The sequence below is a fragment of the Paenibacillus camelliae genome, assembly GCF_023715345.1.
Classification (GTDB): domain Bacteria; phylum Bacillota; class Bacilli; order Paenibacillales; family Paenibacillaceae; genus Pristimantibacillus; species Pristimantibacillus camelliae.
On the sequence record NZ_JAMBNY010000022.1, the window covers coordinates 1 to 57,671 of the forward strand.

At 44.5% G+C, this 57,671-nt stretch carries 61 protein-coding genes (1 of these 61 running past the window's edge); 1 reads left to right on the forward strand and 60 read right to left on the reverse strand.

All coding sequences use genetic code 11. From position 1 onward, the window contains the following. Positions 1-259 precede the first annotated feature (259 nt). From M3180_RS21195 to M3180_RS21455, 53 genes are all read right to left on the reverse strand, one after another. Positions 260-1,087, reverse strand: coding sequence for a zf-HC2 domain-containing protein (locus M3180_RS21195; protein WP_251671215.1), 828 nt, complete (start codon positions 1,085-1,087; stop codon positions 260-262). Further along, positions 1,080-1,586 carry an RNA polymerase sigma factor gene (locus M3180_RS21200; protein WP_251671218.1) on the reverse strand — a complete coding sequence of 169 codons (507 nt, stop codon included), beginning with the start codon at positions 1,584-1,586 and terminating at the stop codon, positions 1,080-1,082. The genes M3180_RS21195 and M3180_RS21200 overlap by 8 nt, the downstream gene beginning before the upstream one ends. Before the next feature lie 136 nt (positions 1,587-1,722). Continuing rightward, the gene (gene lysS / locus M3180_RS21205; RefSeq protein ID WP_432806966.1) at positions 1,723-3,213 is read right to left on the reverse strand and encodes a lysine--tRNA ligase; all 1,491 of its coding nucleotides are present in this window, start codon (positions 3,211-3,213) and stop codon (positions 1,723-1,725) included. Positions 3,214-3,291: 78 nt separating this feature from the next. Further along, a complete protein-coding gene (greA, locus tag M3180_RS21210) occupies positions 3,292-3,768 on the reverse strand; it encodes a transcription elongation factor GreA (protein ID WP_251671341.1) in 477 nt (158 codons plus the stop codon). A 272-nt stretch (positions 3,769-4,040) separates the two neighbouring features. After that, positions 4,041-5,021, reverse strand: a complete 981-nt coding sequence (gene dusB / locus M3180_RS21215) for a tRNA dihydrouridine synthase DusB (protein ID WP_251671222.1) — start codon at positions 5,019-5,021, stop codon at positions 4,041-4,043. Positions 5,022-5,026: 5 nt separating this feature from the next. Continuing rightward, positions 5,027-5,239, reverse strand: a complete 213-nt coding sequence (locus tag M3180_RS21220; RefSeq protein WP_251671224.1) for a helix-turn-helix domain-containing protein — start codon at positions 5,237-5,239, stop codon at positions 5,027-5,029. Continuing rightward, the gene (gene folK, locus M3180_RS21225) at positions 5,209-5,733 is read right to left on the reverse strand and encodes a 2-amino-4-hydroxy-6-hydroxymethyldihydropteridine diphosphokinase (RefSeq protein ID WP_251671226.1); all 525 of its coding nucleotides are present in this window, start codon (positions 5,731-5,733) and stop codon (positions 5,209-5,211) included. Before folK ends, M3180_RS21220 begins: the two co-directional genes overlap by 31 nt. Continuing rightward, positions 5,726-6,097 (reverse strand): dihydroneopterin aldolase, encoded by a 372-nt coding sequence (gene folB, locus M3180_RS21230; RefSeq protein WP_251671228.1) that lies wholly within the window; start codon positions 6,095-6,097, stop codon positions 5,726-5,728. Before folB ends, folK begins: the two co-directional genes overlap by 8 nt. After that, on the reverse strand, positions 6,097-6,963 hold the full coding sequence (folP, locus tag M3180_RS21235) for a dihydropteroate synthase (RefSeq protein WP_251671230.1): 867 nt from the start codon (positions 6,961-6,963) through the stop codon (positions 6,097-6,099). The genes folB and folP overlap by 1 nt, the downstream gene beginning before the upstream one ends. Positions 6,964-7,000: 37 nt before the next feature. Next, positions 7,001-7,897, reverse strand: a complete 897-nt coding sequence (gene pabC, locus M3180_RS21240; RefSeq protein ID WP_349774503.1) for an aminodeoxychorismate lyase — start codon at positions 7,895-7,897, stop codon at positions 7,001-7,003. A gap of 17 nt (positions 7,898-7,914) precedes the next feature. Further along, entirely contained in the window at positions 7,915-8,493 is a 579-nt protein-coding gene (gene pabA, locus M3180_RS21245; RefSeq protein ID WP_251671232.1) for an aminodeoxychorismate/anthranilate synthase component II, read from the reverse strand. Between the two features lie 19 nt (positions 8,494-8,512). Then, positions 8,513-10,081: an anthranilate synthase component I family protein gene (locus M3180_RS21250; RefSeq protein WP_251671234.1), complete on the reverse strand. Its 1,569-nt coding sequence runs from the start codon at positions 10,079-10,081 to the stop codon at positions 8,513-8,515. Positions 10,082-10,251: 170 nt separating this feature from the next. Further along, positions 10,252-11,190 (reverse strand): cysteine synthase A, encoded by a 939-nt coding sequence (cysK, locus tag M3180_RS21255; protein WP_251671241.1) that lies wholly within the window; start codon positions 11,188-11,190, stop codon positions 10,252-10,254. Positions 11,191-11,304: 114 nt separating this feature from the next. Further along, entirely contained in the window at positions 11,305-12,255 is a 951-nt protein-coding gene (locus M3180_RS21260; protein ID WP_251671243.1) for a peptidylprolyl isomerase, read from the reverse strand. A 13-nt stretch (positions 12,256-12,268) separates the two neighbouring features. Then, entirely contained in the window at positions 12,269-13,162 is an 894-nt protein-coding gene (hslO, locus tag M3180_RS21265; protein WP_251671245.1) for an Hsp33 family molecular chaperone HslO, read from the reverse strand. 4 nt (positions 13,163-13,166) lie between these two features. Next, positions 13,167-13,934: a type III pantothenate kinase gene (locus tag M3180_RS21270; RefSeq protein ID WP_251671247.1), complete on the reverse strand. Its 768-nt coding sequence runs from the start codon at positions 13,932-13,934 to the stop codon at positions 13,167-13,169. Continuing rightward, complete coding sequence (gene nadC / locus M3180_RS21275) at positions 13,931-14,815, reverse strand: carboxylating nicotinate-nucleotide diphosphorylase (RefSeq protein ID WP_251671249.1); 885 nt, start codon at positions 14,813-14,815, stop codon at positions 13,931-13,933. Before nadC ends, M3180_RS21270 begins: the two co-directional genes overlap by 4 nt. Then, entirely contained in the window at positions 14,808-16,424 is a 1,617-nt protein-coding gene (gene nadB / locus M3180_RS21280) for an L-aspartate oxidase (RefSeq protein ID WP_251671251.1), read from the reverse strand. Before nadB ends, nadC begins: the two co-directional genes overlap by 8 nt. 42 nt (positions 16,425-16,466) lie before the next feature. Continuing rightward, positions 16,467-17,405 (reverse strand): quinolinate synthase NadA, encoded by a 939-nt coding sequence (nadA, locus tag M3180_RS21285; protein ID WP_251671253.1) that lies wholly within the window; start codon positions 17,403-17,405, stop codon positions 16,467-16,469. Between the two features lie 684 nt (positions 17,406-18,089). Next, positions 18,090-20,132, reverse strand: coding sequence for an ATP-dependent zinc metalloprotease FtsH (gene ftsH / locus M3180_RS21290; protein WP_251671255.1), 2,043 nt, complete (start codon positions 20,130-20,132; stop codon positions 18,090-18,092). A gap of 89 nt (positions 20,133-20,221) precedes the next feature. Then, a complete protein-coding gene (gene hpt / locus M3180_RS21295) occupies positions 20,222-20,758 on the reverse strand; it encodes a hypoxanthine phosphoribosyltransferase (protein WP_251671257.1) in 537 nt (178 codons plus the stop codon). Between the two features lie 79 nt (positions 20,759-20,837). Then, positions 20,838-22,250, reverse strand: coding sequence for a tRNA lysidine(34) synthetase TilS (gene tilS, locus M3180_RS21300; protein ID WP_251671259.1), 1,413 nt, complete (start codon positions 22,248-22,250; stop codon positions 20,838-20,840). A 15-nt stretch (positions 22,251-22,265) separates the two neighbouring features. After that, complete coding sequence (locus M3180_RS21305) at positions 22,266-23,201, reverse strand: protein kinase domain-containing protein (RefSeq protein ID WP_251671261.1); 936 nt, start codon at positions 23,199-23,201, stop codon at positions 22,266-22,268. Then, a complete protein-coding gene (locus M3180_RS21310) occupies positions 23,185-23,904 on the reverse strand; it encodes a vWA domain-containing protein (RefSeq protein ID WP_251671263.1) in 720 nt (239 codons plus the stop codon). Before M3180_RS21310 ends, M3180_RS21305 begins: the two co-directional genes overlap by 17 nt. Positions 23,905-24,127: 223 nt before the next feature. Then, on the reverse strand, positions 24,128-26,593 hold the full coding sequence (gene spoIIE / locus M3180_RS21315; protein WP_251671265.1) for a stage II sporulation protein E: 2,466 nt from the start codon (positions 26,591-26,593) through the stop codon (positions 24,128-24,130). A gap of 427 nt (positions 26,594-27,020) precedes the next feature. Beyond that, positions 27,021-27,512, reverse strand: a complete 492-nt coding sequence (locus tag M3180_RS21320) for a S1 domain-containing RNA-binding protein (protein WP_251671267.1) — start codon at positions 27,510-27,512, stop codon at positions 27,021-27,023. A 120-nt stretch (positions 27,513-27,632) separates the two neighbouring features. Beyond that, on the reverse strand, positions 27,633-27,929 hold the full coding sequence (locus M3180_RS21325; RefSeq protein ID WP_251671268.1) for an FtsB family cell division protein: 297 nt from the start codon (positions 27,927-27,929) through the stop codon (positions 27,633-27,635). 3 nt (positions 27,930-27,932) lie between these two features. Next, a complete protein-coding gene (gene yabQ / locus M3180_RS21330) occupies positions 27,933-28,538 on the reverse strand; it encodes a spore cortex biosynthesis protein YabQ (protein ID WP_285855835.1) in 606 nt (201 codons plus the stop codon). After that, the gene (gene yabP / locus M3180_RS21335) at positions 28,535-28,819 is read right to left on the reverse strand and encodes a sporulation protein YabP (RefSeq protein WP_251671272.1); all 285 of its coding nucleotides are present in this window, start codon (positions 28,817-28,819) and stop codon (positions 28,535-28,537) included. The genes yabQ and yabP overlap by 4 nt, the downstream gene beginning before the upstream one ends. A 122-nt stretch (positions 28,820-28,941) precedes the next feature. Next, complete coding sequence (locus M3180_RS21340; RefSeq protein WP_251671274.1) at positions 28,942-29,223, reverse strand: RNA-binding S4 domain-containing protein; 282 nt, start codon at positions 29,221-29,223, stop codon at positions 28,942-28,944. Positions 29,224-29,226: 3 nt separating this feature from the next. Further along, positions 29,227-29,499 carry an HU family DNA-binding protein gene (locus M3180_RS21345; RefSeq protein ID WP_251671276.1) on the reverse strand — a complete coding sequence of 91 codons (273 nt, stop codon included), beginning with the start codon at positions 29,497-29,499 and terminating at the stop codon, positions 29,227-29,229. 177 nt (positions 29,500-29,676) lie between these two features. Continuing rightward, positions 29,677-31,182 carry a bifunctional methyltransferase/pyrophosphohydrolase YabN gene (yabN, locus tag M3180_RS21350; RefSeq protein WP_251671279.1) on the reverse strand — a complete coding sequence of 502 codons (1,506 nt, stop codon included), beginning with the start codon at positions 31,180-31,182 and terminating at the stop codon, positions 29,677-29,679. Positions 31,183-31,212: 30 nt separating this feature from the next. Continuing rightward, positions 31,213-32,766, reverse strand: coding sequence for an oligosaccharide flippase family protein (locus M3180_RS21355; protein WP_251671281.1), 1,554 nt, complete (start codon positions 32,764-32,766; stop codon positions 31,213-31,215). Between the two features lie 785 nt (positions 32,767-33,551). After that, positions 33,552-34,094: a stage V sporulation protein T gene (gene spoVT / locus M3180_RS21360; RefSeq protein WP_251671283.1), complete on the reverse strand. Its 543-nt coding sequence runs from the start codon at positions 34,092-34,094 to the stop codon at positions 33,552-33,554. A 288-nt stretch (positions 34,095-34,382) separates the two neighbouring features. Beyond that, positions 34,383-34,643 carry a helix-turn-helix domain-containing protein gene (locus tag M3180_RS21365; RefSeq protein WP_251671285.1) on the reverse strand — a complete coding sequence of 87 codons (261 nt, stop codon included), beginning with the start codon at positions 34,641-34,643 and terminating at the stop codon, positions 34,383-34,385. Then, entirely contained in the window at positions 34,630-34,809 is a 180-nt protein-coding gene (locus tag M3180_RS21370) for a YvrJ family protein (RefSeq protein ID WP_251671287.1), read from the reverse strand. Before M3180_RS21370 ends, M3180_RS21365 begins: the two co-directional genes overlap by 14 nt. Continuing rightward, positions 34,810-35,418, reverse strand: a complete 609-nt coding sequence (locus tag M3180_RS21375; RefSeq protein ID WP_251671289.1) for a sigma-70 family RNA polymerase sigma factor — start codon at positions 35,416-35,418, stop codon at positions 34,810-34,812. Between the two features lie 374 nt (positions 35,419-35,792). Further along, the gene (locus M3180_RS21380) at positions 35,793-36,929 is read right to left on the reverse strand and encodes a peptidylprolyl isomerase (RefSeq protein WP_251671292.1); all 1,137 of its coding nucleotides are present in this window, start codon (positions 36,927-36,929) and stop codon (positions 35,793-35,795) included. A 70-nt stretch (positions 36,930-36,999) separates the two neighbouring features. After that, complete coding sequence (mfd, locus tag M3180_RS21385; RefSeq protein ID WP_251671294.1) at positions 37,000-40,530, reverse strand: transcription-repair coupling factor; 3,531 nt, start codon at positions 40,528-40,530, stop codon at positions 37,000-37,002. Positions 40,531-40,665: 135 nt separating this feature from the next. Next, on the reverse strand, positions 40,666-40,896 hold the full coding sequence (locus M3180_RS21390) for an anti-sigma-F factor Fin (RefSeq protein WP_251671295.1): 231 nt from the start codon (positions 40,894-40,896) through the stop codon (positions 40,666-40,668). A gap of 57 nt (positions 40,897-40,953) precedes the next feature. Beyond that, entirely contained in the window at positions 40,954-41,514 is a 561-nt protein-coding gene (gene pth, locus M3180_RS21395) for an aminoacyl-tRNA hydrolase (protein WP_251671296.1), read from the reverse strand. A 12-nt stretch (positions 41,515-41,526) separates the two neighbouring features. Continuing rightward, positions 41,527-42,918 (reverse strand): bifunctional UDP-N-acetylglucosamine diphosphorylase/glucosamine-1-phosphate N-acetyltransferase GlmU, encoded by a 1,392-nt coding sequence (glmU, locus tag M3180_RS21400; protein ID WP_251671298.1) that lies wholly within the window; start codon positions 42,916-42,918, stop codon positions 41,527-41,529. Between the two features lie 118 nt (positions 42,919-43,036). Continuing rightward, positions 43,037-43,318: a septation regulator SpoVG gene (gene spoVG / locus M3180_RS21405; RefSeq protein WP_251671300.1), complete on the reverse strand. Its 282-nt coding sequence runs from the start codon at positions 43,316-43,318 to the stop codon at positions 43,037-43,039. A 225-nt stretch (positions 43,319-43,543) separates the two neighbouring features. Next, positions 43,544-44,374 (reverse strand): pur operon repressor, encoded by an 831-nt coding sequence (gene purR / locus M3180_RS21410; protein WP_251671302.1) that lies wholly within the window; start codon positions 44,372-44,374, stop codon positions 43,544-43,546. Between the two features lie 80 nt (positions 44,375-44,454). Next, positions 44,455-45,312 carry a 4-(cytidine 5'-diphospho)-2-C-methyl-D-erythritol kinase gene (ispE, locus tag M3180_RS21415; RefSeq protein ID WP_251671304.1) on the reverse strand — a complete coding sequence of 286 codons (858 nt, stop codon included), beginning with the start codon at positions 45,310-45,312 and terminating at the stop codon, positions 44,455-44,457. A 103-nt stretch (positions 45,313-45,415) separates the two neighbouring features. Next, positions 45,416-45,598, reverse strand: a complete 183-nt coding sequence (locus M3180_RS21420) for a small, acid-soluble spore protein, alpha/beta type (protein WP_251671306.1) — start codon at positions 45,596-45,598, stop codon at positions 45,416-45,418. A gap of 130 nt (positions 45,599-45,728) precedes the next feature. Then, positions 45,729-46,004: a biofilm formation stimulator Veg gene (gene veg / locus M3180_RS21425; RefSeq protein ID WP_251671308.1), complete on the reverse strand. Its 276-nt coding sequence runs from the start codon at positions 46,002-46,004 to the stop codon at positions 45,729-45,731. A 157-nt stretch (positions 46,005-46,161) separates the two neighbouring features. Continuing rightward, positions 46,162-47,031, reverse strand: coding sequence for a sporulation peptidase YabG (yabG, locus tag M3180_RS21430; protein ID WP_251671310.1), 870 nt, complete (start codon positions 47,029-47,031; stop codon positions 46,162-46,164). A gap of 91 nt (positions 47,032-47,122) precedes the next feature. Beyond that, positions 47,123-48,004 (reverse strand): 16S rRNA (adenine(1518)-N(6)/adenine(1519)-N(6))-dimethyltransferase RsmA, encoded by an 882-nt coding sequence (rsmA, locus tag M3180_RS21435; RefSeq protein WP_251671312.1) that lies wholly within the window; start codon positions 48,002-48,004, stop codon positions 47,123-47,125. Next, a complete protein-coding gene (gene rnmV, locus M3180_RS21440; RefSeq protein ID WP_251671314.1) occupies positions 48,004-48,558 on the reverse strand; it encodes a ribonuclease M5 in 555 nt (184 codons plus the stop codon). Before rnmV ends, rsmA begins: the two co-directional genes overlap by 1 nt. Before the next feature lie 141 nt (positions 48,559-48,699). Beyond that, positions 48,700-49,848 (reverse strand): resuscitation-promoting factor, encoded by a 1,149-nt coding sequence (locus M3180_RS21445; RefSeq protein WP_251671316.1) that lies wholly within the window; start codon positions 49,846-49,848, stop codon positions 48,700-48,702. A gap of 426 nt (positions 49,849-50,274) precedes the next feature. Continuing rightward, on the reverse strand, positions 50,275-51,048 hold the full coding sequence (locus M3180_RS21450) for a TatD family hydrolase (protein WP_251671318.1): 774 nt from the start codon (positions 51,046-51,048) through the stop codon (positions 50,275-50,277). 7 nt (positions 51,049-51,055) lie between these two features. Continuing rightward, positions 51,056-52,354, reverse strand: coding sequence for an HD domain-containing protein (locus tag M3180_RS21455; RefSeq protein WP_251671343.1), 1,299 nt, complete (start codon positions 52,352-52,354; stop codon positions 51,056-51,058). Positions 52,355-52,624: 270 nt separating this feature from the next. Here M3180_RS21455 and M3180_RS21460 point away from each other — a divergent pair, with 270 nt between their 5' ends. Continuing rightward, on the forward strand, positions 52,625-52,879 hold the full coding sequence (locus tag M3180_RS21460; RefSeq protein WP_251671319.1) for an AbrB/MazE/SpoVT family DNA-binding domain-containing protein: 255 nt from the start codon (positions 52,625-52,627) through the stop codon (positions 52,877-52,879). 97 nt (positions 52,880-52,976) lie between these two features. On the opposite strand, the gene rsmI is transcribed toward M3180_RS21460, so the two are convergent. The 7 genes from rsmI to darA form a co-directional block, all read right to left on the reverse strand. Continuing rightward, positions 52,977-53,855 (reverse strand): 16S rRNA (cytidine(1402)-2'-O)-methyltransferase, encoded by an 879-nt coding sequence (gene rsmI / locus M3180_RS21465; protein WP_251671321.1) that lies wholly within the window; start codon positions 53,853-53,855, stop codon positions 52,977-52,979. Continuing rightward, the gene (locus M3180_RS21470) at positions 53,852-54,577 is read right to left on the reverse strand and encodes a tRNA1(Val) (adenine(37)-N6)-methyltransferase (RefSeq protein WP_251671323.1); all 726 of its coding nucleotides are present in this window, start codon (positions 54,575-54,577) and stop codon (positions 53,852-53,854) included. The genes rsmI and M3180_RS21470 overlap by 4 nt, the downstream gene beginning before the upstream one ends. A 75-nt stretch (positions 54,578-54,652) precedes the next feature. After that, positions 54,653-55,030, reverse strand: a complete 378-nt coding sequence (locus M3180_RS21475) for an initiation-control protein YabA (protein WP_251671325.1) — start codon at positions 55,028-55,030, stop codon at positions 54,653-54,655. A gap of 46 nt (positions 55,031-55,076) precedes the next feature. Beyond that, positions 55,077-55,880: a PSP1 domain-containing protein gene (locus M3180_RS21480; protein WP_251671327.1), complete on the reverse strand. Its 804-nt coding sequence runs from the start codon at positions 55,878-55,880 to the stop codon at positions 55,077-55,079. 3 nt (positions 55,881-55,883) lie between these two features. Then, positions 55,884-56,867: a DNA polymerase III subunit delta' gene (gene holB / locus M3180_RS21485; protein WP_251671329.1), complete on the reverse strand. Its 984-nt coding sequence runs from the start codon at positions 56,865-56,867 to the stop codon at positions 55,884-55,886. 15 nt (positions 56,868-56,882) lie between these two features. Continuing rightward, positions 56,883-57,326, reverse strand: coding sequence for a YaaR family protein (locus M3180_RS21490; RefSeq protein ID WP_251671331.1), 444 nt, complete (start codon positions 57,324-57,326; stop codon positions 56,883-56,885). 17 nt (positions 57,327-57,343) lie between these two features. Then, on the reverse strand, positions 57,344-57,671 hold the 3' portion of the coding sequence (gene darA, locus M3180_RS21495) for a cyclic di-AMP receptor DarA (protein WP_213520459.1). Its footprint extends 2 nt past the window's final position; the window shows 328 of its 330 coding nt (coding positions 3-330); the start codon is cut by the window's right edge — 1 of its three bases falls inside, at position 57,671; its stop codon occupies positions 57,344-57,346.

Consider the following 57,671-nt stretch of genomic DNA (forward strand, 5'->3'; position numbering starts at 1 on the left):
GGCAGTTCTTACTCGTTGTTCAGTTTTCAAGGAACAATGTCGTTCTCATCTCATCTTGCGAGTGTGACTCGAACGTTTTGTTTTTGTGTGTCTGTCGCGATCTCTCGCGGCGACAAGAAATAATATACCACGAATCGAACTTTAAATGCAAGCTTTTTTATAAAGTTTTTTACTTTTCCTTATAATCACCAACAATAGCGGTTAGCTACAGCATATCATATGCTACCTAACCGCTATTTTGGAATGCTCACTTTCTTGCCTACTCAAGTAACTCGTTAGGTAAGTGCTTCTCTATCTGCTCTTGATCGAACCAATACTTCTCTAACTCTTCACTTGCCTGCGGTACTTCCATCCCTTCCTTCCAAATTAACAGGTGATCATCCTTCGTACCGTAATATATAGCTTTCAGCTCTGTACGGTTTAGATCAATCATTGGATTGCTGGAATCTATATCATTGCTTTGATTCAAGCTAAACGTAAATTCATCATTCGAATTCGGCTCGCTCCTATACGTTTCATTAACAGTAATACGATGTAAAGGATTTAGTTCCATACGATGAATATAGTTATGAAGTCCATATGTAATCGTTGCCTTCCTCTTTACAATCGGTCGATATCCCTGGATATATGCATTACCCTGTTCATCATAGATTGGCTTAAGCATTTGAAGCTCATAGCCATCTGTTGCTCTTAGCCAATATGTGATAGAACCGTCTGATAGCTGATATACATGACTAACCTCAAAATTTTCTGCAGGCACCAATTTGATTTTCCATTCGGTTAATAGGAGGTATGCTGTAACAAAAAGCGCGCATGTTAAGGTAGCGACTATAATCCCTTTTATCCACGCAAACCGTTTTGTTTTCCTCCACACTTTTGCCAGAGATTGAATCGCTTGAACGTCCTGCTCTTCTGTTTCTTGTTGTAGGGGGAGCGACAGTTCGTTCTTCATCGTCTTAAGCTGTGCGGTACATGCTGCACAAGTAGTCAAATGCTCTATAATCAACTCTTTACTCTGATCACTGCATGCCTCGTCAATATATAGCGGCAACAAATCTTGTATTACACCACATGTGTCTTTACTCAAAGCTTCCTTCCTCCTCCATTCTTCGATGAATCATTTGCTTAGCTCGGTAAAAGGTTACTCTTGCCCAGCTTTCACTCTTGTTAAACAATTGACTAATTTCCGCAAAAGATAGCTCACCGAATATGCGAAGTGTAAACACCTCTTTATATGGCTCTTTAAGTCTATGTACTATTTTATGAATGCGAAGCGCTTCATCTTTTTGAGCTAATGCTTTAACTAGCGGCTGATCTTGACTCGTTAAGCTGTTATCCATGTCTATCTCACATTCGCTTATCCTCTTCCGCTTCGATTGGTGTGTGAAGAATATGTTTTTAGCAATTTGACATAGCCAGACCTTCATTTGACATTTACCTTGAAATGAGTCGATATGCTTTAAAGCTCTAAGAAAGGTCTCCTGCGTGATTTCCTCTGCCAAGCTCTCATCCCCGCATAGCGAGTAAATAAATCGATAGACATCTCTAAAATGCTTTTCATAAATGATCTTAAAGTTAATCAGCATCGTTCCTCCTTTCTCTACATACGACTAGTAAATGTGCATTTCGTTACAAAAAACAAAAAAACTCTGACACCGCAATACACGATGACAGAGTTTTTTAAGTTATTCTTGCGAAAAAAGCGTTGGTCTTAACTCATCCTTATCTCATATGAGGGAATAGCAGTACATCACGAATGGATGGTGCATCGGTAAGCAGCATAACTAGGCGATCGATACCGATTCCCAGTCCACCTGTTGGTGGCATACCGTACTCTAATGCACGCAGGAAGTCTTCATCCATTTCATGCGCTTCGTCATTCCCTTGCTCACGCTCTGTAAGCTGTGATTCAAAGCGCTCGCGTTGATCGATTGGATCGTTAAGCTCGGTAAATGCATTGGCATGCTCACGAGCAACAATAAACAACTCGAAGCGATCCGTAAAACGAGGGTCAGCTTCGCTTTTCTTAGCTAGTGGTGAAATGGCTACCGGATGACCCGTTACAAAGGTAGGCTGGATTAATGTGTGCTCGCAGAATTGCTCGAAGAACGCATTGACAATATGTCCGAATGTCATATGCGGCTCAACTGGAACTTTATGCTCTTTAGCTAGCGCATGTGCTTCTTCATCTGACATCTGTAGGCTAAAATCTACACCTGTCACTTCTTTAACAAGATCAACCATGCTTACGCGACGCCATTGCGGTGTTAGATCAACCTCTACACCTTGGTACATAATTTTCGTCGTGCCTAGCACCTCTTGTGCAATATGAGCAATCATATTTTCAGTCAACGCCATAATATCTTTATAATCAGCGTATGCTTCATATAGCTCAATCATTGTAAATTCAGGATTATGACGCGTAGACATCCCTTCATTACGATAAACGCGACCAATCTCATACACTTTCTCCAAACCGCCTACGATAAGACGTTTTAGATGAAGCTCAATCGCAATACGCATATATAGCTGCATGTCCAGTGCATTATGGTGTGTAATGAACGGACGTGCGGCAGCTCCGCCTGCAATAGAGTGCAGCGTAGGAGTTTCGACTTCTAAGTATCCAAGTGAATCCAAGTAATGACGCATAGACTGGATAATTTTGGAACGAGAGATGAAGGTTTGCTGTACTTCTGGATTTACAATAAGGTCAACATAGCGTTGACGATAGCGCAAATCAACATCCTTCAAGCCATGATGCTTGTCTGGCAGTGGCAGCAAAGACTTGGACAAGACCTCAAGCTCCAAAACTTTAACCGAAACCTCTCCAGTGTTTGTTTTGAACACCGTTCCCTTAACGCCTACAATATCACCGATATCTAACAGTTCAAACGCTGCAAATTTGTCAGCATCAACTGTATCTTTACGTACGTATATTTGGATACGGCCCGTTAAGTCCTGGATATGTGCAAAGCTCGCCTTACCCATCCCACGCTTTTGCATAATACGACCAGCAAGGCTTACGGATACATTCATTTCTTCTAGCTGAGGCTTGTCTACTTCTGCATATGCATCGAGCAATTCTTTCGCGTTATTCGAACGCTCAAACTTTTTACCGAACGGATCTACACCTAGCTCTCGAAGCGAGTCAAGCTTGTCTCGACGGATTTGCAACAATTCACTTAGTTCTTGCGTTTGGTTATCTTGTTCCAATCTACTCATCTCCTTGAATCTTGCGGTAAACGTTCAAAAAGCTTCCTTAAGGAAGCTTTCTCTTAAACACATTATACCTTATTTTTTGATATCTACAATTTTATATTGAATATTGCCAGCAGGAACGTTAACTTCTACAACCGTTCCTTTCTTTTGACCTAGAATTGCTTTGCCAAGTGGGCTCTCGTTAGAGATTTTATTCTCAAATGGATTAGATTCCGCAGTACCTACAATGGTGTAGTCCACATGGTCACCGAATTCTAAATCCTCTACCGTTACCGTACAGCCTACACTTACCATATCAACGTCGATTTCATCATTGTTAATGATTCTTGCATTGCGAAGCATTTTTTCCAATGTAATAATACGACCTTCGATAAATGCCTGTTCATTTTTTGCGTCCTCATACTCAGAGTTCTCACTGATGTCACCGTAGCCAATCGCAATTTTAATACGTTCAGCAACTTCACGACGCTTGACGGACTTCAAGTTTTCTAATTCTTCTTCATACTTTTTCAGTCCGTCCTGAGTTAGAATAGTTTCCTTATCATTCATCATCCAAGTCCCCTGTCATGTGACTTATTTTCATACCGTGTATGAATTCACTGATAATTAATATATTACAGATATGTTTGAACATGCCCGTTAAAGTGTTTACAATATATATTGCAAGATTATATTGCATTAGAAGAGGATATGTCAATTGGATATGAAAAATCAGTCAACATTTCTTGTATTATCCAAATAACATGTCCCATCGTCTACAAAATTACGCACTTAACACTTCAACGAAAGGCTATAAACCAGCCATAATTACCTCTTAAGCCTCATTGCCCCTTATTTAAGGATGCAACAAATTCCTTCAGTATTTCGACCAAGCGACCACGACTTGTTTCTTCCATGATTTGATCTTTTACGCGGGCGGCTCCTGGCAGTCCCTTAAGATACCAAGCCATATGCTTTCTCATTTCTCGAACAGCAACGGCTTCATTACGCAGTGCAATTAAACGATCCATATGAAGAATAGCCACTTCGATCTTCTCTTCAGGTGTCGGATCGCTCGGCAGCTGCCCCGAAGTTAAATACTCAATCGTACGATATAGCATCCATGGGTTGCCTAGTGCACCGCGGCCAATCATTACGCCATCAACACCCGTCTCATCAAGCATACGACGAGCATCCTCAGGCTCAAAGACATCTCCGTTACCGATAACGGGGATCGATACCGATTGCTTCACTTGCTTAATCATGCTCCAATCGGCTTTTCCCGTATATTGCTGCTCTCGTGTACGTCCATGAACACTTACTGCACTTCCCCCAGCACGCTCTACTGCTTGCGCATTCTCAACGGCATAGATATGCTCACTGTCCCAGCCAATTCTCATCTTAACTGTAACGGGCTTCTCTACCGCCTCAACTACTGCAGATACCATCTCATAAATTTTATTCGGATCCAGCAGCCAACGTGCACCTGCATCGCATTTTGTAACCTTTGGTACCGGACAGCCCATATTAATATCGATAATATCAGCATTCGTCTGTTTATCTACGACCTTCGCAGCTTCGACAAGCGATTCCCGGTCACCTCCAATGATTTGAAGGCTAAGCGGCTTTTCACGCTCATCGACATATAACATTTCCATCGTTCGCTTGTTGCCGTGAAGAATTGCTTTATCGCTCACCATTTCTGCGCAAACTAAGCCTGCACCAAATTCTTTAGCGATTAAGCGAAATGCTGGGTTGCACACGCCTGCCATCGGAGCAAGAACGACTTGATTGTTCATCTCGATGTTCCCGATTTTCAGCATGTGTCCTACTCCCCTTTGACCGTCACTAACTCTTCATAGCTAATTTCTAATTTATTGGCGATAAGCCTTAGCAGCTTAGGGTCATTTCTTCTTGTACCGCGCTCTAATGAGCCGAGTACAGCGACGGATACGCCTAATTCCTCAGCTAGCTCAATTTGCGTGTAGCCCTTCAATTTGCGAAATGCTCTTACACGTTGAGCCAATTGATCGTTTTCCATATTGTAATGCCTTCCTTTCTTGAGTGCAGCGCTTCCTTGGCGATCTGTTCAACCTGACTGTATAGAACGTGATTTTCAGTAAGCACATCGCGGAGTGGAACTAATACAAACGCCCGCTCCATCATTCTAGGATGTGGCAATATTAATTGCTCTGTCTCTAAGACCATATTATCGTACAGCAGAAGATCTAGATCAATAGTTCTTGGCCCCCATTGGACCTGTCGAACTCTTCCAAGCTCATTCTCAATCTTTAACTGTTGCTGCAGAAGCTCATGTGGAGAATAGGTTGTCTCTACCTCAATAACCATATTCAAAAATGCATCTTGCTCGGTATAGCCTACAGGATCCGTCTCGTAAATTGCCGATACTGCAGTAATAGTAAGCTCTTCCCGTTTGTTTAATGCATCTAAAGCTTGCAGCAGCCATTGCTCACGATCCCCCATATTGGAGCCGAGCGCGATATATGCAGTATTACGTGCTGTCGACTTAGACATAATCGTCTCTCTTTCTATTCATCTCGATGGTTACACCATCAAAGTACACTTCAAAAGGAGGGTGCGGCTTTGTTACTCTAACCGTCACTTCATTCACAATAGTATAATGCTCTAGAACGCGCGATGCAATATGATCGGTTAGTGCTTCTAGCAGCTTGAATGGGGTTCCTTCTACGATTTGTTTAACGAATGCGTGAACAGCTGAATAATCAAGTGCATACTCCAGTTCATCGGTTCGTGCAGCCTGCTTCATATCCATCAGCAGCTCAAGGTCAACAAAAAACTGCTGACCTAAACGATTTTCCTCTGGAAATACGCCATGATATCCAAAAAAACGCATTCCCTTTAACGTCATCTTGTCCATTACTTATGCTCCTTCTTGTTCGAGATGCGATACAATATCGCATCAGCGAGCATTGCAGCCTTTTTCATCGCTTGAACATCATGCACACGTACGATCTGACAGCCTTGCGCTATACCAATCACGTTCGAGGCAATGATTCCCTCCAACGTTTCTGATGCCTCTACTTGAAGCGTATCTCGAATAAATTTTTTGCGCGATGTTCCAAGCAATACAGGGTACCCAAGCGCATGAATTTGATCTAAATGCGCATGAACCTCCATATTCTCCTCATAGCCCTTCGCAAAGCCAATGCCTGGGTCAAGCCATATGTCCTCGTGCTTAACCCCTGCGGCAAGCGCAAGCTCGACACTATATTTCAAGTCAGAGACAACATCCGGCACAACCGCAGCATAGTCGGAGTTCTCACGATTATGATTCAATATAACTGGACATTGGTACTGAGCCGCTACATCCGCCATCTGTCCATCATACTTAAGACACCATATATCATTAATAATATGAGCGCCAGCGTCTAAGGCTTTCGCTGCCGTTTCTGATTTATACGTATCAATGGATAACGGGATATTGGGAAATTTTGCTGCGATAGCCTGTATGACCGGAATGACTCGCTCCAGCTCCTCATCAACAGATACAGGCGTAAAGCCAGGCCTTGTCGATTCTCCTCCGATATCAATAATATCGGCCCCATCCTCAATCAGCTTTTGTGCATGAGCAACAGCCAGGTCTAATGTGTTATGCTTGCCTCCATCTGAGAACGAGTCCGGAGTCACATTCAATATTCCCATAATTAACGTGCGGTTGCCGAGCTCAAGCGAAACATCATTGTTAAGCGTATAGCTTCTTTTCCAAAACGTAGGTGCACTCACGCTCTATTCACCTCATCTGTATTATGTATTGTAGCTTTTAGCTTTCTATCTGCTTATCAATAGACGCTCGATAGGCTGCTGTCAGCTGCCTGCAGATCGGTCCTGCTTCCCCGCCCGACAGCTGCTGCTTCTCACCTGCTGTCGTAATCAATGTCGTCACAGGAACAAGCTCCTGTATGGAGTTCGTCATCCATGCCTCACTGCTGTTCCATAGTGCTTCAAAGTCATAGTGACCTTCTCTAACCTCGTACGATAAGTGCCTGGCCAGCTCGATGACGTATTGACGCGTAATGCCAGGTAGAATCCCTGTATCGATATGAGGGGTATAGATGACCCCATCCTGCACGAAAAACAGATTACTTACGATTCCCTCTGCCAGTATTCCCTTTTCACTGAGCATCAGTCCTTCAGCACCAGCAGCTGTTCGCGTTCCAAGGGATAGCAGCTCTCTTTTGGCTAGTATATTGTTCATGTAGTGGAGCGATTTAAACCGATAACGCCCCTCCGGTGTGTTTCTTCTTGTCTGAAGCAGCTGCAATGCCTTTCCAGTATTCCAGACTTCTTCAGACATCGCTCCCAGCGGCTTTACCATGATAACGACTGTTGCTTGATCATAATCCTCTGAAGGCAGCCCCAGCTCTCCCATACCTCCACTTACCGTTAAACGCACATAGCCATCCTCTAGCTTATTGAGCTGCAGCAGCTCGCCTACGGCCTGCTGAACATCTGCTGCGTTCATACGAAGCTGAATGCCTAGCTGATCACAGCTTTCTAGAAGCCGTTTCATATGTCGCTCCAATAAAAAACAGTGACCGCCGTAAGTTCGAAATGTCTCGAACAGTCCTAATCCGTACAAAAAGCCATGGTCATAGACGGAGACCATAGCTTCCTCTGCATTCATCATTTGTCCATTGAGATAAACTATACTCATCATACTCACCGTATCTGCTCTTATGCTTTCACAGCGCGCTGCTTAAGGAAGTTCTCGAGCATACGCAGTCCGTGCTCTGTAATAATTGACTCTGGATGAAATTGTAGGCCTTCGATTGGATATTGTTTATGACGCAAGCCCATAATTTCTCCTTCTTCCGTCTCAGCAGTAATCTCCAAGCAATCAGGCAGTGATTCGCGTCTGACAATTAACGAATGATAGCGTGTCGCTGTAAATGGAGATGGCAGCCCCTCGAACAAAGATTTACCGTCATGATGAATCTGTGAGGTTTTACCGTGCATTAGCTGCTCAGCACGCACAACTTCGCCACCAAACGCTTGCCCGATCGATTGATGTCCAAGACATATACCGATCATCGGAATTACACCTTTGAAGTGATCGATAACCTGCAGGCTAATCCCCGCCTCGTTCGGTGAACATGGTCCAGGTGAAATCATAATATGGTCTGGCGCAAGTGCTTCTATTCCGGGGATATCTATCTCATCGTTACGCTTAACGATAATGTCTTCACCTAGCTGTCCGAGATATTGCACTAGATTATAAGTAAAAGAATCGTAATTATCAATGACAAGGATCATTGGGATCTTCCTTCCTTTGTTATGATTGGTAGGTCTCGCTATATTGAATGGCTTTCCACAGCGCCTTCGCTTTGCTTAATGATTCATAATATTCACGCTCAGGATCTGAATCAATGACGATGCCTGCGCCAGCCTGTACATGAACTTGATCCTGTTCAATCATCATCGTACGAATAATAATGTTAAATTCCATATCGCCGTTATAGTCAATCCACCCCATGGAGCCGGTGTATGGACCGCGGCGTACAGGCTCGAGCTCTTCAATAATCTCCATCGTGCGAATTTTCGGAGCTCCTGTTATCGTACCTCCTGGGAATACCGCAGCGATGACATCGAATAAATCTTTGCCCTCTGCAAGCTGCCCCTCGACCTGCGACACAAGATGCATGACATGGGAATATCGCTCAATAACCATTAACTCTTCCACCTTGACGCTTCCATAGGCGGACACTCTGCCAAGGTCATTACGCTCCAAGTCGACGAGCATAATATGCTCAGCCTTCTCCTTTTCATTGCTAAGCAGCTCTTCAATAAAGCGCGCATCCTCCTCATCGGTCTTACCGCGTCTGCGCGTACCCGCAATGGGCCTCGTTACAAGCTTACCCGCTACCTGCTCCACAAGCAGCTCTGGTGAAGCCGATACGATCTGAAAGCTTGGCGTTGCAATATAACCCATATACGGTGAAGGATTAAAGCAGCGTAGCCATTCGTACAGCTCCTCAGGCTTTCCTGTCAGCTGCTTGCTTTGACGCTGGGAAAGATTAACCTGAAACACATCACCAGCAGCGATATAATCTCTGATCCGTTCAACTGCTGCAATAAAATGCTCTTTTTCGAACGGCGATGACAGATCCTGCACTTCTTCTACATTAATATGAAGGCTTTGCTGCTTGATATGAGCAAGCTTGCGCATACGCTCCTGCTCTGCGGCAGAGCGCTGCTGCTCACTTTCAAACCATGTTAGCCAGTAATCTGCCATGCTGTCTGCATGACCTGCAGCTCGTTCATAGCAGCTGCGCAGCTCCTGCTCGCTCCACTTCGGGTCAATATGGCGATGAACAATACAATATACCGCGTGCTCTTCATGATCGAGCACCCACACCTCATCCATTCTCATGAACAAATAATCAGGTATCGACATATCTCGCAATGCTTGCTGTGGCAAACGCTCTATGCTTCGTACGACATCGTAGCCCCAAAACCCAACGCAGCCTCCACTAAATTTGGGAGCTCCCGCTACTCTTGGGCTAACATAAGGCTTCATCCACTCACGCACAACCTCTAACGGCTTACCCTTTACGACTGACCAAGGGCTTGCCTGGTCGCCTTCCTCCTCGAAATCTAGCACTTGAGCTACTTCTCCAGTCCCGTGGATGATGCTTTGAGGTGACAAGCCAACGTATGTATAACGTCCGACCTTGCCGCTCTCAAGTACAAATGCGTAGGGAGAAGCGTCCTGCCAAACTTCCGTCCATGCTGGCACATAGCCATAATCGAACCAATCGAGCTCTAATCTTTTCATATATGGAAGGCTCGTGTAGCTTCCATCTCTGTGCCACTCCTGCCATGATTGCCAAGACGTTAACATCTATACTAGCTCCTGTCGTTTGTTTTACTTTCGCCTAGTATACAAAAATGACTCGTAAAAATAAAGGTTTATCGCTAGTTAGCTTATTATAGCAGGTCTCTCCTCAACAAAAAAAGTAGAGGAGTACCACAATGTCATGGTATACCTCTACTCGATCGAACATATCTCTATTAGTTGTCGAAGTTGAAAAGTGGCGTACTTAGGTAACGTTCACCATTACTTGGAACGATCGCTACAACACGCTTACCAGCACCAAGCTCTTTCGCAACTTGAAGAGCAGCGCTAATCGCAGCACCAGAGGAAATACCGCATAGAATACCTTCTTCTTTCGCAGCACGACGAGCGTATTCAAATGCTTCCTCGTTTTCAACTGTAATGACTTGATCATAAATTTCACGATTCAAAATATCTGGAATAAAGTTAGCTCCGATACCTTGAATTTTATGTGGTCCTGGGTTACCGCCAGATAGAATAGGAGAGCCTGAAGGTTCTACTGCTACCACTTTAATATTAGGGAATGCATTTTTCAACACTTCGCCAGCACCTGAAATCGTACCGCCGGTTCCAATCCCTGCAACGAAAGCGTCTAGCTTACCATCTAGTGAGTTGATCGCTTCAACGATTTCTGGACCAGTTGTTTCACGGTGGATTTTAACGTTGGCTTGGTTTTTGAATTGTTGCGGCATAAAGTAGCCTGGGTTTTCTGCAACAAGCTCTTCTGCCTTACGTACTGCGCCGTTCATACCTTCGGAGCCTGGAGTCAGAACAAGATTAGCACCATAAGCACGAAGCAGATTGCGACGCTCGATGCTCATCGTTTCCGGCATAACAAGAATTGCATTATAGCCCTTAGCTGCAGCTACTAGTGCAAGACCGATTCCCGTGTTACCACTCGTTGGTTCAACGATTGTATCTCCTGGTTTAATTAGACCTTGTTGCTCTGCAACTTCAATCATGCTAATCGCAATACGGTCTTTTACGCTTGCACCAGGGTTTTGATATTCAAGCTTTACGTATATTTCTGCACTACCTTCAGGAACTAAACGATTAAGACGTACCAGTGGTGTATCACCAATAAGTTCAGTAACGCTTTGTACAATTCTTGCCATGAGAATAAATCCTCCTTATTCCGACTAATTTAGTTGGCTTTGATACTAATATCTTAACAATGCGTGCGTATGTTTGTCAATATCATTGTGCGATTAAATGGAATAAATGTGTAATTATTTTCGGATCACCGTAACGTATTGATTCAGCAGCTGCTGCTTAGCTTCGGATAATGATCCGATCTGCTGCAATGCTAACTGCGTTCTCGCCCATTCTCTTATAGCATCTTCTGACTTTTCATTTTCTATTTGTCTTCCAAGCAGTTGAATAATGGCATATCCTTCACTTATTTCAATTGGTCCGACAATATCACCAACGTTTAGCTGCATCGCTTCTTGCAGCATCCGCTCGTCATAAAAAGGATCATCGCTTTCGATTTCTCCGAGACTGCCACCTTGCTCAGCACTATAGGGGTCTATCGAAAAGCTCTTCGCCAGATCTGAAAAGAGATTGCCTTTGTGAAGCAGCTGCATGACCTTATCAGCGTCTTCATAGGTTGGACTTAAAATCCAGCTTAGGTCAAGACGCTGCTTCGGCTTTAGCTCTTCCATATGCTCAGCAATAAAATCATTAACTTCTTGCTCGCTTATGTTAGCGGAGGCCGTTATGATCTTCATAAGCAGTGCATGATCGGCAATGTCTGCGACCACCCTTTGCTGGGAGAGCCCCAGTTGACTGCGCATTAGCTCAAAATACGATTCTTCATTCTCATAGCCGCTTGCTGCTTCTTTAATAGCCTGTGAAAGCTCATCAGCAGAAAGCGTAATACCTTTCTCTTCAGCCGCAAGCTCAATGGCATGATGGATAAGCATCTGCTCAAGCTCTCGATCACCATAGAGCTCAAGCAGTTCGTTAATTAATTGTTGCTTAGTAATTTGATGATCTGCAATAACTGCGATAACTTCTTCATCCTCGGCATCGCTGCTACCCGTCATCTGCTGTGCTTCGCTGTTATCCTTCCCTGTCGTTAGGTAGGGAACGTAATGCAATATGAATAGAACGGTTAGCGCGATCATTCCAATCGCTTGAGCGATGACGACCACCTTTAACACATTGTATTTCTTCATTAAGGTCAAATCCTTATGACGATCTTGCTTGATCTCGTAATTGCTCTAACTGCTCTTTGTTAAAATGGTATTTCTCATTACAGAAGTGACAGACCAGCTCTGCTTGCCCGTCTTCATCAATGATGGACTGCAGCTCGTCTGCTCCAATGCTTAGTAGTGTTGTGCTTACGCGATCTCTTGAGCATTTACATTGAAAACGGATTTCCATCTCATCATGAATCTTAAATTCGTCTCCGACTAACCATTTTATTATGCCTTCTGGCGTCTCACCTTGATCCAGCAACGTTGTTACAGGCGGAAGTGCAGCAACAGCTTGCTCCAGACGAGTTAGCTCCTCATCGCTTAGGCCTGGGAGCACTTGAACGATAATGCCTCCCGCATGAATAACGGAATTGTCCACGTCAACAAGCACGCCTACACCAACAGCAGAAGGCGTTTGCTCCGAAACGCTGAAGTAGTACGTAAAGTCTTCCCCCAGCTCTCCCGATATAATCGGCACACTACCGCTGTAAGGCTCTTTTAAGCCCAAATCCTTTGTAACATAAATGTTGCCTGATGTTCCTACCGCTCCTGCAACGTCGAGCTTGCCATGCTCATTGCTTGCATGGTGTGCCTGAGGGTGATCTACATAGCCTCTAATCTCACCGTCTGCGTTGGCATCGACAACGATTTGACCGATAGGACCGTCGCCTTTGACCTGAATCGTTAATCGTTCCTTGCCCTTCAGCATCGCACCCATTATAGCCGCCACAATGCTCGTTCTACCAATTGCAGCCGTCGCGGTAGGAAACATTTGGTGACGAACACGCATTTCTTCTACGGTGTTTGTCATACGTGTAGCGAATACGCGTAATTTACCGCCCCAAGCCGTACCACGTACTAGTATATCTTTCAATTGCTCAGCCATGTCATCACTCCTGATTTCGTTCATATATAATACGCAAGCCCTCGAGTGTTAGCATAGAATCAACCTCTTCAATCGTTTCTGATTCAGCAAAGATCAGCTCTGCTAACCCGCCTGTAGCGATGACTCTCGGCTGTACGTTAAATTCCTTTTTTATGCGATTGACGATACCATCAACCTGTCCAACATAACCGTAAATAATACCCGCTTGCATAGAATGAACCGTATTTCTGCCAATAACGCTTTTTGGCTTCGTTAATTCGATACGCGGCAGCTTAGCCGCTCGTTGATACAATGCCTCGGTTGAGATACCAATACCCGGTACAATTGCACCACCCAAATAGTTAGCATCACCGTCGATATAGTCAAATGTTGTAGCTGTTCCAAAATCAACAACGATTAGAGGCGCCCCATACTTTTCGATGGCTGCAACAGAATTAACGATTCGATCGGCGCCTACCTCACGTGGGTTCTCATAACGAATATTTAAGCCAGTTTTAATGCCCGGACCTACAATAAGCGGAGTCTTTTTCATATACTTCAAGCATAGCTGCTCTAAAAGTCCCATTAGTGGAGGAACGACAGACGAGATCACTACTCCTTCTATACTGTCCAATCGAAGACCTGCATATTGAAGCAAATTATGAATTGCCATACCGTACTCATCTACCGTTCCGGATCGATTCGTACTAATTCTCCAATGATGTAAAAGCTCTTTATGCTGATAAATACCGAGCACGATGTTTGTGTTGCCAACATCAATGACTAAAATCATGCAGTTGCTCCACCCTTCTTCTCATTCAAGTCCAGACTAATATCTAAAGCTTGAGTGGAATACGTTAACGCCCCGACAGAAATGACATCTACCCCTGCTGAAGCTTTCTCATAAATTGACTCCAGCGTAATTCCACCGGAAGCTTCTACTATAACATGTGGAGATTGAGCTTTAATATACGTTACGGCTTGCTTCATGGCTTCAGCGTTCATATTATCAAGCATAATGATATCGGCTCCACATGCCAGTGCCTCTTTAATTTGCTCCATCGATTCCGTCTCTACCTCGATTTTCATCGTGTGAGGAATAGACTTACGCGCTGACTGCACGGCTGCTGTGATGCTTCCTGCACCTTTAATATGATTATCCTTGATCATAACTGCATCGTAAAGGCCAAAGCGATGGTTATGTCCGCCGCCTACACGCACAGCATACTTTTCCAGCATGCGATGGCCAGGTGTTGTTTTTCTCGTATCAACTAAGCGCGTTGGTAATCCTTTTAGTGCATTGACATACTGATTCGTTCTCGTTGCAATACCTGACAATCTCTGCATTAAGTTAAGCGCTAAGCGCTCACCCGTTAACAAGCTTCTTGTACTGCCTTCGACCTCTATAATTACGGTACCCTTCGTTACGGCATCTCCATCCTGTACAAGAGCCTTGAATTCTAGCGCTGGATCAACGACTTCGAATACGAGCCTTGCAATCGGTATGCCCGCAATAATACCGTCTTCCTTCATATGGATAATAGCTTTTGCTTGGGAGTGTGCCGGTATAGTTGTCTCCGTTGTTACGTCTCCGCTGCCAATATCCTCAGCTAGCCAGCTGCGAATTTGTTGCTTCAGTTCCTCAGCATAGCCGCCCGTCGTCCATTCATACATACTCGATCCACTCCTTTAACTGATCCTGGTTGCGATTAATAATCGTATGCTTGCACCAGCGCTCGTCATCACGATGAGGGAAGTCCTCACGATAATGACCCCCGCGACTTTCTTCTCGATATAATGCTGACGAGGTCGTAAGCAGTGCGCAAGTAAGCATATTGGCAAATTCAAACTCTTCGCGCTCCATAAGCACCGTGTCAAAAATTGCTCGCTGGCGGTTCAATTCCTCCAGACCGCGCTGCAGGCCTTGACGACTGCGTTTTAAGCCTGTGTGACGTACCATCACCTTTTGCAGCTTTAGACGACGTTCCACGAAGGGCTGCATCGCATGGGGCTGACGCTCAGCTTTGTACACAATAGATGGCATAGCTTCAATCGGCGCAAGCTTCACGATGCGGTCAACGATGCGACTGCCAAATACGACGGCTTCCGATAATGAGTTGCTAGCCAATCGGTTCGCGCCGTGAACACCCGTCGATGACACCTCACCGCAGGCAAACAATCTAGCGATATTCGTTTCTCCATGCAGATCGGTTTGTACACCGCCCATCATGTAGTGCATAGCCGGAGCTACAGGAATCCAGTCTGATGTTAGATCAAGACCATAAGCGAGACAATATTGATAAATCGTTGGGAAACGATGCTTAATCAGCTGTTCAGACTGATGAGTAATATCAATGTATACGAAGGTGCTTTTCGTTTCTTCCATCTCGCTTACAATGGCGCGAGCAACAATATCACGAGGCGCTAGCTCCAGCTGCTCGTGGTACTTCTCCATAAAGCGCTCGCCCTTAATATTACGCAAAAAAGCCCCTTCACCGCGCACCGCTTCTGAAATAAGGAAGCGTGGAGCTCCTGGATAGCATAGAGCCGTTGGATGAAATTGCGTAAACTCCATATCTCGAATGTTAGCCCCTGCGCGGTAAGCAATCGCCACACCATCACCCGTAGCAACCTCTGGATTCGTTGTGTAGCGGTAGAGCTGTCCTGCACCGCCAGAGCACAATATCGTGGACTTGCCGCGAAGGAAAACACGTTCTCCGTTGCTGCGCTGCACAATGGCGCCGTAGCATACGTTATCTGCCGTAACTAAATCGATAACGAAATGGTTATCCCACACGTCAATGCCTGGTTCACTAATTGCTTTCTCAGAAAGCGCACGAACAATCTCATAGCCGGTTGCATCGCCATTGGCATGAAGTATACGGCGCTGGCTATGGGCGCCCTCCTGCGTAAGTGCAAATTCACCATTCTCTTTATCAAACTGCGTTCCAAGCTTAATTAAATGCTCGATGCCGAGCGGTCCCTCATGGACAAGCACATCAACGGCTTCTCGATCGCATAAGCCTGCGCCTGCAACGAGCGTATCCTGAAGATGATACTCTGGGGAATCATCCTCGGAAATAACCGCTGCAATTCCACCCTGAGCATAACGAGTATTGCTGTCTAGCAGCGATTTTTTTGTAACTAAAACGACGGACTGCGCTTCACCTGCTGCCCGAAGTGCTGTAAATAAGCCTGCAATTCCTGCTCCGATGACAATAACATCTGTATCAACCACTGGTAATGCATCAATATCGATATCCACTAAGTATCTTGGAATCACCGTGGTACCCCCTATATTTCCTTAGAATAGGAACAACGCATGCTACTTTACAAGTAGCATGCGCTCCAATGATTGACGCGCCTGGTCTGCAATATGTTCTGGCACAAAAATTTCAGGCTGCATCGTTTCAAGGCATTTAACTAGCTTCTTTAAGTTATTGACTTTCATGTTCGGGCATACAAGGTATTTGGATGCAAAGTGGAATTGCTTATTCGGACTGTCCACACGAAGCTGGTAGCCTGTGCCGTCCTCTGTACCAACAATAAACTCCTGACAAGGAGATTCCTTGCAATATTTAAGTATAGCTGTTGTGCTTCCTACGAAATCACCGAGAGCTACAACCTCAGGACGGCATTCTGGATGAACAACGAACTGTGCGTTTGGATATTTGGCTTTCATTTCTTCTACGTCTTTTACGGTCAGCATGTCATGCGTATTACAGTACCCTTCCCAGATGATCATCTTCTTGTCGGTATTCTGCTGAACGTAATGTCCTAAGTTTTTATCTGGAACCCAGATAACTTCATCCGCGTCTACAGAATTAACGACCTTCACCGCGTTCGCTGAGGTACAGCAAATATCGGTTTCAGCTTTAATCTCTGCAGAAGAGTTAATATAAGTAACAACCTTTGCATTTGGATGCTGAGCTTTTAGCTTGCGTAGTCCGTCTACATTAACCATATCTGCCATCGGGCAGCCGGCACGTTCATCAGGGATAATTACCGTTTTGTTCGGAGCTAGAATCTTTGCGCTTTCGCCCATAAAATGAACGCCGCAAAAAACAATAACCTCGGCATCGGTTTCTGCTGCTTTTTGTGCCAGTAAGAAAGAATCCCCTCGGAAATCGGCAACTTCCTGAATCTCATCGCGCTGATAATAGTGCGCTAAAATAATGGCATTACGTTCCTTTTTAAGCTCCATCAGTCGTTCACGCAATAATCGGTTTTGTTCCTGCTTGCGTTCCATCGCTAAAGTTTCCACAATGATCCTCTCCTTAAGTGAGCAATAATAACCCTATTCTTAACGACTTTGTGAAATCATGCACTTACTTTCCCAAGTCGCTTCCTCTGAATAATGAAAGATTGTGAACAATTTCTTAATGTTTCAAGATTTAATTTACATGTGTTGCAAGCACATGTCAATGGAATTAGGACCAAATGTTCATCATTCTTTAACAAATTTATTCGATGGCCCGAAATAAGAGCGAAAGGCGATACAAAAAAACTGTATTCTGTCCTTGTTGCCAAGAAACAGAATACAGTCATTATTTAGATCAAAGGTGTTCTTTTGAACTTCCTCTTCAATAAGGTTCAAAAAGTTCAGCTTTCAGCACCGAGAAGTTTGGATGAAGCTAGAGCTAGAGAAGCGCAGCGTACGTTTTTGGTACGTGAGCATCGGAAAGCTCGGCTGAATTCAAAATTCGATGCCGAATAAGCATACAGTCATACTTCGTGATCAAAGCCGGAATTTTTGACTTCCTCTTCAATCAGGTTCAAAAAGTTCAGCTTTCAGCACCGAGAAGATGGCACGAAACTAGAAAACGAGGAGCACAGCGTACGTTGTTGGTACGTGAGCACCGGAGTTTTCGGTAGCGTTCCATATTCGATGCCGAATAACCATCCAGTGTATTACTTCGTGATCAAAGCTGTACTTTTTGAACTTCCTCTAAGAGTCTTTTTTGTTGTCTTCGTCGGAGATAGTCTTACCTACTTCCTTCTCTTCAACAACATCCTGCTCAGCGATTGGCTCATTCGCATCACGCGTTTGAATACGAACCTTAACATCTCCAATTTCATCAACGATTGGTTCAGAAGACGTTACTTCCTCTGCTGAGTCGCCATTGCTTGCTGGAGTGCTGCTTGAACCGCCTGAGAATGGCTCTGGCAATACGCCTGTATCAATCAATGATTTGATTTGCTCGATCTCTAGCGTTTCAACCTCTAACAGCGTTTGAGCAATCAAATGCATCTCATCACTTTTCTCCTGCAATAGCTTTTTCGTACGCTCATAGCAGCTGTTAATGATCGTTTGCATTTCTTGATCGATCTCATAAGCGATGGCATCGGAATAATTCTGCTCATGACCAAGATCGCGTCCTAGGAATACTTGACCTTGAGAATTACCGAATTGCATCGGTCCAAGACGATCACTCATACCATATTCCATAATCATGCTGCGAACAATACCCGTTGCTTGTTTGAAGTCACTGTATGCACCAGTACCGATTTCTCCGATAAACAGCTCCTCGGCAACCCGGCCTGCAAGCAAACCACAAACACGGTCAAGCAATTCGTTTTTCGTAACGAGCATACGATCTTCCTTCGGAAGCATAATTACGTATCCGCCTGCGCGTCCACGTGGAATGATTGTTACTTTATGCACTTGGTCAGCATGCTCCAAGAAGTAGCCTGCAATCGTATGTCCGGCTTCGTGATAAGCTACGATGCGTTTTTCACGATCACTAATAACACGGCTTTTCTTCTCAGTACCAACGATAACGCGGTCAATCGCATCATCAATATCGACCATGTTAATCTCTTTTTTATTGCGACGAGCAGCTAGTAGCGCAGCTTCGTTCAGTAGGTTCTCGAGATCCGCACCACTAAAGCCTGTTGTACGCTTAGCGATGACATCCAGCTGAACCTCACTCGTCAGCGGCTTATTGCGTGCATGAACTTTAAGAACTGCTTCACGTCCTTTAACATCTGGACGGTCAACTGTAATTTGACGGTCAAAACGACCTGGACGTAATAATGCAGGGTCAAGAATATCTGCACGGTTCGTTGCAGCGATAATAATAATACCTTCGTTCGCTCCGAAGCCGTCCATCTCAACTAGCATTTGGTTCAGCGTTTGCTCACGCTCATCATGACCACCGCCTAGACCAGCGCCACGCTGACGACCAACAGCGTCAATTTCATCAATAAAGATAATACAAGGTGCATTTTTCTTCGCATTTTCGAATAGGTCACGCACACGAGATGCACCGACCCCTACGAACATTTCGACGAAGTCAGAACCTGAAATACTGAAGAATGGAACACCTGCTTCACCCGCTACTGCGCGTGCAAGCAATGTTTTACCTGTACCCGGAGGTCCGACTAGTAGTACCCCTTTCGGAATACGCGCACCTACCATATTAAACTTGCGAGGGTCTTTCAAGAAATCAACAACCTCAACAAGCTCTTGCTTCTCTTCATCTGCACCAGCTACATCCTGGAACGTTACACGCTTCTTCTCTTCATTGTAGAGCTTTGCACGGCTTTTACCGAAGTTCATGACTTTGCCGCCGCCACCCTGAGCTTGATTCATTAGGAAGAAGAACAGAATAAAAATAAGCACGAACGGAATGATCGTAATAAAGAAATTCGTCCAGAAGCCCGTTGTTTTCATCTTCTCGTACTTCAAGGTGAAATTATACTGCTGCCTTAAATCTTCAATCTGATCAAGCGAGGCCGTCCCAGCACGAGAAGTGAAGCTGGCATTACCGCCGTCTGGCGCTTGTATATACTTACCCGTTACTAGATAGGACTGATCCTCATACTTTAATGTTAACTCTGCCACATTGCCCGATTCGATCGCTGTAACTAGCTCATCGTATCTTAAAGGTGTGGAAGATTCACCTGTATTACTGATGTAATTATAGATCCCAATTGTAACTAAAAAAATAATTAAATAATAACCTGTATTACGGATGAACCGTTTCATCCCCTACCTCCTCTCAGACGCTTAAAATATTTTACCATAGCATGACTTTCCATCACAATAGAAGCTGCTTGGAGGCAACATGCGAGGTGTTATGAATAGACTTCCGGCTTAAGAATGCCGATAAATGGCAGATTGCGGTACTTTTCCGCATAATCTAGCCCATAGCCGACAACAAACTCGTCTGGCAATGTGTACCCTTTATAGTTCGGCTCAAGCTTCACTGAGCGACGGGCAGGCTTGTCAAACAATGTAACGACCGAAACGGAAGCTGCATTGCGATGCTCCAGCACATCGATTAAGTAGCTAAGCGTCAAACCACTATCTATAATATCTTCTACAATGAGGACGTCACGACCTTCAACAGACACATCAAGATCTTTAATAATTTTTACGACGCCTGAAGATTTTGTAGACTGACCATAGCTTGATACCGCCATAAAATCAATTTCAAGCGGAACCTTTATTTCTTTTACAAGATCAGACATAAAGATAAACGCGCCTTTAAGGATACAGATTACTAGTGGATTACGACCTTCGAAATCCTTCGTTAACTGCTCCCCAAGCTCTTTTACCTTGTCTAGAATCTGCTCTTCGCTGTATAGTACATCCTGAATATCGTTTAACAACTGGTAATCCCCCTACATTTAACTATGTTATGTTTCGAATTGAAGTTCATTCCTATTCATTGGTCAAGCATGAATCTTCTCACGTATGCCTCGAGCATTGAATGAAAACAATTAGCCTTGTATGCGATTGAACAAGACCAATAGATGATCTGCGCAGCCCAGGCACCCATAATACACGGTCCTCATGATCGACGATAATCGGATATGTATCACGCTCAGCAAGTGCTATCTTTCCATCCACGAACATATCTTGCACCTTTTTCGTGCCATTTAATCCTAAAACCTGCATTCGATCGCCTGATTTTCTTGAACGAATGTGAAGTGGAAAGGATAAAATTGTTGCATCAAAGGCGGCTTCGTGCTTCGATTGAAGCTGAGGAAGCTCATCAGACGGAATAATATCAGCATGAATCAACCATTTGCCGAATTGAAGCTTACATGGAAGCTGCTCCAATGCCATGCTTAAAGACGTGGATGTCGATCTGAGACGTTCATAATGCTTAATATGTACCAATCGTAACATTTCATATTCGCGAATGCACATTATTCCTTCGCCAACGTCCATACGATAGGTCTGATGCGCATGATTGGCTGCGATATGTCTAATACGCTCTATCCCATCAAATGATATCGTTGTTGCTTCTTGAGACAGATAACTTAATATTAGTTTAATCAATCTCCTTTGTAAAGCAATCGGTTCATTGCATAAAGCATGACATGAAACGACAAAGCTTTGCTCCTGCTTCGATACAAGCTGTCTAAATCTATCTTCTGTCTGCTGCTGCAGCCATGCGTCCTCTTCACTAGCAATCTCAGCTAGACGGCCTAGCGAGTCAACGAGCTGAGGATTATAGCGCTCAAGCAACGGAATAACATCCAATCTAAGCTCATTGCGATGATAATCTCTAGAAAAATTGCTGCTATCTTCTAAATAAGGCACTTGCTCCTGCTGACAGAGCAAGATAAGCTCATTCTTTCTCATACGTAGCAAGGGGCGGATTAGTTCCACGTTTTTTTCGTTTCTCCGATTTTGCATACCGCTTATCCCAGACAAGCCCGAGCCTCGCAGCACATGCATAAGTACAGTTTCTGCCTGATCATCAGCATGGTGTGCAAGAGCAATGGCATAAGCTCCGTAGCGCTGTGCGACGTCATGGAAAAACGCATACCTGCGCTTGCGTGATGCTGCTTGGCTGTTCTCGTTCGTTTGCTCCAAGTACGCAGGCATGTCCAGCTCAATCATTTCACATAATATGTTTCGCTCCATGCAGTAGCTGCGTACGAGCTCCGCTTCAGCAAGCGATTGCTCACGAAAGCCATGATTCACGTGAGCTGCAATCAATGTCAGACCAAGCTTTGGAGCAAGCTGGTGCAGAATATGGAGCAGCGCCATCGAATCTGCACCACCTGAAACGGCAACAACGATGCTGCCAGACTTATCAATCGATTGATCCTTTAATAACGATGCTGTTAATTCATCCATGATGCCCATCGCATCCATCATCCTCTACCTTAATAATCCGGTGTAATCAAGTGCATAAAGTGAAGCAGTAATGCAGAGCGATACAATCGATATCGCAATCATTACCTTTAGCCAGCGAGGAGTTGCTGTGTTTTTAACTGTAGGTTTACGCTGATGGGTAATAGCCCGCCAGGCTGAGGCTGCTTCCTTACCATGTGAGAATCCACCATCAAAGGCTTGCTCCAGCCATTTACGATAAGGCGCAAGTTGAGGAATTTCACGCGCTAGCTCAATCAGCTGCTCAGCTGAACGAGTTTGTGGAAGCAGCTCCTTCGACAGCTGGGCCAGCTTGCGCGGAGCAAACACTTGTAAGCATAGCACGCCGAAGGAGAAGAGGTCGTAGGCTGCATCTGCAGATCTTGAGCCCTCGTTCCAATAGCCGCGATCATAGATTTCTGTAAACTGTTTGACTCCCTTTCCAAAGGGGGTCGCTCCTCCGAAATCAATTAAGTCTACTTCACCATACTCGCCAACAATAATGTTTTCAAGCTTTAAGTCACCAAATATCCATCGCTCACGATGAAGCTCTCCAAGGCTGCGAAGCAAATTCAAGCCGAGCAGCGGAAACCAATCTGCTCCGTGCTGGGCTATATAATTTGCCATATTCAGCCCTTTTACGTATCGCATCGTGTAAAAGGGCACTTCTTTCCCTTGTGGCGTAATCCAGTCATCCACGTCCATTAAATATGATCTCCGAGATGAATCATCGCCAGAGAGAGCCTTCAGTGCATTAATTTCAGATTGAAGGTCAATCGAGCTCGCACCCATTTTCAATGCGTACGATTGCCAGCCCTTGGACACCAGATATACACTCCCGTTTGCTCCCTCACCTAGCAATCGCTCTACTCGATACTGTCCATTCTTCCATTTCCCCGTAATGATGCTTCCTTTTTTTATAGGAAGCTTAAACGACGTCGTCACCCAGCATCCCTTCCATTTCTGAACGACGTTTGGAGTCGTTATGCTGTACAAAATATTCAATAACCTTCATCATCGCAGGGCCTGTAGGTGTCGTTCCGCTCATATGTAGCTTCGGAAAAATCGAATGCACCCCTTTTAAATGAGTCGTCCAGTCGAGGTCTAATACACAATCCTCCTGCTTCGAGCCTGGGAAATGAAAGACTGCAATTTCACTTTTTCCTTCTCTAGCTTGTAAACTAAGCATAAGATCGTGGATTGATTCCTCCACCGAAGCAAGCTTTGGCTTCATGCTCGCACTCGCATCAATAAGCAGTGCAACCTGCAGTGAGCTGGATTCGGTCAGCTCATCCATCACCTGTACAACCTCTCCCCGCTTCTCAGGTGGCAGAGCTTCGATAGAATCGTTGCCGAGCACGGCTTGAAGCTCACGCTGTACAGCAAGCTGAATCGTTTGAACAACGGTTTTTCGCGTCATCATCTGCACGGTCTGCGCTAGTTCCTTCGTTTCCACTAATCTACTTAATCCACCACCTGCTCTAGCAATCTCATGAATTTCGGACGCGCCATATTCTCCTAGATCACCTTGATCAACGACACCAACGACATTCACCGTAATCCCCTCTGATTTTGCGTGAGCGGCTGCAACGATTGGACTCATTCCCACATTAGAGCAGCCATCAGTAATTATTAACATTTGCTTCATTACGATACCCTCCTCTTCAAGCATGCCGTAATTGTGTATACGACAATCTATTCCTAGCATTGCCTGAAAAAGAGAGACTTAACCCTAGTAATCTATGTCTATTACGCTTTATTATACATGAGCACCAATTGCTATGGCTAATGATATTGATGCCCATAACATATCAAAGCCCCTTGCACGCCTGCTGAACGTAACCAACAGAACGACAAAGGGCTTTACAGGTCTAACTTACGCTTTTTTTGCGTTCAATTTTTGAGATGCCTGGCCATTTGAAGGTAGCCCATTGCGGCACGTATCGATCAAGTCTCGTAACGAGTACGGTCATATCGTCGTTAATGACTCCATCGTGAAAACGTACAACGGTCTCTAGCAAGCTATCAGCAATTTGCTGTGGATCGTTGCTGCGCAGCTCGCTAATGACGCGCTTCATCCAAAGCTCCTTGTTCACCGCATAACCCGGCGCATCATAGATGCCGTCGCTCATCATAATAAGTAAGTCCCCTGGCATAAGCTGCATATGAACAAAATCGACGTCAATTTCCTGTATAATTCCGATTGGCAAATTGCTAGCAATAATCGGGATGACTTCATTCCCTCGCTTAATGAAGCTTGGTGTGGAGCCTATTTTCAAAAAGGTCGTGTTCGCACAATACAGATCAATAATCGCCAAGTCTACTGTCGCATAGATTTCCTCAGGAGAACGAAGCAATAAGATAGAGTTAACAGATTTTACGGCAAGCTGCTCATTCATTCCTGACTGCAGCAGCTGCTGAAGAATAGTTAGCGCTGCGCTGCTCTCCTGACGCGCACGCTCACCGTTGCCCATTCCGTCACTAATGGCGACTGCGAATTTGCCATTGTCCAGCTCCATCATGCTGAAGCTGTCTCCTGATAATAGGTCGCCTCCCTTAGCGACACCTGCAACACCAATATCTACTTCATATTGCTTAGCTGACATAAAGATTGCTCGCTGCAGCTCACTGTGCGTCGCTACCGGTGATTCGCTGCGCACGGTAATATTCTCACCGAGGATTTCACTAAGCAGTGGTGCGATAATTTTTCGGCACTCCTCAAAGCCTTGCTCGAAGGAATGCTGAATTTCGATTTCTACATTTCCCATTTCTAAGCTAACAATATCTATACTATGGATCGAGAGGCCAAGTGCTTCCACAGCCTCCTTGATTTGCTCCTCTTGAATATGCAGTGCTTGTCCCTCACGCTTAATCTCCTGTGATAGATCCTCCATCACCTGTGATACACCTAGCAGCTGATCTGCAACGAGCCCCTTTAGCTCATGCAGCTGACGCTGCCACTTATAATTCACCATATGAAGCTCATATTGATGCTTCATCGCGAGCTGAACCTCTGGTACATGCACACAATGTGTCTGCCATGCCTTCGGAACATCCTTCACCCGTCCCTCACTAGCCTCCATGCTGCTCATCATCTCATTCATCATTTTACGTGTCTGTAGCAGCTTGTCTCCCCAGCATACCTTTTGCCGATGACAACCTGCACAGCTTTCATTAGCAACCGCCTCCATAAAGTGACTGATCTGTTCCTCATGGTTTTGTTCCTTCTCCAGCGTGTAATTCGGATAGAAGCTATTCGATAAGCCTTTGAACATATCCGAAAAATGAAGAACGCGCGCCGCTGTAGCGTTGCGAATATGCTTTGCGTACTCATAATGTGATTTATTGTTTTCTATTGTACCGGGAACGTATTTACTTATCGATTGGATAAGAACTTTCGGTGTAAGGAGCAGCAGCAGCACAGCAAAGGAAGATTCCCATACCGATGTAAACATCTGATCCTGGCTGCCAACATAGATCGTTAAGATAGAGGAGCCAAGTAATAGACCGAAGGACGCACCCATTTTTCCGCCCTCACGCAGCAAGCCTGCAAGCAGGCCCGCGAAGGCCAACACACCAATCTGGAGTACAGCGCTATAATCAGCCAAGCTTAATATAAGCCCTGCTACCACACCGACCGTCGCACCAAGCGGTGCACCACCCGCCATTGCGAACACAAGCAGCATATATCTAGATAACACATGCTCAACAGAAATTCCTTGAACGATCCAGCCTACCGTACCCGTCATTACACATGCTAGCAGAATCATGACACAGATCATTTCCTCGTTTTTTAGCTTGGCAGATTTTCTTGCGAGCGTAATTACTGGAAGCGCATGAATAAATACGAGCGTTAGTACGAAGGCAAGTCCCGCTTCCACAAAAACCATCATTAGGTTATACCAGTCTAACGTATTGCCAATAAAAGCATGAAACAGCTGCACTAATATGACTGATATAAATACGATTAACGGAACTCTCGATATCGTTACCTTTTCAAACGCTTGCAAACCTCTGAACAGTAAGTATACAACGAGCAGCTCAAGCGCAATCCACAGTGGAGCTGGCTGTAAGGCCAGTGTACTGCCCAGCACGATCGCTAGCCCTGACAAAAACGCGACATCGCGGCGCATGTAATAGACTACCGCAAAATAAGCAACAGCAAAGGACATGAGCGATTCTAAAATTACAGCTCGTCCAAGTAAAAAAGCTAGAGCTACAAGAACGATTTGCCATTTTCGACTTGCAATTTGTTGGTAGGCACCCTGTACCCCCTTCATCTGCATCAACCGCTCTCCGATGTTAAAGCTGACTACTGCACTTTCACTTTTCTTCATGCTTTACACCACCATTACTTTATTTGTGTGTTCCCCATTATAGTGGCTTATGCCAACTTTTTTTGTCAGATGGCGGTGTCACGTCAAAAGTTTTTTCCGACAAAAACAAGCGTCTCGCAAGTGATGTCGGATTAGCGTTGGAGCCAGTACTATCAAAGGTTACAGACAAAGCCATAAGGTAAAGGATGGATTGCCGCTTTGTCGGAAACAGGCCTACTTATTGGCGAATGGACTAGACTTACGCATGCAGATGATGAAAAGTGACTGAAAGTATTTGGTATATAAGCCAAAGTCGACATGTTAAGCTTTTCGTTCTACAGCCTGCTACGAAGCACCCGAGCAAGAAGCGTTGTAGGATGTTACGTGAACACAAAAAAGCAGAGCTTTCGCTCTGCTTGTTATCATTGAAGTTCAGTTGTTCATTATATTACATGCGCTTTGCGCCGCGACCACCGCGTTTACCTTCGGTGTTTTTCTTTAAAGATGAAATGCGCTCTTCACTATCCTTTAAGAACTTAGACATTCTATCCTCAAATGAAGGTTTGCTATAATTAGGCTTACCAAAGCCCTGCTTGTTGAATGGACGTCCTCCGCGATCATTATTGCCGCTACCACCACCGCGATTAAATCGCTCTCCGCTATTTCCTCCTGGTCGAGAAGGCGGAGCCTGTTCACCAGCTGGACGATCAACAGCTTGTTTGATTGAAAGGCCGATTTTACCATCTTTGTCCACATTGATCACTTTTACCGTAACGACATCATCAATTTTGAGATGATCCTTTACATCTTTAACATAGTTATCAGCGATTTCTGAAATATGAACCAGCCCAGTGACTCCTCCGGATAGATCAACGAATGCTCCGAAATTTGTAATGCCAGTCACTTTACCTTCTAATTTGGCGCCCACTTCAATTGCCATAAAATAAAATGTTCCTCTCTTAAAGTATTATTAGGACTACCTAAATAATAATATAAAAGGTAGCTTATAAAAGTGATTATAACCAAGGAACGAAACAAGGTCAACAGACAGGCACCACAGTTACTCACTAAAAATTTGCTGCTCTCCTTCTCTTACGAGCCCTTGTTCCTTGGTCGCAAGCTGAGACATATACTCTGGATCATTTAACAGCATCACTTTATTTTCCAATTCCTGAAGCTTCTGTTCCATTACGTCACGATTCGCTTCAAGTGATAATAGTTGTTCATTCAAATGGTCTTTTTGATACATCTGGTTAATGACAGTATATACCGCCCAGCCCATAAATAACACAATTAGAAATAGCCAAATCTTAAGTCTACGCTTCGTTGCAGCTTGAACCGACTTCCCTTGCACCATTCGCTACTTCCTCCTTAACCACGATGGCAGACGTTTCGCCGCTGCCAGCCATAACTGTTTCAGCCTCTCCATTCCTGATTTCCCGTAGGGTTCAAGCCATCTTAACAACGGTTTTGTTATCGGAGACAGCATCCATAGGACTAATTTTAGGATAGGACGAACTAATTGTAGCATAATTTTTCCGATTCCAATAGAGAACTTAGTCCCAAGATTTAGAATATAAAGGACAACCATCCATAGAAATAGGAGCGGCTTAACAATGAGCAGCTGGAACATTCGAATGATCCCAGATATCAGCCACTTTATGGCTTGAATGAGCCATTTTGTAAGTGTCGTGGTAAATGAGCTAAACAGCCAATAATATAATATGGCTCCTACAGCTAGTCCGATAAATACATATGCTCGTACCTCGCCATAATTACTTACATATAGCATTCGGAATACTAGAATAGCTGAGGCAATCCAATACGCTATATCGAGACAAGATAGAGTCCAGCGGGGGAATTTAAATTCAGATGACACCACACGATAGCCATCGAACAAAATTCCCATTCCTATGCCTGACATAATCATAGCTCCTAGCGTTAACCACTGAATCGTTAAGCTCATCGAAACAGCTTGCCGAATACACCCTTGCCTTTACTTGCATGGGTGCCATCAGAATAGGCGAGAGATTGAATCATACCTTCTATTGCGACTAGTCCTTGCTCAAGACTTAGATGCTTCATATGCAGATTATGTCCAGTTACGGTTAGCATGCCTAGTTCTGTATTCAGTAAGAACAACTGGTTATCGAAGCTCTCAACCTTCGTTACCCCAGTAAGCTCCAGCAGCTTACGATTCGTTAATCGTACGTCCTGCTGCTTCTGCTTTTTTTGCTGTTCTGACATAGACTCGTCCTCCACTTCAATTGTTCTGGTCTCCCTATAAAGTATGGAAGGATGCCTTAGTTTAGAACAACAAAAAAGAGAGCCTGCTGATAATTTTCAGCGTGCTCTCTTCTTAACAGCATCTATTCCCAATCGATAATGTTCTCTTTTGGGCGTGCTTCTTCTTTCAACAAGGTATACAGCTCGGCTGCCTCGTCCTTGCGTGTCGTGTCAGCGATTCGATCTACACGAACCGTTACAATCTTCTGACCGTACTGGATTTGCAGCTCGTCGCCTACCTTCACTGTACTGCTAGCCTTTGCCTCTCTACCATTTATCCAAATCCGTCCCTGTTCAGAAACATCCTTGGCAACGGTACGTCTCTTAATTAAACGTGATACCTTGAGAAATTTATCAAGACGCATAGATTACTTGATCGCTTCTTTCAGTTTGTTACCAGCTTTGAATGCAGGTACAGTTGTTTCTGGAATGTTGATGTCTTCACCTGTTTGAGGATTACGGCCAACACGACCAGAACGTTTACGAGTCTCAAACGTACCGAAGCCGATCAATTGTACTTTATCGCCGTTTGCTAGTGCATCCGTTACTTCTGCTAGAAATCCGTTAATTACGGTTTCTACATCACGTTTAGTAAGACCATTTTTCTCTGCAATGTTATTGATTAGATCTGTTTTGTTCATTGTTATATTCCTCCTGACAATGCATCCATAATTATAGGCTAGCGCCAATTAGTGAGGCTCAGTATGTACGTTCTGTTCTCACGAAGATTAATAATTCAACTAAAGTTTACAAAATCCTTCTTATTCCTATTAAATTTTTTACAAGATTTGCTGAATAAGCGTTGATTTTGACGACAATTAGTCATTTTTCATCTTCTTTGCTTCGTCCCACCATTGATCCATCTCTATTAAATTAGTATCGTCAAAGCTTTTATTATTTATACGAAGCTGCTTCTCAATATATTGAAATCTAGTTTTAAATTTGAGATTAGTTTTCGCTAGAGACTCCTCAGGGTCGGCTCCGATAAAGCGTGCTGCATTGACGACCGCGAACAATAGATCACCTAGCTCTGCAGCTTGCTTCTGCTGATCGCCAGACGCTAGCTCCTGCTTTAGCTCTTCCAGCTCCTCTGCGATTTTATCAAGGACAGGCCCGATGTCATCCCAATCGAATCCTACCTTTGCTGCTTTTTTCTGAAGCTTATAGGCCGTTAACAGTGCTGGTAAATCCTTCGGTATGCCGTCGAGCTGAGAAGGCCGCTTGGCTGCAATTCCTTTCTCCTTCTGCTCCTGCTTCTTCATCGCATCCCAGCTTTGAAGCGCCTCATCTGCGCTCTGAGCAGACAGATCGCCAAAAACATGAGGATGACGGTATATGAGCTTCTCATTCAAGGTCTCAATGACGTCATAGATAGAGAAGCTGCCTAGCTCTTCCTCCATCTGGCTATGCAGCATCAACTGCAGCAACACATCGCCAAATTCCTCCTGCATCGCTTGTGGATCATCGTTATCAATCGCCTCTAGTGCTTCATAAAGCTCTTCGATAAAGTTTTTGCGAATCGATTGATGCGTTTGCTCCTTATCCCAAGGACAGCCCTCTGGACTGCGTAATATCCGCACGATTTCGTGCAAGCGATCGAACATGCGGTTTTGTAGTGCAGCCTCCGAAGAACGAGGCACGTAAATGATCGACAGGTTATGGTAGCCTTGCAGGTGATCAAGCTCATAGAGTGGCACCTTGTGAATTTGCTCCTGCCCTGCTACACCTAACGCGTGACCAACGATCACTTCATAATCATCCGGATATCGCTCCATTAATGCAAGCTTAACGTCAGAGGCCGTAAATGAATCATATACTTGTCCAATAAGCGTATGTAGACGTGGCTGCAGCTGCGAAGGGTCTAGCTCCGCTGCATCCAGCAATACAAAGCCTTCAATAGGGTCAAACTTGAGAGAAGCGAATGCAGCATCTAAAAAGCTTTCTCCGCCTCGAACGCTTAGCTCAATACCGTTTTCCTCACAGCGTGTCAGCAGCTGCTGAACGGTGCTTTCTGCTACCATGGGATGACCTGGAACTGCATATACGATATGCGGCTCACTAGTCTCATGCTGTGCCAATCGCTCGACCTCTGCTACAAGTGCATCAACAATCTCCTTATATACATCTGGAAAGTTGCTATGGCGCTCATAGATGTCATCAAAGCTCGTATAAGCGATGCCTTCTGCGTCCAGCATCGTCATCATCGGATGATGCTTCGTCCGCACATACAATCTGTCTGCACGCTGCAGAAGCTTCCATACCCCTAATGTTAGCTGATCGGCATCTCCGGAGCCTAGTCCTACAACCGTAATTTTCTTGTTCATATTCTCGTCCCCTTATGCGTTACGTCCTCTTTATCCTAACCATGTTATTTCCTGCTTAGTCACCCCTCGAGTAATCCAAAGCGCTAAGCTATACGCAAGCGCACCAGCGACAACCGCCATTAGTGAATACAACGTCATCTCTAGCCTGTTCACACCACCTGTTGGCAGCAGAATGAGCTGAAACAAATATAGAGTAAGGCCCATCGTTAACATCGCCACTGCAGTCGATATAAGGGATTGCACAAGCGATGGGTTGTCCTTTTCTTGCACAGCGTAGCTGCTCATTTGTCGCACCGCAAGCTTTAATGCAATAGCACCGAGACACGCGGGCAACAGCAATGCAAAATTCGCTGCGATAGCAGCACCCGTAATGCCGTAGATTGGAACCAACCATATATTCAATAATGCCTTACTGCCTCCAGCGATGACAAGCAGCCAAAGCGGGAGTCGTGAAACACCAGCTGCCTGCAGCAGTGGTGCCTGCACCGCGAGCAGACTGCTCGTTAATGTCGTCAAGCAGAGATAACGAAACGTTTCTAACCCAGCAGTATCCTTGTACAGCATAATGTTTATTGGTTCCGCTAGCATAAGCAATCCTACGGTAGCCCCACAGCCAACAAACCAAGCCATACGATGCATAAGCAGCAGCCTTGGTCCTAATAGCCTCAGAGCGCCTGAATCAGCCCCATAATTCATCCAACGCGGTAAGAAGCCTGCTGCAAAGGCTCCAAGCAGCATAGAAACGAGCTGTATGAGTGGTTGGATTCGACTATATTGACCGAATTGAGCCATAATGTCCTCGGCTTGACCTTGCAATAAGCGAGGGATGCTTAAGGCGTCGACCACTGCAACAATCGGCACGACAATTGCCGCGAGCGCAGTAGGCAGCGCCAGCTTAACGAGTGATCTTGCTTCCAGCACGGACAGCTGAAAGCTGTGCCTAGTGAATGGCTGTCGTGGCCTTTGATACCAAAGCCATAATAAGGCTGCACCAGCACCAAATGCCGATCCCCACATCACACCAGCTGTTAGCTTACCATCTGACCATCCCATGGATAGACCAATCCACAAGGCAAGCAGCATACAGCACACACGTACGAGCTGCTCTATTAGCTGAGACAGTGAGGAGCTTCGTGCATCATCAATTCCTTGGTAAAACCCTCGATAAACAGCAATAAGCGGGGTTACACATAGCGCTGCTGCGAGTACGCGCAGAGAGCTGGCGATCTCAGGATGCCCGATCCACTCCCCAAGCATTGGTGCTGTCGTAAATACGATTAATGATAAAATAATTGCCGTTACACTGCTCATAACGAGCGCCACTCGTAGCGATCGCAGTCGCTCCTCGGGTCTAAGCACAGCTATGTATGAAGCAAGTGCGGTAGGTATGCCAGCGATGGCCAAAGCCATCATAAGCTGGTAAATCGGATAAACGATATTATATATGCCAAAAACAGCATCACCAGCTAAATTTTGTAAAGGAATCTTCTGCAGTACGCCAATAAGCTTCGTTAGTAGTGTTGCTGCCGTAAGCCATAGCGCCCCATAGCCGCTTAGCTTCAGCCAATGCTTTCGAATGCTCAAACCTCTCACACTACCTTCTTATGTCAGTTATGTACACCATCCCTCCATTATAAATGCCTGCTCGAAAAGTTCAACTTCCAGCGATCTGCTGAATTCAAGATTCGACGCCGATTAAGCCCTCAGTGCTGCTTCGTGATTAAAGCTGAACAATTTGAACTTCCCATTCCAATCAGGTTCTAAATGTTCGGCTTTCAGCACCGAGAAGCTTGGATGAAGCCTAAGGACTGAGAAGCGCAGCGTACGTAGTGGGTACGTGAGCATTCGAGGGCCTGGCTGAATTCAAGATTCGATGCCGAGTAAGCTTTCAGTGCTGCTTCGTGATCAAAGCTGGATATTTTGAACTTCCCCTTCCAATCAGGTTCAAAGTGTTCGGCTTTCAGCACCGAGAAGCTTGGATGAAGCCTAAGGACTGAGAAGCGCAGCGTACGTAGTGGGTACGTGAGCATTCGAGTGCCTGGCTGAATTCAAGATTCGATGCCGAGTAAGCTTTCAGTGCTGCTTCGTGATCAAAGCTGGATATTTTGAACTTCCCCTTCCAATCAGGTTCAAAATGTTCAGCTTTCAGCACCGAGAAGGTTGAAAGAAGCTAGGGGCATGAGGAGCGCAGCGTACGTTATTGGTACGTGAGCACCGGAAGGCCTCGCTGAATTCAAGATTCGATGCCGAGTAAGCTTTCAGTGCTGCTTCGTGATCAAAGCTGAACAATTTGAACTTCCTCTACAGCAAAAAAGGCTTCTGTCGCCTACAGCAACAGAAGCCCATATGTTCCACGTGAAAAATGTCGATTACTGTTCCATTTGCTTAGCTAGAAATGCTGCAGCTGTCTCAGCCATCTTCTGCTCTAGCTGTCCAATCTTCATGTTTTCATCCTTGCTTATAATGACAACGGTACCGATTGGGTCGCCTCCTGCGATGATAGGCGCTACGACGTAGGAGTTATAAGTGTCCTGGTTATCCTTAATGATCTCATAATTCCCGCTATTGGTTTCCATAAGCGTTTTTCGATTTTCCATACATGTTTCAAGGGTTTGTCCAATTGCTCGATCAAGCATCTCTTTCTTGGAAGCCCCTGCCACGGCAATAACGGAGTCCCGATCTGAAATAATTGTTATATGCCCTACGCTTTCAAATAGAGACTCTGCGTACTCCTTCGCAAAATCACCCAACTCACCGATTGGTGAGTATTTCTTAAGTATAACCTCGCCGTCACGATCAACAAAAATTTCTAGGGGATCGCCTTCACGAATCCTTAACGTACGACGAATTTCTTTAGGAATAACAACACGACCTAGATCGTCAATACGACGAACAATACCTGTAGCTTTCATCCTAAATACCTCTCTTTCACATCGATTAAAATAGCGTGAAATACCGCTTGTATAAAAACCAAAATGTACAATTAGTTTAGACCACACCGAACGCTCTCGGCGATGAATAGCGCTTCCATTCATGCCACATGTAACATTTTTTCTAACGATTCTAACAGCGTAGCCAAAAATTGAATCTGAACATAGTATTCATCCATATCTAACATCTTATACATTTTGTTGAATGATTTTGAATGAAAGAGAGGACTTACTCCATCGCATGAAAGTTATGCTCCTAGCTCGCTACCGCTATTGTGATTGCTCCTTTATCCACTCTTCCATCAATGAAAAAAAATGATCATGATTGGGAATGGACGTAAATTTATAGCTCTGTACGGACCGTATTATTTTCTCACGAACATGCTGAATCAATTCATTTCTTTCGTGATAATCCACTTCTGAGCAAATCTTCCTTAACAGAGGTTCAAACCTCGTAATAATTTGTTCCATACTTCCCTTATCGCCTGCTTGGGCATTGACGACAAGCTTAAGTAAATCATGTTGATCCATTCTTTTCACGCTCCTCTCTAAGCGTTTGAGTGAGCGCATTCACACGTTCACTTAAAGCCTCGATCTTCTTTTCAAAGCGCAGCAACAAAAATGCCGACACAGCAATGGGAAAGCCTAGCTCAGAGATAAAAGACGTGAGCATTGAAAGTAATGACGTATCCTGCAATTAACATACCTCCGTTCTATTCGGCATCATTTTTTTTCTCATTTTATTTATGGCGGCTCTTCGAGTTTTTGAAACTGCCTGTTGCGTTACATCAAGTAGTGCCGCGATCTCAGCATCCTTAAAGCTTCCTGCGTAGTATAGCGTCACGACATGTTTTTGCCGGTCAGTCAGTTTTATAAATTGCTCGTGAAGCTGCTCATCCTCAATTGTGCTTTCAAAGGCCATTAATTCATCCTCAGCAGCGGTACTAGTAGTGTATTGACTCTGCTTTTCAAGCAAAAAATCACCTACGCTGTTCCCATCCTCCTCATCGCCAGCCGGAGAATCATAAATTAATAAGCATCTATCCATATATCTTCTTCGTTTTCGATGATGATCAATAGCTGCATATCGAATCAACGATACCATATAGCTTGTAAACCGCAGGCTGAACAGAAATGAACTGAGTCTATGCTTAAAGTCCTTCATCTTCTCCTCAGATGGGTGCATCACGGCCTCCACAAAAAGAATAATGTGGTTGGAATTTTCAAAAAACTTACTGATCGCTCGATCCTCGAACAATGTTGGATGCAATTGCTGAAACATTAGAAAGACGCTATGCTCCTTCACCACAATCCCTCCTTTATATCGCCTTCTAATTATTAAAGTGTGTTTTCCATCGCATATTACAACCAAAACGAGAACATATGTTCGTATATTTAGGTAAAAAAATAGAGGGTGTCCGCTGAAGCCTATTATAAATTGAATCGTAACACTAAACAAGAACACAATGACCTAACTAATCCATGCACTAAAGTGTACTCTTTAAAGGCTGCTTTCTCCTAAAGCTTTTAGGCAAATATAAAAAGGAACAAGTAATAAAGGCTTCAGGTGCTTCACCTAGCTGTCCTTTACTGCTTGTTCCTTTTGCTAATGTTATTTATGTTGAGGGCTATGATCACGCACAGAGCCGCTCGTAGACTAGTCGTAACTTCGCTAGCTGGTTACTGTGCTGCTTCCTCAGACGTTGAGTCTGATTCAGCTCCATCTGTTGATTCTTCATTGGCAGCTTCATCCGTGGATGGTTCGTTTCCAGCCTCTTCCGTTCCCTCAGCAGCATCTGGTTCTGCGTTGTTAACTGGAGGAAGCGTAATATTGATCTCATACTCAGGAAGCTCTTTATTCATGAAATCGTCCATAACGGTATTAGAGAGCACATAACGAATCATGTCCTTCGTTGTTTGTGCAACAGCATCATACTCCAGCACATCGCGACCTTCAACCATGAGGATATGATAGCCAATTGGTGAAAGCACCGGATCACCAACGGTGTTCAGCTCCTGCGTATAAGCAGCTTCTTTTACCGGCTCATACCATCTGCCACCCATATAATCGGTGTAGACACCACCAGAATCCTTCGTCGCATCGTCAGAGTATTGCTTGGCTAGCTCGTCCCAGCTTCCGCCAGCGTCTAGCTTCGTTTTCACCTCTTGTGCAAGAGCAAGCGCTTCTTCCTCTGTACGAGACTTCGTTTCGCCTGTTTCAGCGTCTGGAACTGCTAGATTGATAACAATTTGACGGACATCGTACAACGAGTAATCAGCTTTATTATCCTCATACTCTGTCTTCATCATCTCATCTGTAATTTGTGAGTCGATGTATTTTGATACGGCACTGCCCATCGTTAGAAACGTTGCCACATCATTACGCGTTAAATCGTAGCTTTTTAGCTGCTCATTAACATCGCCTGACCCCTTCAAAATCTCTTCAAACTGCGTAAAGTTCGCTAGCGCTTCATCCTTCGCTTCTGTCTGCTGTTCTTCTGTTGCTTTTCCAGCTAGAACCTTGTAAACGATATATTGCTCAAGGATATATTCACGATAGCCTTCCATATCTAATATAGATGGATCCATGCCTTGCGTAAGCGCTAGTGCGGATTTGAACTTGTTAAACTCCTTATCTGTTACAGAGCCGTCTTTATAGGTCGCTACAACCTCTCCGCCCTCCACGTCAGCAAAAGTAAGACCTGGATTTAACTCATCATCTTTGCCGCAAGCTGATAGTAAGCCGATGCACAGCACCGCCGTTAATAAAAGCATTACGTATTTATTTATCTTCTTGTTTGTCTTTTTGTGAAGCATGTACAAGCCCCTTTCAAAAAATTAGAATCTGCTACTCATTGTAGCAGATTCGTTTATCAAAAAGCGAATTTTATGATGAGATCGTTTTGTGCAGCTCCTCTTCCTTTTGCTGCAGATCGACATAGTCAAACAAAAACTTCTCCGTAAGATGAAGCTTTTGTTCCATATTGAGACCTTTCCCACGTAGATCAACGTAGTATGAGGATTCTTCTTCACGTGCCTGCTTAAAACGATTCTCTAGCTTCATGCAAAGCTTATCGATATCTCGACGTATTGCTTTCTTTTTCGGGGCTTGATCGAACGTTAGTCTGAAATCCTCGCCGCGACTACTAATGCTAACGATACCTAGTGATGAGCCTAACGCCTTCAGCCTTGATACAGTCATAAGATTGAGAACAGGCTGCGGTAAGTCTCCGAAGCGATCCAGCAGCTCACCAATCAGCTCATCGGACTCCTCAATGGAGGATACAGCTGCTGCCTTTTTATAAATCTCGATTTTTTGCATGCTGTCATAAATGTATTCATTCGGTAAATACGCATCGACGCTTAAATCAATCGTCGTCTGAATGACCTTCTTCTCCTCAACAGCTTCACCGTTCATTTGCAGCTTTCTAAGCTTAATTTCCTCGGCAAGCATCTGGGAGAACATTTCGAAGCCAACAGAGGCAATAAAGCCATGCTGCTCAGCACCAAGCAGATTGCCCGCTCCACGAATCGATAGATCCCGCATAGCAATCTTAAAGCCTGAGCCTAGCTCCGTAAATTCCTTAATCGATTGCAGACGTTTTTCCGCAACCTCTGTCAGCACTTTATCACGCTGATAGGTAAAATATGCATAAGCAATCCGATTAGAACGCCCTACCCGGCCACGCAGCTGATAGAGCTGTGACAAGCCCATCTTATCTGCATCATGAACGATTAAGGTATTAACATTCGGAATATCTACACCGGTCTCGATGATGGATGTGCTGACAAGTACATCTGACTCGCCATCTAAGAAGTCCAGTATTGTCTTCTCGAGCTCCTGTTCACTCATGCGTCCATGACCAACCGTTACGCGTGCACCTGGCACAAGCGCACTAATTTCCTCGGCCATCTGGTAGATGCCTTGAACACGATTGTATAGATAATAGACTTGACCACCTCTAGCGAGCTCTCGCTCAATGGCCTCACGCACAAGAGCAGGACTATGCTCCAGCACATAGGTCTGCACTGGGAATCGATTTTCCGGCGGCGTCTCGATGACGGACAGGTCGCGCACGCCAAGCATTGACATATGCAATGTACGAGGAATAGGGGTTGCAGTAAGCGTCAACACATCCACACTCGTTTTTAGCTTTTTCAGCTTCTCCTTATGCGTAACGCCAAAGCGCTGCTCTTCATCGACAATAACTAGCCCAAGTGCGTGGAACACGACGTCTTGGGACAACAGGCGATGCGTACCAATGACGACATCCACCGTTCCATTCTTTAAGGCCTTGATCGTATCGTTTTGCTCCTTGCGTGAGCGGAATCTGCTCATTACCTGTACATTGATCGGGTAACCACTGAATCGCTCTCTGAACGTCTCATAGTGCTGCTGTGCAAGAATAGTCGTCGGGACAAGCACAGCCACCTGCTTGCCTTCCATCGCTGCCTTGAACGCAGCGCGCACAGCTACCTCTGTCTTCCCGTAGCCGACATCTCCACATAGCAATCGATCCATCGGACGAGCCTGTTCCATATCCCGCTTAATCTCTTCAATGGCACGCAGCTGGTCAGTTGTCTCCTCGTAAGGGAACATCGCTTCAAATTCCTGCTGATAGGTCGTATCCGCACTAAACGCAAAGCCAGGAGTAGCTTGTCTTTCAGCATATAGCTTGATCAGGTCATCCGCGATATCCTGAACAGAGGCGCGAGCCTTGCTTTTCGCTTTCGTCCATTCCGTGCCGCCCAGCTTATTGATTTTAGGCTCTTTCTCTTCAGAGGCGACATATTTTTGAATCAGATCGACTTGATCGACGGGCACAGACAGCTTATCGCCACCCGCATACACAATATGGAGGTAATCGCGATGAATACCACCTATCTCAAGCGTACCGATGCCGATATATTTCCCGATTCCGTGATTTTGGTGTACAACATAATCGCCAACCTTTAGCTCCGTATAGCTTTTGATGCGCTCCGCGTTATCCAGCTTCTTATCTACGCGGCGTGCCTTACGCTGCTTCTGCGTAAACATCTCGCCTTCCGTAATCACCACTAGGTTAGACGAAGGCAGCTCAAAGCCCTGCTGCAGGTTGCCCTCAAGCAAGGTAGGCGGTTTTATCTCATAGTCTTCCAGCACTCGATGCATCCGGTCTAGCCGCTCTTTCTTGCCAGCTAGCATAATAATCGTGCTTCCATTCTTACGCCAGCGCTCCATCTCAGACTTCAGCACGTTCATCTGACCATGGAAGTTCTGCATCGTACGAGTCGTGATATTTACTATGTTCTGCGGCTGGGTATGCGGGATTTGCTTCAAGAACAGCTGCAAAAACAACGTTGGATATTTTCTATGCATTAATATCTCATTCGTATCTCTAGCCAGCACGAAGCTCGGCAGAGACTTTCCGTTCTGCAGTAAATGCAAATTCCATTCTGACTCGTCCCGCTCCAGCTGCTTCGCCGTTTCAATAAGTCGGCTTGGTTCATCCAGCACAAGCAGCGTATCATCAGGCATATAATCTATCATCGTTTGCTTCTCAGGATATAGCAGCGAGATATACTTATATATTTCAGAGAAGTAGATCCCCTCTTTTAGCTTGTTTATCTCTGCTCCGAGCTCTTCACTTAGCTTCTCCTTCGCTGTACGGTCGCTCATCTTATCTAGCTGACCTTCTAGCAAATGGGTCGCATGACGCGCTGCCGTCTCCATCCGCTGCCTTGAAGCTACCACTTCCTGCGCAGGCGGTACAATGTATTGCTCCAGCCGTTCTACCGTACGCTGATCTGTCGTATCAAAGCTTCGAATCGAATCTATCTCATCGCCGAACCATTCCACACGAATTGCTAGCTTAGAAGTAAGCGGATAAAAATCAATAATGCCGCCTCGTACACTAAATTCGCCCTTTGTCTCTACAATGTCGGTTCTCGTATAGCCCATCTCAACGAGCTTATATATAAATTGATCGATTGCCAGCTCCTGCCCGACATTGATCGTAATCTCGGCTTCGATAATCGAATCCTTGCTTGGCAGATAACGTCTTATACCGGAAAAAGGAACAACAACTATCCCGCGATAGCCTTTCGCTAGCGAGATAAGCACGTCCATTCGCTGTGCAAGCGTCTCAGGACTAGATATAGCAGCTTCTGCAGCCATCAGCTCATTGGCAGGATAGAGCATCACTTTATTCTGTGGCATGCAATCCTGTAAATCCTCCGCAATTTTCTGAGCGGAGAACATGTTGTGAGTAACGACAAGCAGCGGTCTGTCTAGCTGCTGCTCCAGTGCTGCAAGAAAGACTTGGCGGGATGAGCCTGCAAGTCCAGACACCATCTGCTCCTTCATTCCTTTACTGAAGCCAGTTACTACGGATTTTAATTCTGAATCTTCTTTAAATAAATCAATTAGCGCTTTCAAAGTTTGAGGCACCTCATTTCTCAGCTACAGCATAGATATCCCTTATCACATCTCGCAGTATAACTTTATGATTTTCATGCACAAACAAGCCCTCCACAAAACAAATCTGTCTTATGGACGGCTAGTTTACATACATTACTGTAACGGATTGTTGACGAGATTTAGTTCAGGGTTACTGCTTAGCGCTTCATTGCAGTAATCACATACGAGATGAACGACGAGATCACCGTTTCCATCATACGTAATCATATCTTTACGTTCGTCAGCGGTCAAGGAATGCAAGCCCAGCTGATGCTCGGAAACTATTGAATTGTCAATCGTCCCCATATGTGATCTGCAATATTTGCAAATATAGTTTACAGCCATGTTATGCCTCCTGAAGGTCTTTTATAACCTTCAGTATGCCCAATTGCTTACAATCTATTACCCGTTATACTTCCCCATTGTATCCTCAAACGGATGAGTTAAGCTATATTCAATCGCATCACATGCATGATCAATCATAGCTGCCAGCTTATCCTGTTCATTTTTCGCAAATTTGCTTAATACATAATCAACAATAGCATATCCAGGCTCAGGACGAGAAATGCCCATACGGACACGATTGAAGGTTTGTGTATTAAGATGTGCAATAAGTGATTTAATTCCGTTGTGGCCCCCTGCACTGCCTTGATAACGTAGGCGCAGCTTGCCAATTTCCGTATCGAGGTCATCGTAAACGATCATACCATCAGCAATATCCTGCTTGTAGTAATCGATAAACGCACGAACGGATTCACCGGATAAATTCATATAGGTCATTGGCTTAATTAAAGCAACCTTAACACCAGCGACGTTTCCTTCGCCGATTAGCGCCTTACACTTGCTCTGCGTTACAGAGATTCCCCAGCGACGCGCTAATTCATCGATCACCATAAAGCCGACATTATGTCTTGTTTTTTCATAGTTGGAGCCAGGGTTACCCAGGCCTACAATCCATTTCATGACAGGTTCTCCTTATTTGCTTTCCTTCTTTGCTCTAGCACGTGCACGAATTTTATCGGCGTAAGCTGGTTTATTCTCCTGACGCTGGCGAGCGATAGCTAGGTCTCCTGCTGGTACATCCTTCGTAATGGTCGAGCCTGCAACAACATAAGCGCCTTCACCAACTTTAACTGGCGCAATCAAATTGACATTGCTGCCAATAAACGCATGATCACCAATTTCAGTCTTAAACTTATTAATACCGTCATAGTTCACCGTAATAGCACCGCATCCGATATTAACCTCTTTACCAACGACTGCATCACCGACATAGCTTAGATGAGATACTTTACTGCCATCATCAAGCTGAGCATTTTTTAATTCTACAAAATCGCCAACCTTGCAATTTTTGCCGACTTTACTGCCCGGTCGCAAATAAGCAAACGGACCGATGCTGCTGCCATCGCCAACCTCGGCTTTGTCCAGCACTGAATGCTTAATAGACACGCCGCTAGCAATGATGCTGCTCGTAATGTCAGATTGAGCACCAATAACGCAATCCTCACCTATCACGGTGCTGCCCTTTAGCACAACGCCAGGATAAATTACGGTATCTGCACCAATCTCGACCCCTGACTCGATATACGTTGATGCTGGATCGATAATCGTAACACCGTTAACGAGATGCTGACGGTTAATACGCTCACGCATCAGGCGCTCTGCCTCTGCTAATGCAACGCGGTCATTAACGCCGATTGCCTCTGCTAGATCAGCTGTACAGTAGCCTTGAACGATCTCCCCTGCGTTTTTGAAGATAGAGATAACATCCGTCAAATAGTATTCGCCTTGTGCATTGTTGTTCGTAATTTTGCTTAATGCTTCAAATAGCTTTTTATTGTCAAAGCAATATGTGCCCGTATTGATTTCCTTAACCGCAGCTTCTTCAGCTGTGCAATCCTTCTGCTCTACAATGCGTTCTACAAATCCATCAGCATTGCGAATGATTCGTCCATATCCGGTTGGATCATCAAAGGAAGCAGTCAATATCGTTGCCGCTGCACCGCTTTGCTGGTGAAGCTGCAGCATTTGTTCTATCGTACTAGCCTTAACAAGCGGGGTATCCCCACAGATGACGATGGTCGTGCCTTCTTCCTTCCCAAGCAACGCTTCAGCCTGCTGGACAGCATGACCCGTTCCTAGCTGTTGCTCTTGCTTTGCGTATTGGGCTTGATCTCCGATATAGGCCATGACCTGCTCCGCACCGTGTCCTACGATAACGACGATCTTCTCACTGTTCACTTGCTTAACTGTATCGATCACATGTCCTACCATCGGCTTTCCACCAACCGAATGGAGCACCTTATATTGCTTAGATTTCATTCGTTTCCCCTGACCTGCAGCCAGTACAATAGACATTACTTTCATCGACTTACCCCTTCCTTAATACCATTCCTCAACTGAATATATCGTATTATACAAAAAAAGAAAAGAGAGCTTCAGCTCTCTTCTCCCCCTTGTAAAAACAGTAACCAGTACATCGGTTTTACACAACTTCTTCGATTGCAACCTCATCAGCTGCACGCTCATATTCTGCTAATACAGCAGATTGGATCTTTTCTCTTGTAGCAGAAGAGATAGGATGAGCGATATCGCGGAATTCTCCGTCTGGAGTACGCTTACTAGGCATAGCTACAAACATACCGTTGTTGCCATCGATTACACGAATATCATGAACGACAAATTCATTATCAATCGTGATTGATGCAATCGCCTTCATACGTCCTTCAGAGTTCACGCGGCGGAGTCTTACATCAGTAATTTGCATTGTGTTCACCACCTTTGTCTATTGGAGACTTGGTGTATAATTCCACATTTTGAAGCTAAATCCTTCTTGTTTTTTGACAATTTTGATACTTTTTTTAATTTTTTTTTCGCAACTTAAAAGTATTCTACTGCATTCGACATAATGCGCTGAAATCAAGGTTTATACGACAAAAGCCAACAGATGCTATGCGCGATCGTAGCTGCGTTCAAAGGCTGTTGAAAGCAGCTAATCTACGCTAAAATAATTTCCTGGCACAACCTCGGCCTGTTTCATTTTCAGATCTACTGACGTTAGCTTTGCTAATGATACATAATCAGTTAATAAACGTTCATCGTTTTCAACTTCACCAGACTCTGCAAATACACCAACACCTGCAACCGTAGCATTGAATTCATGCAGTAAATCGATCATCCCTTGAATCGTTCCGCCGACTTTCATAAAGTCGTCGACAATAAGAACCCTTGATTGCTCCTTAAGCGCACGTCTTGCAAGCGACATCGTCTGAATTCGCTTTGTAGAACCAGATACGTAGTTGATGCTTACAGCGGAGCCCTCTGTCACTTTATTGTCGCGACGAACGATTACGACCGGAATATTCATGCATGCTGCCGTAGCATAAGCTAAAGGAATGCCTTTCGTCTCTACCGTCATCACAAGATCGACCTGTCGATCTGCGAATGCTGTCGCGAACATTTTTCCGACATCTGCTAGCAATTCCGGATGTCCAAGCAAATCCGTCATATATAAATAACCGCCTGGCAATACGCGATCAGGCTGCTGAAGATCTTCACAAACCTTTTGCATAATGCTTAATGAGGTTTCCTTAGGCATCATTGGTTTAAACATAACTCCGCCTGCAGCACCAGCTAATGTATGCAGCTGACCGATCCCCTCTTCCTCAAATACTTCCTTAATGATAGCAAGGTCTTCGCTAATCGAGGATTTAGCAGACTGATAGCGTTCTGCAAACGTAGTTAGTGAAATTAACGTATGGGGACGAGCAAGCAGGTACTGAGTCATTTCTACAAGCCGTGAACTACGCTTAAACTTTTTCAACGTATTCTCCCCCTCCTAAATCCGAATAATATAATGTCATTATTACATTTTTATACGGGTTTAATCAAGTGATTCCTTAATTAGGAGGTAAGCATACGAACAACATACACCTCTTTACAGTATCCACGAAGCCCATTATATATTCTAGATAGCTTTGCTTCCTTACTAACTAAGCCAAATACAGTTGGCCCGCTTCCTGACATTAAAACACCGTCGGCGCCTAATCGAATCATACTTTCCTTTAATTGCCGAACCTCAGGGTATAGATTTAACGTCACCTGCTCCAGCACATTGCCAAGCGAAGAGCACATTCCAGCGAACGATCCCGCTTCTAACGCAGCACGCATCGTTGCAACCGAAGGATGCTTGTCTACTTTGTTTACACGAAAACGACCATACACATCTGCTGTAGATACATTGATCGGCGGCTTCGCAAGCACGACCCAGCATTGAGGAGGATTTGCAATACGCTCCAGCTTCTCCCCTCGCCCCGTCGCAATCGCAGTACCTCCTGTTACACAGAACGGCACATCAGAGCCTAGCTCAGCGCCTAGCTGACACAGCTCCTCTTCCGAAATACCCAGCCCCCATAGACGATTAAGCCCGCGCAATGTAGCTGCAGCATCGCTGCTCCCACCTGCTAAGCCAGCTGCGACCGGAATTTTTTTATCGAGATGGATATAGACACCCTGCTTTACACCATAACGCTCTTTAATAAGCTGAGCTGCTTGAAAGGCTAGATTTTTTTCATCAAGCGGTATGTAACCGACTTGCGAGCTAATAATAATTTGATCTCTCGATAATGGTTCCATCTCTAGACGGTCCGCTAAATCAACCATCGTCATGATCATTTCAACCTCGTGGAAGCCATCCTCGCGCTTTCGTAATGCATCTAAAATTAAGTTAATTTTGGCTGGCGCTTTTTCGTATATTTTCATGAATCCTATTCACCCGTTCATTTTAGCATAGGTACATTATAGCAAACGAAAAGCAGAAAAGCTAAACAATGCTGCATCGTCAGCCTCGTTTAGCTTTTCGTCATTACTTATTCATATCGCGGGCTGCAGCTTCCTCAGCTATTTGAATGGCGCGCTTAACGATATTTCCGGCATCCTTAGCTTTTATGGCGCCCCAGCCTTCCTTCTCTACCGTATCTAGAATCCCGAGCTCACGAGCAATTTCCACTTTCAGCTGCTCAGACATTACTTTTCTTCTTCTGCCCATACGCTTATAGCCTCCTTAGATGAACATAAGCTTAGTATGTACAGATGTAACCATAGCATGCTGGCAAAAAAATAAGACGCGAGCAATTCGCGTCTTCACTGTGTTACCAATTCTATACGTAATACGTCCGTTATTGTTGAAGATGTGCAATACGGATTTCTCCTTCATCATTGCAAACCGTCACTTCTACCGATTCCGTTAGTATATCCGCATAGCTATAAGACACGCGCTTGAACGCGTGCTGATCTTCATCGAGTTTGACGATGAAGACAGAAGGGTAGGTTTCTTCTAACGTGCCAGTACGTTCAACCGTCTTGCGACGACCACCATTTGCTTTAAGCATAATTCGTGATCCAACATGAGCTTCTAAGCTGCGTTTTATTTCCAATAGCGTATTTTTTGCCATCGATCTACCACCTCTTTCCTTGTCCATTATAACGGAAATTGAGGTGTTTGTCAAATAAGCAAAATATTATATCAGTAGCTCAGGTTTCTTGTCAACGGTTAATTCGCCCATTTCATCCAAAATTAATATTTTTTTATTATGCCATCGTTTTTTCTTCTTATACATACGATTTTGGTCGCGGATAACCGACACGATAACGGCCAAACGTTTCGATCCCGCCCACCCCATCTATACCGCTTATTGTACCGGATACAAGGTCAGGCAAATCTATAATGCTCTTCATCGGTGTGTAGCTCGCTTTGATCGCTACGTAAACCGGGTCTAATGCATGAATAAGTATTCTACCTGGTGAGCTTGCAAAATTCGCACCGGAGTGCAGCAGCGCTTCATAATGGGATTGACAGGCTCCAGCAACGACTACCAAACTGTCTCGATTGCGATCATATTCACGAGCTACTCTCACAGCATTAACAAAGTTCTGAGAGTTTTTATAGCTGCTTAAGCTGGCTAGCTCAATGCCTTCGCGATTTTTAAGCACGCCGTCATGACCTGTGATGACAACAATGTCAGGCTGAACAACAGGAAGCAGACGAAGCAGCGCGTCAGCCATCTTCGACTCACTTACATAAAAGCCTTCTGCCGGCACCTTTGTCGCTTCGTACAGCTGCATGCTTTTTTTCAAATAATTCGCATCGCCATCCAGATGCAGCACCTTGCCTGGCCATTCAAAATACATGTCACTGTCAAGGGTATCCCGCCTACGCTGTCCATCTGAGCCAATGGACGCAGGCTCCTCTAGTGTTGTATTGATTTGTCTTAAAGCTTGATTGACCTTGTTACGCACTGCCATATATGCGGCTTGGCTTGCTGCTTGGTCGTGAATCGATGCTAGGTCATGTCTTGGTGCATCTGCCAGCAGACGAAAATCTAACCCCTTTAGGATTACATAATCATTTTGCATCGCTTCGATTCGAAATAATACGTCTCCGCCATACGATTGACGAACAACTAAATCACCTTGCTTCATAGGCTAATCACCTCTTCATCTATCGTATGGATAGTGAAGAAAAATGGTGAGTCCTGACAAGCAAAAAAATATAGGGCGTTTTAAGCACGCCCTATATGACTAATCCTGAACGGGACAATGCCCCGCTTAGCGCTGCATATTCCTCAAGACTCAACGTCTCACCTCGACGAGAGGCATCGATATTTATAGACTCAAGCAGCTCAGACAGCTCAGCACGCTTATCCTTGCCTGTTAACGCAAGTAAATTATTCATTAACGTTTTACGTCGCTGTGCAAACGCGGATTGCACGACACGGAAAAAGAACGCCTCATCATCGACCTCTACGGCTGGACGATCACGCAGCGTTAGCTTAATAACAGCCGAATCGACATTGGGCTGCGGAATAAACACCGTATGTGGAACGATGCATACAATTTCCGTTGTACAGTAATACTGTACAGCTACGCTGAGGCTTCCGTATTCTTTGCCGCCAGGCTTTGCTGCCATCCGCTGAGCGACTTCCTTTTGAATCATCACCACAATATGCTCTAATGGGAGTTTTTCCTCCAGCAGCTTCATCAGTATCGGAGTTGTCACATAATACGGTAAATTTGCAACGACGCTCACCTTGCTCACATCATCAAACTGCTCAGCAAAAAGCTCGCGTAAATTGACGTTTAATACATCGGCATGGATGACGCTTACGTGAGACTCGTCCTCTAGTATTTCAGTTAAGATTGGAATGAGTCGCTGATCAATCTCAACAGCAGTAACTTTACCTGCTTCCTCTGCAAGTCGCTGGGTTAGCGCGCCGATGCCGGGACCGATTTCCAGCGCTCCCTTTTCCTTCGTTAGCTCTGCCGCACCTACAATACGATTCAATATATTGCCGTCAATTAAAAAGTTTTGACCCAAGCTTTTTTTGAAAGAAAAGCCATGCCTTTGAATAATTTCTTTCGTGCGCTTAGGTGTCGATACCTCGATTTGCTTCATTACTCGTTTTCCTCCAGCCTATAGCCTAATTGATCTACTGCAGCATAAAACTCTTCTCTTGTAATATTAAAGCTCGTACAGCGCTTATAAAACTGCTTTCCGTTGGCATAGCCGATGCCGAGCAGCTTCCCAAGCTCTAATCGACGCTCTGCCGCATTAGAGTGAACGAGCAGGCCTGCCTGCATCAAGTCCTCCAACGCAATCTCGCCCTGGATCGTAGCCGTCTCTGTACGCAGCTCGGCAAGTGCTTGACGAATGGCCTCAGGGCTCGCATTTTCAATACCGATGTCGCCTTTATAGGATGCCTTCTCCTGCGGTAGAAAGGCATGCTTGCATCCTGGAGCTACACCTGCCACGATTTTGCGAATTCGCTCGCCCGCATGATCGGGGTCTGTAAAGATAATAATGCCCCTTCGTTCGTTGGCAAGCTTAATTCGAGCAAGCACCTCTTTACCTATCGCAGATCCATTTGTTTCTATCGTATCGGCCTCAACAGCTCGTTTTATCGCTACTGTGTCATCTTTCCCCTCGACGACGATGACCTCTTTAATCAAACTGATTTCCACCCTTCATACGAATAACGATGTTCCTGATAACTACATCTAGTATAGCCGATATTGACCCTCAACAAAAATAAAAGAAGAGGCCTAGGCCTCTTCCTTTATTCATCCGGTTATTTCGATAAGTGAATACGGTTAGCTCGCCTTTGGCTTGTTAGGGCCGATAACATAAACCGTAACCCCTTTTTTCTTACCAAACTTCGTCGCTACATCGACATCATCGAAATAAACATCAATTTTATTACCTTTTATTGCGCCACCCTTATCCTCAGCTCTTCGTAGGCCTACACCTTCGATGTAAACCCACCAGCCCATCGGGATAACAGAAGTATCCACAGCAATCGTACGCCCTTCTTCAACCTTGCTGCCTGATGCAGTAATGCCGTAGCCTTTATCGCCTACATCCTTGCCAGTTGATTCAGGTCCTGCCGTGTAAGCCGTCAGCGTAACGTTCTTTAAGACCTCAGAAGCCTTAAACTGATAATCGCCAACCGATACCGTTTTGTTAGAGCTACTGCTGTTTGCCAGCGTAGTGATCGCTGGTTTCGCTTTTGCAGTACCTAGTGCGACGATCTGATCGATCGCTTCTGTCTTCACGGTTTCCTGCACAACTTCTTTCGATACGAGCACACCATCTTCATAGCGCTGCTCTACTTGCTCAACAACTACACCGACTTGACCTGGCTGCACAACCTTCTCTGTGCCCTTATCCAAGGCCTTGTCTTCCTTCTTCACAATAGAGAAAGGTACTGTCTTTTCTTGCGACGTAACCTTCGTTTCAACACGAACAATTTTGATTGTATCGTTAGCCTCCAGCTCAGCAGTTAGTGGAGGATCTATTTTATCTTGACTGCGAATCGATATATTCAAATTCTCGATCGCTGCCTGCACCGTTTTCTCCGTTGTGTATACTTTAGACGATTTTCCGTCTGCTATTACATTGATCGGCATTGCATAATTAATCTCGATTACATCACCATTTTTTATTGGCGCACGAAGTGGTGCTGAGATTTCGTCATGCGGCCCAACCGTAATAGCTTGTTCATCCAGTAGGCGTTGCAGGACCCATTGTTTAGTTGTCACAACAGTTTCTTGTCCATTCACTACTACGGAGACGTTTTTTTCATTCGTCCCGTACAACAACACCAAAAACATGAAAGTCATAGCGATTGAGATTGCAATACTTAACATAATCAAACGCAAGTTTCCATGCTTCCATCGCATTGCGAAAGTCATGCTGGATGATCGTTTGCCATGGGTGTCCTTGTCTGGAATTAATCCCACTTCATCGGTCCTCCTTCATAGCCCCGCCGCCAAGTGTTACGCATGTTACAACTGACGCGACTATAACCTATATGGCGTGCTTTGCACGCTTCCAGTTTAGCTTCATCCTCCTCAATACTATCTCTATGAGCTCTATCTCTCTTTTATGCAAAATCAATAGAACAGGAAGTAATGACTGTGAGCGATCATGTCCCTCCTCGAAATCGAATATGGAGTAAGAAATGCAAATGATTAAAACTGGAAATTCAATACAGAGTGTAAAGTTCTGAAATGAATCATACCTTGTTCACGGTGGACTTGTAAAGACACGATAAAATGCGATTTTCAAGAAAAAACTAGGTTTCTTCCGAAAATTATATTAAATTTAGCGAGTAAAATCAGTTTTTTCGTACGAAAGGTCTTTATTTCTTCCGATTGTAGCGGTTTCTACATAATTCGGAAACATTTTTTACCATTTTGCATAGTAATCGTCGCTAGTTCCTCAAGTGAAATTTCCTTTATTTGTGCTGCTGACTCAGCGACAAGCGACACATATGCAGACTCATTTCGCTTTCCACGATATGGATGAGGTGTAAGATATGGACAATCCGTTTCGATCAATAAACGGTCGAGTGGAACGTTTTTCAGCACCTCTTTTGGAACTCTAGCATTCTTAAAAGTAATAGGCCCCCCGAATGAGATATAGAAGTTCATATCTAGACACTGTTTTGCTGTTTCCCAGCTACCAGAAAAGCAGTGCATAATCCCTCCAACTTCTTCAGCTCCCTCTTCTTGAAGAATGCGGACGATATCCTGATGAGCATCTCGATTGTGTATAATGATCGGCTTATTCACCTTTTTCGCAAGACGAATTTGCTCGCGAAACACTTGATGCTGAATGTCCTTGGGCGAAGTATCCCAATGATAATCAAGACCGATTTCACCAATCGCCACCACTTTCGGATGTGAGCAAAGTGACTCGATCCACTCGAGATCTCCTTCCTGCATATGAATACTTTCAACGGGATGCCAGCCAACTGCAGCATAGATCCAATCATACTTCTCAGCTAAAGCCATTGTTGTCGGAATCGTTTGTCGATCAAACCCGATATTTACAATGAGCTCAACCCCGGCTTCCTTCGCCCTTGCAATCATCTCGTCGCGATCCTCGTCATATTGTGACGCATCTAAATGTGCGTGAGTGTCGAATAACTTAACCATATGTATGCTACTCCTCATCATGTATGTTAAAAATTTGTTTAATATTAGCACTTAACCGATGACGTTGTCTAATTAGCTTCTCTTCTGGGTAATACAGATGGTAACGCCCTTGATGCAAACCGCTAATTGAGGAAACAATGTCTGAACGTGTTGCAATTTCTGATAATGATCCATCTTTTTCTAGCAGCATAATCGGGGCCTTTTCCTTGCCGTCCATTGATGCTTTCTCCGTTCGATATACGTCATAAGGTCGATCAAAAGGATAGTCAATTTCCATATAGTATTCTGGATCAAGCCCTAGCTCTGAAAACGCTTTTTCAATCTCATCAAGCGACTCAGCAGATATTTCCTCGAACGTTATATATTGATATAGCTTTCGATTCATGAAACGATAACAAAGCTCTGCCAACAGCTCATCTGATTCTTTCTGCCAGCGGCTGAATGTGTACTGAACTAACGACTCATCTAGACTTAAATAACCATCCAGCGATAAGTTTCCTTCTATTAAAGAACCGATGGCTGGCTCCATCCATTGAAAAGAGTATCCTGTCGCATGAAGCTGCTTCGCTCTTTTAAATATTTGTCGCAATATAATCTCTGAGCTTCGTGTTACGGGATGGAAATATACTTGCCAATACATTTGATAACGCGACATTAAATAATGCTCCACGGCATGCATGCCACTTTCCTTCACAACAATCGTGCCTTGATGTGGCCGAAGCACACGCAGAATCCGCTCCAAATCAAAGTTGCCGTAATCTGTCCCAGTAAAATAAGCATCCCTAAGCAGATAATCCATCCGATCTGCATCCAGCTGGCTCGAAATTAAGCTTACTACAATAGACTGGCTGTACGTCTTTTGAATCACCTCTGCAACCTGCTGCGGAAGTGTCGGAGAAGCTGCTGATAATATGCGATGAATCTCTGTGTCTCCTAGCAAGATATTCACGGTCCATTCCTCGTGATCCGTTCCAAATATTTCTTCAATAGAATGAGAGAATGGAGCATGACCGATATCGTGCAGTAATGCTGCGCACAACGCGACCATTCGTTCTTCCTTAGGCCAGTCTGGATAATGATGACGTTCAAACTGCGAAATAATTCTGCGGGTGATCTCATATACGCCCAGTGAGTGAGAGAATCGACTATGCTCAGCTCCATGGAATGTTAGATAGGTCGTACCTAGCTGCCTAATTCGGCGCAGACGTTGAAACTCGGAGCTATTAATCAAATTCCAGATTAATTTGTCCTGCACATAGACATAGCTATGAACAGGGTCCTTAAACACCTTTTCTTCCCGCAGCATACTCAATTTATACTCCCCCTTTATTCAAGGTTTTGTCACATTTAAAGATTTTTGTCGAAGAATGTCGTTTTACAGTTTCCAAAAAGTCGCATTTGTTGTATTCTATTACAAGGAGAATTGCAGCTTAATACTATTAATCGTTGTAAAATAAGCAGTTTAATATGAAAAAATAATATTGACTGGTTTGGTAAGAGTTGGTATTATTAATTTAAATTAACACGAACATTGTCGAATAATGACAAAGTTCAAAAGGTGAGAGGACGATTTTTTATGATGAAATCAACTGGTATTGTTCGTAAAGTAGATGAATTAGGTCGTGTCGTTATTCCTATCGAGCTACGCCGTACATTAGGCATTGGCGAGAAGGATGCTCTAGAGATTTATGTAGACGGTGAGCGCATCATGCTTAAAAAGTATGAGCCTGCTTGTATCTTCTGTGGCAACGCTGAAAACGTTTCTTACTTCAAAGGAAAAATTGTTTGCCAAAATTGTCTATCAGAAATGCCTTCTCCTGTGACAAAATAAAAAAAATAAGGTATACTATACTTATCGACTTGTTAATTCTAACCTTTTTATACTCCTTGATGCCTTCCTGGACATATTATGCCAGGAAGGTCTTTTTTTATCGATTGATTTCGTTATAGACATCTCGCTTAGAAATACTTCGATCTAACGCTGTCTGTTTCATGGCAGCTTTACGTGGCATCGATGCTTCATAATAGCTGACATGCTCCTCTATACTCATCTTCTGCCACCAAGCATTTGCTTCCTGCTTAAGCTGCTCTGCACCTTCCTCATCTAATCCTTCTACGACTATGCAGAACTCTCCTAATGGCTGATGCTCTTCAAAGTGGGCAAGAAGCTCTGTGAAACGGCCTCTTAGCATTTCTTCATGTTTTTTAGTAAGCTCACGTGATATCGAAGCTTGACGATCTCCCCAGCTGTCTAACATAGCCTCTAATGTTTTTTTTATGCGATGCGGTGATTCATAAAATATAATGCTTTCTCGATAGTTTTTATACTGCTCAAGCAGCTGCTGTGTTGCTTTTTTGTCTCTTGGCAAAAAGCCAATAAACGTAAAGCGATCAGTCGATAGGCCAGATACAATTAAAGAAGAAAGCGCTGCATTCGCTCCGGGAATTGGAACAACGGCAATTTCTTGCTCTATAGCCATTCGTGCCAGATCCGCGCCAGGGTCAGATATAGCAGGCATTCCAGCGTCGCTAACTAATGCGATATGCTTTCCTTCTATTAAAAGCTTAATAAGCTCTGGTCCACTAGCTTCCTTGTTGTGCTCGTGATAGCTAACGAGTCTTGTTTTAATATCAAAATGCGTCAATAGCTTGCGTGTATTGCGTGTATCCTCAGCAGCAATAATATCTACTTCCTTGAGCATGCGCAGGGCGCGCATTGTAATATCCTCAAGATTACCTATTGGTGTTGCAACTAAATACAAGGTGCCTGATGCTCGTTCGTCCTGATAGCTTTTTTGAATGTTCATATGATTTGTTCTCCCGCTTCATTATATACAATTAATGGAGGTAGTACGCGCAGATCTGGCTTTCCGTCACGGCATGCTTCAATAAGAACCATATTGGCCTCACCTTGTTGCTTCGGATGGACAAACTGCACAATCTTAGGCTCAATCTTCCACTTGCGCAATGCTTCGATAATATCGGCTAATCGTGATGGACGATGAACGATAAATATTTTCCCTCCTGGACGCAACAGCTTGCAGGTTGCCTTCGCAATATCCTCAATCGTACACATGACCTCATGTCTTGCAATCGCATAATGCTCATTCACATTTTTATCACCAGCAGCAGGTCTCATATATGGAGGATTTACGGTTATTGCATCATATATTCCATTGCCCGCTTCAATTGCATACTGCCTTAAATCTGCTTCGATTACTTGAATTTGCTGCTCTAGCTTATTCATTGTGACATTTCTTCTAGCCATATCAGCAAGCCTTGGCTGTATCTCGATTGCATCAATAGCTGCCTCTGTTTTATCCGAGCATAGCAACGCAATCACGCCGTTGCCCGTGCAAAAATCAGCCACTCGTCCTTGCTTAGGCAGCTTAGCGAAGCGCGAAAGCAGCACTGCATCGAGTGAAAAGCTAAAGACATCTCTACTCTGTATAATATGAAGTCCTGAATCCGTTAACAGATCATCAATACGCTCGTCATCGTTAAGTATAACATCGTTACTCTTGCTCAAGCCTTTCGCTCCCCACACCATTAATTTCGAAAAAAAGCCGCCCTTATCAATATAAGGGGCGGCCTTAACAGTTTACTATTTATTAAGGAAAGATAAGCAGAATAAGCAATCTCCCTCAGTACGAAGATGTCCATAATACACATTGCATATATGAAAGCCTTCATAATAAAGCTTAGCAAGATTATCATGACCTTCACCTGGCTCATCAGCAGGTTGTTCTTGCGGTAAAGCCTCGTCATGCACCTGAGAGAGAGGCTCGGATTTTGGACTTGAGCGTTGTTCTTCTTGCTCACGTTCAAATTTCAAAATTCCTCTTAGCTGCTCATTCTCCTGTGTAAGACGTTGATTTTCCTCAAGCAAGGCTACAACCCTCTGCTTTAACAAGCCAAGATCTTGATTCATTGCTTCAGCTCGAGCTTCAAGCTCTGTCATTTGTACGAATATATCCTTCATCTCTAAGTCTCCACCCCAGAGTTACATGCTAAGCTACAACTGTATTTTATTTTGTAACAACATCATCCAAAGAAAGCTCCTTTGGCTTCCCTGGTATATCAAACAATTGAACGAAGACGGTTTTGGTTGAAGCATTGATTCCTGTTACTTTACCTTCACCAAGTGACGTAATGACAAGCTTACCAACTGTCGGCATTTCTTCACGTACACTTTCATAGTTATCATGCTCGAATTTCAAGCAGCACATTAATCGTCCACACAAACCCGATATTTTAGTAGGATTAAGAGATAAGTTCTGATCCTTGGCCATTTTAATGGATACTGGCTCAAAGTCACCTAACCAGGAGGAGCAGCATAATACGCGTCCACACGGGCCTATTCCTCCAAGCATTTTCGCTTCATCGCGCACACCAATTTGGCGCAGCTCAATTCTCGTACGGAAGACACTTGCTAAATCCTTTACGAGCTCACGAAAATCTACTCTTCCCTCCGCTGTGAAATAAAAGATGATTTTATTGCGGTCAAAGGTAAATTCTACATCTACAAGCTTCATGCGCAGCTGGTGATGTTGGATTTTTTCCAGACATGTCGTAAACGCTTGTGACGCGGCACTACGGTTTTCATCGACCACCTGTGCATCCGTCTCATTTGCGATCCGAATCACACGCTTAAGCGGCAATACGACATCCTCTTCACCAACCTGCTTTTGACCAATTACTACTTTTCCGTATTCTATACCGCGAGCTGTCTCAACAATAACGTGTTGTTCCTTCTCTACGGGATGATCTACAGGGTCAAAGTAGTAGATTTTGCCCGCCTTCTTAAAGCGAACACCTATAACATTATACAAGGATTAGCCCTCCTGTAATTTTACCAAAAGTTGCTCAATAGAAAGTTGGGGCGTCACGTTTGCTTTAATACGCTTGTCCGCTTCAAGAATATGCTCCATACAGGAAACCCATCCAGCGAAAGAGCGTGAGAAAGCATGTGCGCTGATCCATTCCAATTGATCAATAAAAACTAGGTTTTCTTGTCTCCCAGCTTGGAATTGTGTCATATCCTTAAACCACAGCAATAACAGCTGCAGAACAAGCTCAATTTGATCAGCATATTCTCCTTTAAATAGCTTTTGAGCTGCTGTCAGCATAGCTGTAGTATATGTTGTTATGCTTTCCTTCCCTAATTGTATCACTAGCGTTCTGATTTCTGCAAACCCATTCTTTTCAAGTATGGCTCGCGCTCCATCAATACCAGAGCTTAGTTGTACAGCTGCCCTAGCTAGTGTTGGAGACGCCCCTTCCATTGTAAGCTGCTCTAGCATAAGCTCAGGCGATAACGGGGTAAAGGGCACGTTCATCGTCCGCGAGCGGATTGTTGGCAGAACGGCTTGTACATTGCTTGTAATGAGCAGGGCAACTACTGGTGAAACGGGCTCCTCTAAAAATTTAAGCAGGCTGTTTGCCGCTTGAATCGTCATTTTCTCAGCCTGCTCAATAATATATACCATTCGACCACTCGTCGTTTTACGATAGGATAAATCCCGCTGCAGCTGACGAATTTGATCTATTTTAATGGACTGGCCTTCAGGCGCAATAGTTCGCAAATCCTGTTGATTGCCATTCTCAAACTTGCGACATTGTGCACATTGATTGCATGCCTCGCCTTCATTAGGCTGCTCACAAAAAATTGCTTTGGCAAAGGCAAGGGCACAAGCAAGCTTTCCAGTTCCTGAGGGCCCTTCAAACAAATAAGCATGCGAGATGCGCTTCTGCATTAAAGCATTGTTCAAAATACGCTTCGCTTTCCATTGATGCTCTAAGGTTTCCTCAGTTTTCATTCTGTACTCCTTCAATTAAAAAACTAAATTTATTAAAATGCCTCTAATTTCGCCTAACGTATGCAGGAGCTCGATACGTCCTTCCTCTGTCTCCAGCATCTCCTCCGCAAGCAAAACGAGCTTCTCATCTACTTCCTCAAGCAGCTTGTATCGTTTAACACGGCCTCTGCGGTCAAAGCCTCTGACCTCTTTCAGACCGATGCCTCTTCTCAATGTATCCTCGAGAAATTGCTTCACCATTTGGCGATACAGCTTTAGTTCTCGTACAGTCATATGGCGAGCTAGACGATCGCCCTGTTCTTGTATGCTTTGAATTTTCTGCTTCAGCTCACTAACGGAATGAGCGTGATCCTTTTGGGCCAGCATATCAGAAAATTGACTTGATGACACCTGCTTTGAGACCGTTCCACTTGCTGCACGACTTTGACCAAGTGGTCTAAAGCTTTGATCTACCCTCATTACTTATCACTTCCACATTAAAAATGTTCAAATCGTTCAACAGGAACAACGAATACTGTCGCTCCGCCTACCTGTACCTCTACCGGGAATGGAATATATGAATCGGTTGCTCCGCCCATTGGAGAAACAGGCGTTACTAATTGATCGCGTACTTTACAGTTGTTGCTAATGACTTGGAATACTTCATGCACTCGTTCATCTTCAACACCTATCATAAAGGTCGTATTACCTGCGCGTAAAAAACCACCTGTACTTGCCAGCTTTGTCGCACGAAATCCTTCTTTCACAAGCGCATTAGAAAGACGGTTGCTATCCTTATCCTGTATTACTGCAATCACCAGTTTC

Excerpts from the sequence above, each read along its gene's own strand:
- pabC (WP_349774503.1), bottom strand. The coding sequence starts at position 7,897 with ATGATGAGTATAGTTTATCTCAATGGACAAATGATGAATGCAGAGGAA.
- M3180_RS21455 (WP_251671343.1), bottom strand. The coding sequence starts at position 52,354 with ATGCTGCGGGAAGAAAAGGTGTTTAAGGACCCTGTTCATAGCTATGTC.
- folB (WP_251671228.1), bottom strand. The coding sequence starts at position 6,097 with ATGGACAAGATGACGTTAAAGGGAATGCGTTTTTTTGGATATCATGGC.
- yabP (WP_251671272.1), bottom strand. The coding sequence starts at position 28,819 with ATGTCAGAACAGCAAAAAAAGCAGAAGCAGCAGGACGTACGATTAACG.
- M3180_RS21340 (WP_251671274.1), bottom strand. The coding sequence starts at position 29,223 with ATGCGTCTTGATAAATTTCTCAAGGTATCACGTTTAATTAAGAGACGT.
- M3180_RS21260 (WP_251671243.1), bottom strand. The coding sequence starts at position 12,255 with ATGAAGAAATACAATGTGTTAAAGGTGGTCGTCATCGCTCAAGCGATT.
- M3180_RS21450 (WP_251671318.1), bottom strand. The coding sequence starts at position 51,048 with ATGGTTAAGTTATTCGACACTCACGCACATTTAGATGCGTCACAATAT.
- cysK (WP_251671241.1), bottom strand. The coding sequence starts at position 11,190 with ATGGCAAGAATTGTACAAAGCGTTACTGAACTTATTGGTGATACACCA.
- pabA (WP_251671232.1), bottom strand. The coding sequence starts at position 8,493 with ATGATCCTTGTCATTGATAATTACGATTCTTTTACTTATAATCTAGTG.
- M3180_RS21270 (WP_251671247.1), bottom strand. The coding sequence starts at position 13,934 with ATGATTTTAGTCATTGATGTTGGCAACACAAACATCGTGCTCGGTATT.
- tilS (WP_251671259.1), bottom strand. The coding sequence starts at position 22,250 with ATGGGCATCATGGATGAATTAACAGCATCGTTATTAAAGGATCAATCG.
- M3180_RS21365 (WP_251671285.1), bottom strand. The coding sequence starts at position 34,643 with ATGGATCAACATGATTTACTTAAGCTTGTCGTCAATGCCCAAGCAGGC.
- M3180_RS21345 (WP_251671276.1), bottom strand. The coding sequence starts at position 29,499 with ATGAACAAAACAGATCTAATCAATAACATTGCAGAGAAAAATGGTCTT.
- folK (WP_251671226.1), bottom strand. The coding sequence starts at position 5,733 with ATGTCTAAGTCGACAGCACGTAATACTGCATATATCGCGCTCGGCTCC.
- hslO (WP_251671245.1), bottom strand. The coding sequence starts at position 13,162 with ATGGCTGAGCAATTGAAAGATATACTAGTACGTGGTACGGCTTGGGGC.
- M3180_RS21310 (WP_251671263.1), bottom strand. The coding sequence starts at position 23,904 with ATGAAGCAAATGTTAATAATTACTGATGGCTGCTCTAATGTGGGAATG.
- M3180_RS21475 (WP_251671325.1), bottom strand. The coding sequence starts at position 55,030 with ATGAAGGATATATTCGTACAAATGACAGAGCTTGAAGCTCGAGCTGAA.
- rsmI (WP_251671321.1), bottom strand. The coding sequence starts at position 53,855 with ATGAACATTCAAAAAAGCTATCAGGACGAACGAGCATCAGGCACCTTG.
- greA (WP_251671341.1), bottom strand. The coding sequence starts at position 3,768 with ATGAATGATAAGGAAACTATTCTAACTCAGGACGGACTGAAAAAGTAT.
- yabN (WP_251671279.1), bottom strand. The coding sequence starts at position 31,182 with ATGAACAAGAAAATTACGGTTGTAGGACTAGGCTCCGGAGATGCCGAT.
- M3180_RS21390 (WP_251671295.1), bottom strand. The coding sequence starts at position 40,896 with ATGGCTGTAAACTATATTTGCAAATATTGCAGATCACATATGGGGACG.
- ispE (WP_251671304.1), bottom strand. The coding sequence starts at position 45,312 with ATGAAAATATACGAAAAAGCGCCAGCCAAAATTAACTTAATTTTAGAT.
- M3180_RS21250 (WP_251671234.1), bottom strand. The coding sequence starts at position 10,081 with ATGTTAACGTCTTGGCAATCATGGCAGGAGTGGCACAGAGATGGAAGC.
- spoVG (WP_251671300.1), bottom strand. The coding sequence starts at position 43,318 with ATGCAAATTACTGATGTAAGACTCCGCCGCGTGAACTCTGAAGGACGT.
- M3180_RS21380 (WP_251671292.1), bottom strand. The coding sequence starts at position 36,929 with ATGCTTCACAAAAAGACAAACAAGAAGATAAATAAATACGTAATGCTT.
- M3180_RS21200 (WP_251671218.1), bottom strand. The coding sequence starts at position 1,586 with ATGCTGATTAACTTTAAGATCATTTATGAAAAGCATTTTAGAGATGTC.
- spoVT (WP_251671283.1), bottom strand. The coding sequence starts at position 34,094 with ATGAAAGCTACAGGTATTGTTCGTCGTATTGACGATCTAGGTCGTGTT.
- M3180_RS21325 (WP_251671268.1), bottom strand. The coding sequence starts at position 27,929 with ATGGTGCAAGGGAAGTCGGTTCAAGCTGCAACGAAGCGTAGACTTAAG.
- pth (WP_251671296.1), bottom strand. The coding sequence starts at position 41,514 with ATGAAATGGATTGTAGGCCTGGGTAACCCTGGCTCCAACTATGAAAAA.
- ftsH (WP_251671255.1), bottom strand. The coding sequence starts at position 20,132 with ATGAAACGGTTCATCCGTAATACAGGTTATTATTTAATTATTTTTTTA.
- nadC (WP_251671249.1), bottom strand. The coding sequence starts at position 14,815 with ATGTATGAATGGACGACGGGCGGCTATGCTGAGGAACTGAAGCAACAA.
- spoIIE (WP_251671265.1), bottom strand. The coding sequence starts at position 26,593 with ATGAAGAAAAGTGAAAGTGCAGTAGTCAGCTTTAACATCGGAGAGCGG.
- M3180_RS21460 (WP_251671319.1), top strand. The coding sequence starts at position 52,625 with ATGATGAAATCAACTGGTATTGTTCGTAAAGTAGATGAATTAGGTCGT.
- M3180_RS21420 (WP_251671306.1), bottom strand. The coding sequence starts at position 45,598 with ATGGGCAGAAGAAGAAAAGTAATGTCTGAGCAGCTGAAAGTGGAAATT.
- M3180_RS21490 (WP_251671331.1), bottom strand. The coding sequence starts at position 57,326 with ATGAGGGTAGATCAAAGCTTTAGACCACTTGGTCAAAGTCGTGCAGCA.
- yabQ (WP_285855835.1), bottom strand. The coding sequence starts at position 28,538 with ATGAGCTTAACGATTCAGTGGTTAACGCTAGGAGCTATGATTATGTCA.
- veg (WP_251671308.1), bottom strand. The coding sequence starts at position 46,004 with ATGGCAAAAAATACGCTATTGGAAATAAAACGCAGCTTAGAAGCTCAT.
- yabG (WP_251671310.1), bottom strand. The coding sequence starts at position 47,031 with ATGAAGCAAGGTGATTTAGTTGTTCGTCAATCGTATGGCGGAGACGTA.
- M3180_RS21220 (WP_251671224.1), bottom strand. The coding sequence starts at position 5,239 with ATGGAAAACGATCAATTGGCTCAACGTGTAAGAGCATTTCGCAAATTG.
- holB (WP_251671329.1), bottom strand. The coding sequence starts at position 56,867 with ATGAAAACTGAGGAAACCTTAGAGCATCAATGGAAAGCGAAGCGTATT.
- M3180_RS21320 (WP_251671267.1), bottom strand. The coding sequence starts at position 27,512 with ATGGCAATTGAAGTGGGCGCCAAATTAGAAGGTAAAGTGACTGGCATT.
- rsmA (WP_251671312.1), bottom strand. The coding sequence starts at position 48,004 with ATGAAGCAAATCGAGGTATCGACACCTAAGCGCACGAAAGAAATTATT.
- dusB (WP_251671222.1), bottom strand. The coding sequence starts at position 5,021 with ATGCTGAAAATCGGGAACATCGAGATGAACAATCAAGTCGTTCTTGCT.
- glmU (WP_251671298.1), bottom strand. The coding sequence starts at position 42,918 with ATGAAAGTAATGTCTATTGTACTGGCTGCAGGTCAGGGGAAACGAATG.